The organism is Micromonospora sp. WMMD882 (assembly GCF_027497255.1).
GTDB lineage: Bacteria > Actinomycetota > Actinomycetes > Mycobacteriales > Micromonosporaceae > Micromonospora.
Window position 1 is genome coordinate 4,833,872 of sequence record NZ_CP114903.1, and the last position, 54,442, is coordinate 4,888,313.

Genomic DNA, 54,442 nt, shown 5'->3' on the forward strand with positions numbered 1-54,442 from the left:
GGCGCTACTACAAGCTGAGCCCAGATGGCGCTGAACACGCCCGACACGCGTTGGCCACCGCCCGCACGCCGATCAGCCGGCTGGCCGGCCTGCGTCTTGGCCCGGCGGCTGGCGGGATTACCGGATGAGTGACATGGCGACCACTGCGCGGCGAGCGGCTGAACTCCTCCAGGAGCTACGTAAACCCGTCCAGGTCCTACGCGACGGTGCTCAGGACAGGGAGTGTGACTGCGCCTGGGCTGCCCGGTCGGCTTTGCGGGACATCGAGAAGCTGGAGCAGCGGCTCTTACGTGGTCAGCCACTTGACGGGTCTCCGTGGGGCTTGGCCGAGACACTCGATGACGCCCTCGCCTGCGCGGGATCTCACTCCACCGCAGAGAGTGAGAACGTCATAGTGTCTGCATGGTTGAAGGTCAGCGAGCTATGTGAGTTAACCCCAGAGGCCCGAGCTGCGGCCTTGCGTACTGCCCAGCTGACTCTATCGGGCACGCCTTCGGCGACGCGGATCCGACGCTCGCCTTCCGCAGAGCGATTGGTTAACGCTGCTGTTCGCGTCCTGCCCGCCGAACACCGCAGCCGTTATCGGGAGGAGTACCGCTGCGAGCTGTACGACATTGCCGCAGCTGGCGGAACGCGCTGGAGCCTGATGTCGTACGCCCTCCGGCTCGTTGACCGGGCCTGGGTTCTGCGGGCTGAACTACGTGACCCGGCACTTGGGCGGTTGGGATCTTGAAGGGTGGGATTTTGCAACATGCAGCCGAAGGCTGAAGCCTCCGCGATGCCAATCAAGCATGACGAGGGCATGCCACTTACCACACGTCTTCTCTGGCTGCTGATGGCTCTCGTCAGCTCTGGCGTCATCGGGATTCTGGCTGGTCTAGTCACCGCCGCAGTGACAGAAAATGTCGAGAAGGGCCTCGGTGCCGGAGGAGTCGCCACGATCGGGACGGCCACAGTCAGCATTGCGGCGATGGTCTTTCTGCACGGCGCAGGTCCCAAGGGCTAAATCGCTGAGGTGCGGAAGGGCAAGGCCGGGCACAACGGCCCACCCGGTAACGATGTTCTGGCTGAAGCGGGGCTCATCCCTCGGCCTCGTTGGCAACGAACAGGTCCAGTGGGGCCAACGCGGTTGGTCCGAGTGTGGGATGCGGTACCAGGTTGCCGATGAGCGCCCGCGCGCGGTGGTGTCGGAAGACAGCGTCAACGGCGTCGGGTGGGAGATCGAGTTGGGTCACCACGACCGAGGCGTGCAGCTCTGCGAGTCTGCTGCGTACCTGCTCGCCGGTGAGTTCGGTTTCCGGGGCCCGCGCGAGGATGATGCGGTTCTCTCCGTCGGGGTCGACCTCGATGACCGCGATTCCGGTCGACGCCGACGGCACGAGGTGGAAGCAGGACGCGTCAACGGCCGCGTCGGTCAGGGGCCGGTATAGGAAGGCGCCCCAGTGGTCGTCGCCGGCGTTGCCGATCAGACTGGCGTGCGCGCCCGCCCGGCTGGCGGCCAGGGCCTGGTTGAGGCTCTTACCGCCGGCAGGTGTCGTCGCCGGCGACGACGCGAACGTCGTGCGGCCGACAACCGACGGCCCTGGCATCCGTACAGTGATGTCGATGTTGGCGCGGCCCACGACGGCGACATGCGGCGAACCCGGACCCTGCGCCGGTCCAAGCGAGTGGCTCATCTGGCCGTGGACAGGGGGTCGAGCAGATGCCGCACGTCCCGCTGGCAGCAGCAAGATTCGAGTTGCCGGGCATAGGCGGCAACGTCTCGGCGGGCCCAAGCAAAGCCCGCCGCCACCGCCGAAGTGTTGATGACGGTGGCGACGGGGTCGGGATTGTCGGCTCCGCCTGAAAACTGACCACGTGTGTGTGGTTCCCCCCACGTCAACCGAGGGGCTGATCACCATTCGCTACTGACCCCTCACGGCACGCTGACAGTAGACGATCGCAGTAGCGGGAGGCCATCCCCACCCGAGGGTGCCACCGCACACGCCGCCAAGCCGGAGACACCGAAACCCACCAGGCTCAACGACGAACTCGGAGCAGATTCGCGTACCAGAATGTGGGCACCAGCAACGGTAGACCCCACATGGTCAAAACCCACCCGGACATGGCAACCGCGCACCGGACAGGGCCGGACGTGAGGGATGCTCGTCGCACGAGCACCCACCGAGCACCCAACCGACCACAAGGGACGGAAAAGCAAAGGGGCCTGACCGCCGTTTCGGCAGGTCAGACCCCCTGTGATCTTGTGCGCCCGAAGGGACTCGAACCCCTAACCTTCTGATCCGTAGTCAGATGCTCTATCCGTTGAGCTACGGGCGCTTGTGCTCGGCCAGTTTACACACCCGGCCTAGCGCGGAGACTCCGGGATTCGAACCCGGGAGGGGCTTTAAGACCCCAACCGCATTAGCAGTGCGGCGCCATAGACCAGACTAGGCGAAGTCTCCCCGGTGGCCCAGCAGACCACCGCTGCCCGAGGATACAGGTCACCCCGGGTCGGGAGCAAAACGACTTCCGGCTCCGCCGGCTCCGGCCCGCCTTCCATGGTCAACGACCAGCGTTTTCCGCTGTGCCGCGCCTCGATCCGGACTACGCTCCATCGATATGCAGGAGCAGCCGCCGAGCGATCCGCCTCGCCGCGAGCCGCGTGCCGCGACACGCCGAGGCCGTTCCCCGAAGCCGACCTTCACCCCGCCGGCCAACCCGGCAGGCGAACCCGACGCCACCGTCGACCAGCCGGAAACCGCAGGTGAAGCCCGTCGACGCCGGACGGCGCCCGCTCCTGACGTGCTGTTCCGGCCACCGGACACCGCCGGACCTGCCGAACCGGCCGGGCCACCCCCGGCGCCCGCCCGCCGCGCGCCCCGGCAGAAGATCGCCGCGAGCGGGCGTTCGTCCTCCGGCCGGGACGCGCAGGCGTCGACCGGGTCGGAGGCCGACCCCGCCCCCGGGAGTGATCAGGAACACCGCGCCGGCGCCGGATCCGATCAGTCAGGGGGCCAGGAGACTACCCCTGTGGCCCAGGTGGGAGCCCCCGCGCCCCGGAAACGCGCCACCGCGAAGACCACAACCGCCAGGACCACACCCGCGAAGACCACACCCGCGAAGACCACGGCCGCCGGGGCTTCCCCGGTCAAGAAGACCACCGCGCCGAAGAAGACCACCGCGCCGAGGGCGCGTGGCAGGGCGGTAGGTGACGTGGAACGGCGGGCGGCTGGCCGTACCGTCGACCGGGCTCGGATCGTGGCGGATCCGGCCTTCGCTCCGGAGCTGCTGGCGTTGGCGGCGGTGCAGCGGATCGGGCCGCAGGCCCGCGCCTGGGCGGACGCGCTTCGTGACGCGTACCCCGGGGCTACGCCGGACGGTCTGGCCCGGCTCGCCACCCGGCGGTTCGTCCGGTCGGCCGGGGTGGGCGGGGCGACCGCGGCGTTCGCCGGTCTCTTCGCGCCGTTGGCCGAGCTGGCGGCGGTGCTCTGGGCCCAGGCCGGCCTGGTGCTGCACCTCGCCGCGGCCCACGACCGCGACCCCACCGACCCGGAGCGGGCCGTCGAGCTGCTGGTGCTGACCCGGGCGCATCCGGACGCCGACAGCGCCCGCGCGGCGCTCGCCGCCGCCCAGGCGGCCGACCAGGCACGCCCGGCCCGAGACGCGATCGGCCAGGCGCAGATCGGCCAGGCGGCGACCGACCAGGCGCGAATTGGCCAGGCGGCGGCTGACGGGGCGCAGACCGACCAGGCGGCCCACGAGATCGTCGCGGGCCGTGCGGACCGGACGACGGTGCGGGCGGGCCGGGGCGCGCACGCGGTGGACGGCGACGACGAGCCGCCGTGGGGCCGGATCGCCGAGGCGGCCTGGCGGTTGGCCGCGCCGTTGGCGGCGCAGGCCGGCGGCTGGGTGGCGCTGCGGGTGGCGTCCCGGTTGCTGCCCGGCGCGGCGGCGCTCGCCGCGGCGGCGGGCGCGTCGGCCGCCACCGAGCGGCTGGCCGCCCGGACCATCGCCGCCTACCGACGGTCGCCCGGCTGACCCACCGCCGATCCGGCAACGCGGCAACGACACCCGGCCGACCCGGCAACGGGGCCCGGCCGACCCGGCATCCCGGCAACGGGGGCCGGCATCCCGGCGACGAGGGCCGGCATCCCGGCAACGGGGCCCGGCAACGCGGCAACGGGGCCGGCTTACCGACCGCCGACGCCGGTGACGAGGGCCCGCGCGGTCAGAGCCAGTCGAACCATTCCCGGGGCAGCAGGGAGTAGCCGACGAAGGCCACGATGTCGAGCAGCGTGTGCGCGACGACCAGCGGCATCACCCGTCGGGTGCGCAGGTAGAACAGGCTGAACACCACGCCCATGACCACGTTGCCGACGAACGCGCCGAAGCCCTGGTAGAGGTGGTAGGAGCCGCGCAGCAGGGCGCTGGTGGCGACCACCGCGGCGACCCGCCAGCCGAGTTGCCGCAGCCGGGTCGTCAGGTAGCCGACCACGATCACCTCTTCCAGCACCGCGTTCTGCACGGCGGCGAGGACCAGCACCGGCACCGTCCACCAGAGTTCCGGCAGCGCCGCCGGCACGAGGGTGGCGTTCAGGCCGAGTTGCGCGGCGGCCCAGAACAGCGCCAGGCCGGGCAGCCCGATCAGCGCGGCCAGGCCGGCGCCCCGGGCCAGGTCCTGGCCGGGCCGTCGGGCGTCCAGGCCGATGGTCCGGCCGGCGTCGCCCGGATCCCGACCGAGCAGGTGTACGGCGAGCAGCACGGGCAGCAGCGCGAAGACGATCCCGAGAAGCTGGTACGTCAGGTCCAGCCACGGTCGGGGCGACACGGAGGTGTTCAGCGCGGCGGTCGACCGGGCGAGTCCGCCCTCGGCGGTCAGCTTCGCGATGATCGACACGGTGGCGTAGACCGCGGACTGCCCGAGCGACAGCCCGAGCACCAGCAGTGTCTCCGCGCCGAGGACCCGGTGGGACGCCGGGCGGGTGAGCTCAACGGTCACCGCACCACTGTGCCCGATCCTCCGTCTGCCCGGCACCGCCGGCGACGCCGACCCTGGCAGCGTGCGGGATCGCCGTCTCCGATCGCACAGTCTGTGCGACCAGCGTGGACGCTCCGTGTCCATGCTGGGTCCTGCCCGATGATCCGCCGTCCTGCCGAAGGAGCGCCGATGGAGAACTTCGCGCGGCTGTTGAAGGAGAGCTGGGCCCTCGTCGAAGGGGATCGGCGGCGGCTCAGCGACTACTTCTACGCCCGGGCGTTCCTCCTCGACCCGGACCTGCGCAGGCTCTTCCCCGTCCAGATGGCGGGGCAGGGCGACCGGCTCCTCGACGCGATCGTCACCGCCATCCACACCGTCGGCGACCCGGAGAGCTTCGACGAGTACCTGCGCGCGCTCGGCCGGGACCACCGGAAGTACCACGTCACGCCGGAGAGCTACACCACCATGGGCGTCGCCCTGCTGGACGCGTTGCGGAGCACCGCCGGGGACGGCTGGAACCTCGAGTTCGACCAGGCGTGGCGGGACGCGTACACGGCGATGGCGCAGAAGATGCAGGACGGCGCGGCGGCGGACGGGAACCCGCCGTTCTGGCACGCCGAGGTGCTGACCCACGAGCGGTACGGGTCGGACACGGCGGTCCTGACGGCGCAGGTCCTCCAGCACCCCCTGCCCTACCGGGCCGGTCAGTACGTCAGCGTCGAGGTGCCCCGTTACCTGCCCCGGGTGTGGCGGACGTACTCGGTGGCGAACGCCCCGAACGACGACAACATCCTGGAGTTCCACGTTCGCACGCCCGGCGCGGGTTGGCTGTCGGGCGCCCTGGTGCGCCGGGTCCGGCCGGGGGACCTGCTCCGGGTCGCCGCGCCGATGGGGGCGATGACCCTGGACCGCTCCTCCGAGCGGGACATCCTCTGCGTGGCCGGCGGGGTGGGGCTGGCCCCGGTCAAGGCCCTGGTCGAGGAGTTGACCTCGTACAACCGGACCCGCTGGGCGCACGTCTTCTACGGGGCCCGCCGGGCCGTCGACCTGTGGGCGCTGGACGAGCTGCGGGAGCTGGTGGCGGCGTACCCGTGGCTGTCGGTGACCCCGGCGTGCAGCGACGAGCCGGATTTCGACGGCGAACGGGGTGAGATCTCCGAGGTGGTCACCCGGTACGGCCCCTGGACCTCGCACGACTGTTTCGTCTCGGGTTCGGCGGCGATGGTCCGGGCGACGCTGCGGGCGCTCGCCGCCGACCAGGTGCCGCCGCAGCACGTCCGGTACGACACCTTCGGCGACCTGTAGCCGGTTCAGACCTTCCTCCCCCCGAAGCCGGGTCGCGTGCCCCCGCCCCCTGGGGCACGCGACCCGGCCCCCCTCCACCGGCCACCGGCCATGGTCGGGGTCAGTAGCGCCAGGCGGGGGTGACCTCGTGGTACTCCTCGACGGGCACCAGCGGCACCCCGGACGCCATCCGGTCGACGTAGAGCCGACCCTCCAGGTGGTCGACCTCGTGCGCGACGAGCCGGGCCATGCCGAACTCGAAGGACGTGATGAGTCGGCTGCCGTCCGGGCGGGCGTGTTCCACGTCGAGCCGCAGCGGTCGGGGCACCAGCCCCCGGTGGTCGAAGAACGAGAGGCAGGCTTCGTACTGCTCGTCGGTGTCCGGGGAGGCGTCGACGACCCGGGGGTTGAGCAGCGCCACCGGCTCGGCCAGCCGGTCCGGTGGGCGGATCACCACCACGGCGCAGGTGTACCCGAGCTGCGGGGCGGCCAGGCCGACGCCCCGGCTGAACCGGTGCACCTCGTCCAGTCGGCTCAGGGCGGCGCGCAGCCGGTCCACCACGTCCCGGGCGACTTCCGCCTCGTCGGGCAGGTCGAGTTGCCGGACGGGCTGTCGCAGCAGGTCGGCGCCGCGCTGGACGATGCCCGCCGACCGCATCCGGTCGCTGGGGCGGGGCCGGGCGGCGTCGGCCCCGTTGCGGGTGGGTGGCGGGGGAGCGTGCCGGAACCGCCACTGGAGGCGGTACCTGGCGTTCAGCGGGGGGTTCTCGGTGGCCCACTCGAAGATCGCCCGGCCCCGTTCGTCGTGCCGGCTCACCGGCGTACGCAGCGGACCCTCCTCGGCCGAGAGGGACGTCTCCAGCCCCCACACCTGCGGGTCCAGGGCGGCGGGCAGGTCCAGCCGGACGTCGAGCGCCCGGGTCGGCACCCGGACGGCGCGCTGGAACCAGGGGCCCCACTTCTCGTGTCCGACGCGGTACTCGTACTCGATGGTGGCCCGGTCGCCGGGGTAGAGCGGGAACCGTCCGTCGGCGTTCTCGAACAGCAGCCAGAACTCCTTGAACGCGTCCCGGTCGTGCTTGGCCCGCCAGTGCATCGGCTCCCGTTCGCCCCGGTCGTCCCGGTACGCGCGCAGGCGCAGCTCGGAGAAGGTGAGGGGGTGGTCCCGGTGGTGGCGGTTGGAGCGGCCCGGGTCGCTCGGGTACCGGTCGACGGCGACGCGGGCCAGGTAGCGGGTGACCGGTTCGGTGCCGGCGTTGTAGAGGGAGCGCCGGATGACGCAGTGGTAGCCGTCCTCGTGGTGGGTGAGGCTGGCGGCTTCGTGTTCGACGATCAGGCCCGTCCCGGGGGGCATCCACTGGCCGGGGGTCGGCGGGTCCCGGTGGGGCGGGCTGGAGCGGGTGTGCCGCAGGTCGTCGTACTCCTTGAAGCGCTGCCAGATCGTGCCGCCGGCTTCCAGCACGGCCTCGGCGCGGCGGGCGAAGTCCTCGGTGGGGCGGTGCCGGCGGCTCTCCACGTGGCTGACGTACGACGGGTCGAACCCCATGAGGGTGGCGAGCTGCTTCTTGGACAGCCCCCGCTCGATGCGGTGCCGGCCGAGCTCGGCCGCGAACGAGTCGGCTGCCCGTTCGAGGGGCGAGGTCGTCATCTGCTTCCTCATGGCCGGGAGTATCAGTTTCACGTTTGCCGCGAAGATTTCTACCGGAGTGGCACGTTGCCGACTCTTCCCTTGACAGGTTCACGTGAGCGCTCACCGGAGGCTCGCGCGGCGATCACGGAGAGCGGTGGGCTTCCCCTGACGAACCGCCCGGGTTAGGTTAGCCTTAGCTCAGACAGTGCCGGGTGTGTGCGAGGGGAGTGAACGTGACGACGGTCGTGCCCACCCCGAGTGTCGCCGCTCCACTCGCCCCGGTGAGCGCCACGCTGCGGGCCGTGTTCGGCACCGACGACCTGCCCGGTCTCACGCCGGGGCTGCTGGTCCCCGACGGGTACGGCTGGTCGCCGGCCACCACCCTGGTCGGCGGCGCCCGGGTGCCCGAGCTGCTGCGCGCCGCCGCCCGCCAGTGGGGCGGCCCCCCGCACGCGTGCGCCGCGCTGGCCTGGAAGTCGTACAGCTACTGGCTGGCCCTGCCGGCGGCGCTCGGCTGGGCGTCGGCCCGGCGGGTGCCGCTGCTCGACCCGGCCGACGTGCTGGTCCGCTTCGACGACGACCAGCCCCAGGTCACGCTGGGGTTGCGCCCGTCCACCACGGTCGCGGTGCTGCCCAGCGACCCGTTGGCGCTGGCCGCCCCGCCCGAGGTGCGGGTGGTCGCCGACGAGGCCGAGCTGCTGGGCGTGCTCCGCGCGTCGCTGCTCGACGCCCACCTGACGCCGATGATCGGGGCCATCCAGCGTGAGGTCCGCATCGGGGCCCGTACGCTGCTCGGCTCGGTCGCGTCCGGGGTCGCCCACGGGGTGCTGCGGGCGGCCGACGTGCTGCCCGGCTCGGCGGTCGAGGCGGTCGGCGCGCTGCTCGACACGCTCGGCGTGGCGGACCTGGTCGAGCTGGTGCCCGGCCCGTCCGGTGAGCCGACGGTGCAGCGGCGCACCTGCTGCCTGGCGTTCACGCTGCCGAAGCCGAAGTACTGCCAGGGCTGCTGCGTCCGCCCCTGACCGCGCCCCCGCTTCGACGGCACCCCCAAGTGACCCGCGACGTTCGGGCCGCCGCCTCAGTCGACCAGCGGGCGGACGTCCCAGAGCCACACTCCGCCGGTACGGACCGGCTCGATGCCGGTGAGTTCGGTCATACCCCGGCGCAGCGCGTCCTCGTGCCGGTGGCCGGCGAGCGCCACCGCCCCGGCCCGCCAGTACCGCAGGTCGTCCACGGCGGCCACCCGCGTCTGGGGGGTGATCGGCGGCACCGCCCCGGTGCGCCGGATCGTGGTGAAGAACGTGCTGGTGGGGCGCGGGGTGGCGCCGAACAGCGCGATCCGCCCCTCGGGCGCGTCCGGGCGGCGGTCCGGGCCGAGAAAGTAGCCCCGGGCGATCGGCAGCTCCAGGCCGGTCACCGCCGACCAGCGCAGCGGGTCCGCGTAGTCGGTGTCCGGCATCGGCAGGGTGACCAGGCTCCGTCCGCCGGCCAGGTAGGGCCGCCAGGCCCCGGAGGTGACGAACTCGGGCACCGGGTCCATCCGGGTGGTGGGCAGCGGCGTCGGCGTCAGCGGCAGCAACGCCATCAGCAGCACGGTGCCGGTGGCGAACCGGATCTGCCGCCGGGCCGCCGGATGCCGCCGGGTCAGCCCGGCCGCGTGCCCGACGCCGTACGCGAGGAGCAGGCCGACGACCGGGGTGAGCGCCAGCGCCCAGCGGGTCGGCACCACGGAGTGCAGGATCGGCAGGTTCTCCAGCGCCGCCCAGGGGGCGGGCACGCCGGTCCCCTGACCGTCGTAGCGCAGCTCGCGGCCCAGCGACAGCACCGTGAAGATCACTCCGACGGCGGCCAGGCCGAGCACCTCCGCCCGGCCCCGCAGCCACCAGACCAGGGCCAGGGTGAGCACGACCAGCGGCCAGCCGAAGAAGGCGTTCTCCTCGGTCGGGTTGCGGGCCAGCCGTTCGGTGTCCCGGGGGTCGCCGGCCAGCGACTCGCCCGGCCAGGCGAAGAAGGACGCCAGGTCGCTGGAGTAGCCGCGGATCAGCGCGGAGAGGCCGTCGTACGCGCCGGGGCCGAGGAGCATGACGTACAGCGGGTACGCCAGCAGGACGAGCGAGAACCCGGCGGCGACGGCCAGACCGGCGAGGAACGGCCGGGTGTCGCGCCGCAGGTCGGGTCGGCGCAACAGCAGCACGGCCACCACCACGCCGAGGCCGACCGCGGTCATCAGCAGGATCTCCGGGTTGAGGAACGTCTGCCACACGATCAACGACCCGAGCAGTACGCCGTTGCGCAGCCACCGGCCCGGTCGGCGCAGCGCGAGGGTCCGCCAGACGATCAGCGGTACGACGTACTGGGCGACGATGTTGGGGTGGGCGTTGGCGTGCGAGATCATCGCCGGCGAGAACGCGCAGAACAGCGCGCCGGTCCAGGCGGCCGGTCGGGACGGGACGAGCACCCGTGAGATGACGAAATACCAGGCGGTCCCGGTGGCGGCCAACGCGCTGGTGAGGAAGAGCAGAAAGGCGGCCCGGGGGCCGAAGAGCTCAGTGATCGGCGTCATTGGCAAAGAAACGGACAATACGGATGTGTTCGCCATGAGGTTGACGCCGTCCGGCACATTCATCCGGTCCGACCCGAACGGGTAGGCGAAATCGGTCACCACCCGTGCGCCGTGCGCCATCATCCACTCGAACTGCGCCTGGTCGGTGGCGTTGACGAGACTCTCCTGGGTCGGGTCCAGCCAGAACCGGGCGGTCACCCAGCCGGCCAGCAGCACGAAACTCAGCACGGCGGCGACGTCGGGCAGCCACCGCCCGGCGAGCCGCACGCCGGCGTCCGGCAGCCCTGGACCGTCACGCTGGACTGCGCCGGAGCGCCCCGCCCGGCGGAACCCGCCCGGGTCGCCATCCGAGGCCGGAGTAGTCATGACAATTCACAGCGTAGTCAGGTCAACCCTGCCAAGGTGTGTGTTTCGCAGTTTCCGCGTAGCATGTGCCGGGTTCGCCCCGTCGAAGATCCCGCACCCCCGACCCGACCGTATTTCGGTCATCCGGACGGCCCGATTTCCGCGCCGCCGCCACAGGTGGTTGACTCTGTCGGTCCGGGTGCGGATCGAGTCATATGGTGAGGAATCGACGCATGGCAGAAATCACTGGGGACCAGCGCGTGCAGTCCGAGGTGTTGGAGGGCCTGGCCACAGCCGTCAACCACCGTCGATGGTTCGTCGAGCTCGCCATCCCGTACCTCGGTGACAACCCGATCGAGATCGGCAGCGGCCTGGGCGACTACGCCCTGGAGTGGGCGCCGCGCCTGCCCCGGTTCACCGCCACCGAAGCCGACCCGGACCGCCTGGTCGCGCTCAAGGAACGCCTGGCCGACCACCCGACCATCGAGGTCCGGGAGATGCTGCTGCCGCACGACGACCCGCGCGGCGACTACAGCGCGGCGGTGTCGTACAACGTCCTCGAACACATCGAGGAGGACGTGGAGGCGCTGCGCAGCATGCGTGACCTCGTCCGCCCCGGCGGGGCGGTGATCATCATCGTGCCGGCGTTCCAGTTCGCGATGAGCCCCGCCGACATCGCCACCGGCCACGTCCGCCGGTACACCCGGCGCACCCTCGGGGCCGCCATGAGCAGCGCCGGCCTCCGGGTGGAGCGAATCCAGTACGCCAACGCGCTCGGCCTGATCGGCTACTTCATGGCCACCAAGGTCTTCCGGCTGATGCCGAAGGAAGGCCCGATGGTCAAGGTCTACGACACCACCGTCCTGCCGCTGACCAAGGCCGCCGAGCAGCTCGTCAGGCCGCCGTTCGGCCAGTCGGTCTTCGCCGTCGCCCGCGTCCCGCACTGACGGCGTCCGCACGCACGGCCCGGCGTCCCCGCGCTGACGGCCCGGCGGGCCGCGACCGTCCGTACGGTCACGGCCCGCCCGCCGGTCACTCCTTCACCTGGTACGTCGGGCGGATCACCGCCCGAGCCACCGTGTGGAAGGCCAGGTTGAACCCGACGTACGCCGGAGAGGCGTCCGGCGACACGTCCAGCTTCTCCACGTCCAGGGCGTGCACCGCGAAGACGTACCGGTGCGGGCGGTCGCCGGCCGGCGGCGCCGCCCCGCCGTACCCCTGCTGGCCGTAGTCGTTGCGGACGCTGAACGCCCCGCCCAGCTCGCCCTCGGCGACGCCCCGGGGCAGCTCGGTCGTCGTGGCCGGCAGGTTCACCAGCACCCAGTGCCAGAACCCGCTGCCGGTCGGCGCGTCCGGGTCGAAGCAGGTGACCACGAAGCCCTTCGTCTCGGCGGGGAAGTCCGCCCAGGCGAGCTGCGGCGAGACGTTCTCACCGCCCACGCTGCCGTGCGCGTACGCGGCGTCCATCGGCTCGCCGTTGGCCACGTCCGCGCTGGTCAGGGTGAACGCCCCGACGGTCGGCAGCAGCTCGTACGGGTCCGGGGCGATCGGTCGGTCCAGGCTCATCGGTGATCCCTCTCACTGAAGTGGTCGTCCTGAGGGTGCTCGTCGCCCATCTTCCTACCCCGCCCCACCCTCCCCCGTGACCGGTTGCCGTGGCGAAAACCGGCAGAGACTCAGTTGCGGCCGGCGGGCTGACGGCCCGTACGACCTGGCGGCTGCCGGGTCGTACGGGCCGTGGGTGGGTCAGGCGACCGTGGCGGGGAACCGCTCCCACACCCGGTGCAGGGCCATCAGCCGGTGCACGGCGTCCAGGGTCTCCGGGCCGGAGTCGGCCGTGACGACGCCGGGCGAGCCGGCCACGCCGGTCTGGCGCAGCACGTCGACGCCGGCGCCCCACGCGCCGATCGCCTTGGCGTGCCGCCAGCACTCTTCCACCAGCAGCAGCACCCGCGGGTCGACGGTCACCGGGTCCGCCGCGCCCGCCTTGGCGTCCCGCGCCGGCAGCGCGTCCGGCGCCGGGGCCGGCGCGCCGGCCAGCAGGATCGCGTCGAACTCGACGGACCGGGCGGTGGCGAACGTCCGCTGTACGGGCAGGTGCCCGACGGTGCCGCCGTGCGCGGCGATCAGCAGCGGCACCATGCCGGCGCTGAACACCGCCCGCTGCACCTCACCGACCCCGTCGAGGTCGGAGTTGGCGTCGACGACGATGCCGACCATCCGACCGTCGCCCGGCCACTCCCGCCCGACCTGCGACAGCGCCGGGCTGGGGGTCACCTCGGCCAGCGGCACGGTGGGCTCCGGGGCGGGCAGGCCCAGCCCGGTGGCGACCTCCGCGCAGAGCAGCGGGTCGATGTTGGCGAGGCACTGGAGCTGCCGCTCCCTGATCGCCTGGTGGTAGCACTTGGCCAGCTCGAACGTGTACGCGCGGATGATGTGTTCCTTCTCCACCGGCGACATGCTCAGCCAGAACAGCCGGGTCTGGCTGTAGTGGTCCTCGAACGACGCCGGGTTGGCCCGGATCTTCGGGGCCTCGGTCACCGTCACCGGCACGTCCACGAACGCGTGCTCGGCGTCCCCGGCCGGGAACGGGTTGCCGCCGTCGAGCGAGTTCGGCCGGTACGGCGCGACCCCGGCGTGCACGGCGTGCTGGTGGAAGCCGTCGCGCAGCATGTCGTTCACCGGGGCGTGCGGCCGGTTGATCGGGATCTGCGTGAAGTTCGGCCCGCCCAGCCGGGTGAGCTGCGTGTCCACGTACGAGAAGAGGCGGCCCTGCATCAGCGGGTCGTTGGTGACGTCGATGCCCGGCGGCAGGTGGCCGACGTGGAAGGCGACCTGCTCGACCTCGGCGAAGAAGTTCGTCGGCGTCCGGTTGAGCACCAGCCGCCCGATCGGCTGCACCGGGGCGAGCTCCTCCGGGACGATCTTCGTCGGGTCGAGCAGGTCGATCCCGGCGAACGTCTCCTCCGGCGTGTCCGGGAAGACCTGGATGCCCAGCTCCCACTCCGGGTACGCGCCGGCCTCGATCGCGTCGTACAGGTCCCGCCGGTGGAAGTCCGGGTCGAGGCCGCCGAGCATCTGCGCCTCCTCCCAGGTCAGGGAGTGCACGCCCAGCTTGGGCTTCCAGTGGAACTTGACCAGCGCGGTCTCCCCGGCGGCGTTGACCAGCCGGAAGGTGTGCACGCCGAAGCCTTCCATCGTCCGGTACGAACGCGGGATGCCCCGGTCGGACATGTTCCAGATGGTGTGGTGCTGCGCCTCGGTGTGCAGCGAGACGAAGTCCCAGAACGTGTCGTGCGCGCTCTGCGCCTGCGGGATCTCCCGGTCCGGGTGTGGCTTGCCGGCGTGGATCACGTCGGGGAACTTGATCGCGTCCTGGATGAAGAACACTGGGATGTTGTTGGCGACCAGGTCGAACGTGCCCTCGTCGGTGTAGAACTTCGTGGCGAACCCACGGGTGTCCCGGACGGTGTCGGCCGACCCGCGCGAGCCGAGCACGGTGGAGAAGCGGACGAAGACCGGGGTCTCCTTCCCCTTCGCCAGGAACCCGGCCCGGGTCACGCCCTCGGCGGTGCCGTAGCCGGTGAACACCCCGTGCGCCCCGGCGCCCCGGGCGTGCACCACCCGCTCCGGGATCCGCTCGTGGTCGAAGTGGGTGATCTTCTCGCGGAAGTGATGGTCCTGGAGCAGGATCGGGCCACGTGGCCCGGCCTTGAGCGAGTGGTCGGTGTCCCGCAGCCGCGCGCCGTTCGCGGTGGTCAGGTACGCGCCCTGCTGACCGTTCGCGGTGGTCGGCGCGCCGGTCTTCGCCCCGGTCGGCGTACGGGTCTCCGGCGCCCCCTGCTCCTTCTTCGGCGGCAGCGGGTCGTGCGGCGTCGTCGGCTCCTCCAGTGACGGTGGCGCGCTGCCGGGAGCGCCGGGAGCGTCCGGGGCCAGGGCGTCGGCCACCTTCCCGGCCGCGTTCTCCACGACGTTCTTCACGGCTTGGACGGGCTTGCTGGATTCCATCTGTGCGGATCCCCTCCACGGAGCTGGCGATGAACGGGCTTCTCGGCCGTACCCTCGGGCGGCCGGGCAAAACGGATCAGTCGCCCGCAGCTGGGCGATCACTCCGACCCGGGCCACCCGCTCGTCGCGCCCGGCCGCTGCTCGACGCCCCGCCGCCGGCCGCGCATCGGGCGGCGGTCGGGCGCGTCGGCGGCGGAAAGAACAGTGGTATGTGGGCCCTTTGGAGCTGCCCCAGATATGGGGCAGCGAGCCCGGGGTTGAGCCGCCTACTGAGCCAGGGGGCCCTTGAGTCGGGCCCTTGAGCTGGGGGCCCTGAGTCGGGCCCTTGAGCTGGGGGCCCTGAGTCGGGCCCTTGAGCTGGGGGCCCTGAGCCGGGTCAGCAGGGTGGAGTGGGCGGGGCCGGTGCGGGGCGAGGGCTGGGGGTGTCGGGGTGGGCGGGAATCGGCGCGGGCGGGTCAGGCGCCTTCTCGGTGGGGAGGTGCTGGGAACGGGGCCTGGTGGGGCGGGGCCTCGTGGCTGGAGTCGGGCGGATCGGTGCCGGGCGGAGTGGAATCGGCGTTAGCGTTTCGGCGTGACCGGTCCACGTCCAGGACCAGGTGGCGGGATGTGGCCGAGCGGATCCAGCCCAGGAAGCGGCGGTACAACTCGGCCACGTCCGGCCCGGGCGCCGGGTTGAGCGCGGCCTTGTCGTCGTACGCCCGGTCCATCAGGACGGCCAGGTAGACCGCGAGGGAGACGCGGTCCTGCCCGAAGCGGGCGACCAGGGCGAGGCGGGCGGGCGCGCACGGCCACTCCGCCCCGCACGCCCGGCACAACCAGAGCGGACGCATCGCCTCGTGCCGCCGAGGCACCGCACTACGGAGAACCATGACCCCATGGTGACGGTAACCGTAGTCTACCGTCAACGGTCGAGACTCTAGTTTTACGACGTTGTTTCTCGCGTAGCACGTGCCGTTGCCTACCGTCAACAACATGGACCTGGTGGGCGTGGCGGAGATCCGGATGATGCTCGGCGGCATCTCGCGGCAACGTGCCAACGTGATCACCAATACGAAGGGGTTTCCGGATCCGGTTGCTCGGCTCGTGATGGGCAAGGTGTGGCGGCGGCGGGACGTGGAGCGGTGGATCGCCGAGCACCGGCCGACCAGGGCCGACCAGGACTGACGTGACCAGCTCCGCCGAGAGCCGGACGGGCGGAGCCGACTCCGCAGCCCAGCTACCGACAGCGGAGCCGTCGCCTGTGGAGCAGCAGGCGCCGACGGCGGCAGATCTGTTGGCGGCGGAGTTGGTGGCGGCGGATCGGTCACCTACGGCGGCGGAGTTGGTGGCGGCGGCGCGGGCGGGGGACGGGGACGCCTTCGGGCGGCTGGTCGGGCCGCTGCGGGACGAGTTGCGCGCGCACTGCTACCGGCTGCTCGGGTCGGCGCACGACGCGGAGGACGCCGTCCAGGACACCCTCGACCGGGCCTGGCGGAGCCTGGCACGCTTCGAGGACCACGGTTCGATCCGGCCGTGGCTCTACAGGATCGCCACGAACCGCTCACTCACCATGATCGAACGGCGGGGGCGGCGTGAGCTGCCCACCGACCTGAGTCCGGCAGCCGCGCCACCGATCGAGGTGACGTGGCTCGGACCGTACCCGGACGGGTTGATGGGGTGGACCGCGCAGCTCGACCCGGCGGTGCGGGTCGTGGCGCGGGAGAGCGTGGAGCTGGCGTTCGTCGCCGCGCTGCAACACCTTACGGCCCGGCAGCGGGCCGTTCTGCTGCTCCGCGACGTTCTCGGCTACTCGGCCAGCGAGACCGCCGGCCTGCTGGACGCCGGCGTCGCGGCGGTCGACAGCGCCCTGCGGCGGGCCCGCCGGCTGCTCGCCGACCGCCTCCCGGAGACCAGCCAGCACCGTACGCTCGACACGCTGGGCGGCGCCGAGCGGCGGAAGCTGGCCCGGCGGTACGCGACCGCGTGGGAGTCCGGCGACGTCGACGCCCTGGTGGCGATGCTGACCGAGGACGCCCGTTACTCGATGCCGCCGCTGAGAGCGTGGTACGCCGGTCAGGCCGCGATCCGGGGGTTCCTGGTCGACGCGGTGTCGGGGCGACGCTGGCGTTTCCTGCCGGCGCGGGCGAACGGGCAGCTCGCGTTCGGCACGTACCTGTGGGACGACGAGCGGCGCGCGTACGTACCGGCGGGTCTGGACCTGCTGGTGCTGCGCGGCCGGCGGATCGCCGAGGTGGTCTCGTTCCTGGACGCTGATTTTCCGCTCTTCGGTCTGCCCGCCGTGCTGACCGACCATGCCGCGCGCGACGATTTTCACGTCCCGCCGGGGTTGTACGTCTGACGGACGCGCCGACCCCGGAGGGACGACCCATCATGACCAGCAACGAGGAACAGATCCGCGCCCTGATCGAGCGTTGGGCCGAGGCGGTGCGCCGGGGCGACCTGCCCGCGGTGCTCGCCGACCACGCCGACGACATCGTCATGTACGACGTGCCGCCGCCGTACGCGGGTGTGCGGGGCCTCGACGCGTACCGGGAGACCTGGCCGCCGTTCTTCGAGTGGCAGCGACAGGGCGCGTCGTTCGAGATCGAGTCGCTGGACGTGACCGCCGGTGACGACGTCGCGTTCGCGTACGCGCTGCTGCGCTGCGGCACCGCGACGGACTTCGCCGACGATCCGGACCACCGGCTGCGGCTGACGCTCGGCCTGCGCCGGGACGGTGGCCGGTGGGTCGTCACCCACGAACACCACTCGTTCCCGTACGTCGCCGGCCCCGCCCCGACCGCCGATTCCGAGCGGGAGCTGCGGGAGCTGCACCGGCGGTGGTTCGACAGCACCGCCGCGAAGGACCTCGACGGACTGATGGCCCCGATCGCCGACGACATCGTCTCGTACGAGCACGAGCAGCCCCTCCAGTACGTCGGGGTCGACGCCGTGCGGGAGGTCTGCCAGGCGGGCCTCGACGCCTCCGGTGCCGGCACCGTCACCTGGCAGGTGCCCGACCTGACGATCCTGGTCGGTGACGATCTCGCCGTGGCGTGGGGCCTCAACCACATCCGGGTGAGCCCCGCCGACGGCGGGACGTTCGAGGCGTGGTCCCGGGGGACGCGGGTCTTCCAGCGCCGCGACGGCCAGTGGCTGATGACCCACCAGCACCTTTCCCACCCGTACGACCCGGCGACCGGCACGGCCGTCACCGACCTGCGACCCGACCCGGCCGAGCGTCCGCGACCGGAACGCTGACGGCAGCGCTGCCGTTACCATCGTCGGCGTGGCGACGAGGCTGGTGCAGGTCAACATGAAGGCCCGGGACGACTCCGGGCTGGGCGTCTTCTGGGCGGAAGTGCTCGGCTGGGAAATCTCCAGCGAGGAACCGGGCGTGACCAACCTCGAACCGGAGGGCTACGTCTACCCCGACCCCGTCGCCGTCTGCGTCGACATCGTGGTGTCCACGGAACCCAAGACGGTGAAGAACCGGGTGCACCTTGACCTCGCCACTACCTCGACGGCCCACCAGGCGGCGACCGTCAGCCGCCTGAGGGATCTCGGCGCGACCCCCGCTGACGTGGGCCAGGGCGACGTCCCGTGGACGGTCCTGGCCGATCCGGAGGGCAACGAGTTCTGCGTGCTGGAGCCCCGGCCCCGCTACCGGGACACCGGGCCGATCGCCGCGGTGGTGGTCGACTGCGTGGACACCCGGGTCATGGCTGACTTCTGGGGCAGCGCAACGGACTGGACCGTGCACGAGGTGACCGACCACAGCGCGGTGCTGCGTTCCGCCAAGGGCGTCGGCCCGTACCTGGAGTTCGTCCGTTCGCCCGACGCGAAGACCGGATGGAACCGCGTCCACCTCGACGTCCGCCCGTACCCGGGTGACGACCTGGAAGCCGAGGCGGCCCGGCTGCGGGCGCTCGGCGCGACCGCCGTCGACCTGGACAGCGACGTCCCCTGGCGGGTCTTCGCCGACCCGGAAGGCAACGAGTTCTGCCTCCTCACCCCGGGCTGATCCACGCCCTCGGGCCCGGTGCACCGGAGAGAGCCGGCGCGCCGCGGCTGACGCCTCAGAATTCGCTCACCCGCGGTGGCTCAGGCGAGCCGATGCCGTACGCCTCGGAACCGACCAGATGCATGAATTCGGCCTCCGGGCCGGAGTAGTTGATCTCCGGCGGCACCGGCATCCGTCCGCTGACCAGCGTGTGACCGGCTGCGACCAGAGCGCCCAGGCCGAGCGCCGTGTACAGCCCGCCGCTGACGAGCCGAAGGGTAATGGTCCCGTCGCCCCAGCCCCGTACGGTGATCACCCCGGCCAGGGTCAGCACGCCGGCCACGGTGATTCCGGCGAAGAACAACGCCGCCAGCGCTGTCTGCACTCGGTCGCCCCGGCTCATCGGGCGGGTCGTCTTCCGCTCCATGCCACCGAGGTTAGGTGCCGCGACCGTACGGCGGTGCGGGGTCGTGCCGGGTTGGGCAGATGGCGCAGGAGAATAGGAGAAGCGGAGGGTGTGGGATTCGAACCCACGAAGACATCGCTGCCTTACCGGTTTTCAAGACCAAGCATCTCTTAACCCTGACCTGCGGCTATGCACATCCTCGTCCACCAGACGACACGGTGCGGCACGCGAAACTCAAGCCACATCGCTTGGCCGCGCCGGTCGCCGCCCTGAGGTAGACGCACAGGAGAGGCTGCAAACTGGTTGTGGACCCCATCTTGGACCTATCCAATTGTAAGATCTTGGACAGTTTGAGCGCGGCGACTGCTGTTACGTGCGGCAGAGCCGGTCACTACGCCTAGATTTGTCCTACCTTGCCCTTGGGGCGCGACCGCCTTACGGACCGAGAGGCCCGACTAGTAGGGCATGCAAAAAAGTCAAGAGTCCCTTCTGTGTTTGCCATATGACAAAGTGTGACGATGCGACGCGTTCATCTAGAGGCAGCAGAGGACCACGTCGAGCGCCTAGCCCGCCTCGGGGATCCGATTGGAGCCCTCAAGGAGTTGATTTGGAACGCGCTTGACGCCGATGCCACCAAGGTTATCGTCGAGTTGGAAAAGTCCGACCTTGGCGGTATTGAGAAGATCGTCGTTTCTGATGATGGTGACGGCATTTCACCAGAATCGTCCGCCGCGGCCTTCGATCGGATCGGCGGTTCATGGAAAAAGGGGACTAGGCGCACTAGGCGCCTACACAGAATGCTGCACGGAAGCGCCGGACAGGGCCGGTTACGGGGCTACGCCCTCGGCGAGCATATCCGATGGACGTCTGTGGCTGATGGAATCGACGGTCGAGCGCGAACCGTCATTGCCGCGAGCGCATCCGCGCGCAACGACTTTGAGATCTCAGACCCAGTCCTCACGTCTGAGGAAACTGGCACTGTCTTCGAGGCTTGGGGAAAGCAATCACCTAAGCTAGACAAACTTGTTGGCGAAGCAGCTCGTAACCGAATCACCGCCGAACTGGCCCCATATCTTGCCGTCTACAAAGACGTTGAAGTTATCTACGACGGCGAAAGAATAGACCCGCAAACATCTATTCTGCGAGAAGATTCGTTCGACCTCAGCTTCAAGGGCGTCGATGGTGAGGATTTAGCGGCAAAGTTGAGGGTAATCGAATGGTCGATCAAGCCGCCTCGGGAATTGCACCTGTGTGACGCTGACGGCATCACTGTAGACGTCATGAGCGTTGGAATTCAGGCACCAGGGTTCGACTTCACGGCATACGTGTTGTGGGATCAGATGCGGGAACACCAAGGAGAGTTCCTCATCGCGCATGCACAGGACTCCAATCTTGGGGCGCTTATCGAGGCTGCCAAGAGCCGCATGCGTGAGCACTTCAAGCATCGGTTGGCAGACCGGCGGCGCGAGGTTGTCGACGAATGGAAGGCTGATGGCGTCTACCCCTACAAGGGCGAGCCTGACAGCGACACAGAACAGGTGGAACGCGAAACATTCGACCTTATCGCCACCACGGTTCATCGCCAAATTCCTAAGGCAGGAAATGCCCAACGGACGACCTTGGCGCTACTTAAGGAGGCGGTGCGTCACCAGCCTGACAACGTACACCGACTGCTCGACGAGCTATTCAGGTTGACTGCGGATGACAAGGCAGAGCTTGACCGCCTACTGAACCGAACTAGCCTCTCCAGCCTGATAAAGGCTTCTAGCGATATAGCCGACCGATTGGATTTCCTAGCAGCGCTCAAGCATATGGTCTTTGAGCCGGAAATCCGGCGAGTTCTAAAGGAACGCACCCAGCTTCATAAGATCCTTGAAAACGAGGCCTGGATCTTTGGCGAACATTACCGTCTGCTGGTGAGTGACCGGTCGCTCGATGTGGTCCTTGACCGACACCTAAAGGAATTGGGCAGAGAGGAAAGGTCGCCCGAACCTGTCCGACGGGATGACGGATCTGTTGGTATCGTAGATCTCATGTTGTCGCGGGCACGTTTGGAGCACGATCGGAGGCAACACTTAGTTGTGGAGCTTAAAGCTCCAAGCGTCAAGGTTGGCCCAAAGGAAATTAGCCAAATTAAGTCCTATGCTCAAGCTGTCGCGAACGCAGGGTCCCGGCAAAGTCGTTAGATGATGCCGAGGAGGGCCAGTGCCCGGCTGCTGTCGCGGGCGTGATGCCGGTTGGCAGCGGCGATGTTGGTGAGCCCGGCGAGGCGTAGGGCGCCGATGGCGGCGTTGCGCAGGGCGGCCATGACTTGCGGTCCGGTGCCGGTACGGATTTGGCTGCGGTCTTCGTCGTAGGTGACGTCGCGGACCCAGTGGATCTTGTTCTCGATGGACCAGTGGCCGCGGATCCACGCGGCCAGTTGATCCGGTTTCGCCTGGTGGACTTGCAGGTCGGTGATGGCGTAGACGGTCTCGGTGGTGAAGCGTTTCGGCTCATCGAGGCGTCGTCGGCGGCGGCGGATCTGGATGGCCTGGGCGGCGTGCGGGAAGTCGATGCCGGTGGAGATGGTGAGGATCTTCAGGGTGCGTATCTCGCGGCGGCCGTGCCCGCGGTCGTCGTGGCGGGTGGCGTCGGGGACGGCCCGCCAGGGCAGACCGGCGAGTTGGGCGTGCAGGTGGGGCTGGTTGGCTTTGACGGTCAGGATCCAGTGCGCGCTGCGTTCGGCGAGGTAGGCGACGTGTTCGCGCTGGCAGTGCAGCGCGTCCGCGGTGATCACCGTGTTGCGCAGGTCGCTGATCTGGTCGAGTAGAGGTCCGAACCGGGTGATCTCGTTGGTCTTGCCGTCTACGTTGGTGCTTGCCAGGACCACACCGGTGGCCTGATCACAGGCGGCCATCACGTGATCGGCGGCGGTGACGGCGGTGCGGGATCCGCGCAGGGTCTTGCCGTCGACCGCGATCGCCTGCCGGCTGCCCGAGGCGCTGGTCGTGGCCCGGCCGACGAGCCAGCCGCTGATCGCCGTGGTCAGCAGATCCGGGTCCAGGGCCTGCAGCAACCGGCGGATCATCGCCTCCGACGGGCGCCGGTCAGCGGCGATACCCAGTGCCTCGGCCGTCTCGTCCGGGACATCGGCCACCCACTCCGCGATCGCGGAGTACGAGCGGTAGCCGGCCACCACGGCACACACCACCGCGGTCACCACCACGCACAGCCGATGCCGCACACCGCGGCGAGCTCGTGGATCAGGCACCCCGGCCAGTGCTGCGGGTAGCCCGCCAGCGGTTTCGGGCACGGTCAGAGCCGGTGCATCGGACAAAGACGAGATCAGCGATGATGGCAGGGCGGGCATGACTCACTTCGGATCGATCACCGTGGCGTAGGAACCTTGATGATCTTCTGAGCTGGTCATGCCCGTCTTGCTGCCACAAACGCTGGCGCTTCTACTTCAGAAGCCTCAAGTCGGACAGCGTCACGACTTTGCCGGGGCCCTGGTCGCGAACGACCCGCAGTTCCATGATGTCCGAACCGAGTGGGATTTCTGGCTCGTCACCACCGAAATGACTCTCATGGCACGCGCAGAGGCGAAGCAGTCCGATAGGCGACCAGGCCTAATTTGGGATATCAACGAGGGTGCGATTGCTATACGAGTCTGGCTGCGATCGTGGTCTGAGATTATCAAGGAGTGCGAGGACAGGTTGCACTATTTCAAGGACCAGTTCGAGCATGACCCATCTGTGACGCAAGCGCTGGAGTATCTTAATTTTACTCATCGGCAATATCTGCCAATTGAGCTGACCACCGGACCGGATGAAACGCCTGATTCGGTCCTCGCATCCGTATCGGCTGCTCCTCGGGACAACTAGAGCCCGTTAAATTCTCCCCTTGTTCGCCGAACCACTTCCTCGCAGATCAGGCCGGGGCCAGGATTCCAAGATCAGTGTCTTCACTTGGACGTGACTCTCCGAAGTCGACGGTCTGCTGCATCCTGGCCCGCGCCGCGCAGAGCTCCTTAATCCCAAGACAGAGATACTCGAAAATTGGTTCGCCGGGGTGCATTTGTGGTAGCCAGGCGCACAGTTAATCGCTAGCATTGCTAGATGCCGGAACTTTCTCCTGTCGAACGACTCGCTCTGTACCAAGTCTGGGGCAGGCGTTGCGTTTGGTGCAAGAAGCCCGTCAGCTTCGGCGCGTTCGAGGTGGAACACCTCGTGCCAAAGAGCTTGCAAGGCCCGGACCTAGAAAGGACGCTTGCGCAGTATGGGTTGGATCCGGCCTTTGACGTGTATGGGCTGTCCAACCTCGCGCCAAGCTGTCGCCCATGCAATGGATTCAAGGGAAACCGGCCTGTTCGTGGAGCGCCGATTGTGGTGGCAACGTTAGATCATGCCGCCAAGCAGGCCCCCAAAGTTAAGCGCCGCGCGTCTCGATTATGTCGAAGCAGTCAGCTAAGTGAGGCTTTTGCAGTTATCGAGGCTCTCGGGCCAGGAGCTAGCGAGAAGGAACGGAAAGCCTTGTCTGATTTTTCGGAAAGGCTTGAAGAAATACTGAGAGCAGCAAAGACCACTCGACCACTAATCGAAATTGGCTGCGGGGTAATCGATGCACCGCTATTGAAGCGCTCGAAAAAGCGCTTCAAGCACACCGGCTACAGCGACACCGAGCAAATGCTGTACCTAATGAGAGACTGGGCACAAGACAATACTCGTCTTTTGCGAGAAATAGTTTCCGACACGCTCGACACTAGCGATGTCAGGACTAGACGGGCCTGGCCGGAGCGCGTCGACTTCCTGGCATACGCTAAGGAAATGGGCGACTTTCTTGCGGAAGTAACCTTCGATGTAGATTACTTATACGTCACTGACGACCACTCGGCCATGGCTCAGGTATACCACCGCGTTGAATTGTGGGTTACGCTCGACCCCCGACAGAAGGCCGTTGTCAATGTAGTTCCCGACCATCTCGGCACCTTGGGAGGGTGCCCCGGCTATCCGGAACCGAATTCCCAGTATTGAATGGCCATGCGCCGACTATTTCTCAATCAACCTTACAACCATTAGCGCGATCCATCAGGATGCCGGCGATCTCGCTCATACTCCCAATTACAGCATTTGCTCCGGCAGCCCGGAGTGCCTTAATCTTAGATGGACGATTCGCGTAGCCAATTACCTGGACCCCGGCCGTCCGCGCTCCGTCGATGTCCGATACTGAATCGCCAATAAGCACGCATCGGCTCGCCGCATTATTGAGGGCACGCACGGCTTGCAGGATCGGTTCTGGGTTGGGCTTCATCCGGTCCGGATCGGCGTACGCCCGGCCAATCACCGGCGAGACGTAGGCGGCGAGCCTGTGCGATGTCAGGTATGCCTTCACCGCGCCAGCAGAGTTGTTGCTTACCACCGCCACGGGCACACCGGCCTGCCGTGCCGCCACGATGACTTCCCGGCCGTACGGCGTGGGTTCGGCAGTCTCGACGGCGTGGCGCTCCGCTTCGCAGAGTGCGTCCTCTACCGCCTGCGTGACGGCTTGGTCGCCGGCCGCTCCGGTGCGGCGTAGCACCTCTAGCGGGTCCGGTTCGATGGCGAGGTCGGACGGCACATCGACGCCCTGCTTCCGGAGTACGTCGACCAGCTCGGCGGCAACCCGCGGTGCGGGGTAACCGGCGAAGACGCTGCATACTGGGCCGTCGAAGTCGAGAAGGATCGCGTCGATTCCGGCCATTAGCCGGTGAAGGTCGGCGTTCATCCGTCGTACCGGTAGGCGATGGTCGACCAGACCGAGTCGAACCACTGGCGGGACGCTTCCACGAACTGGGTGCCGTGGGAGGCGTCGTCGTCGGTCACCGCGTAGTGGAACAGCGGCACGTCCTTGCCCATCAGGTCGTAGATCGCCATGGGCTCACCCTTGATGGAGACGTTGCGCTCGATGACCGGGTAGAAGCCGTAGAAGACTTCTTCGGCGTTGAGGATGTAGAGCTTGAACAGCGGGGATGCCCGGTGCATCCGTACCTCGACGGTGGCTGACCGGATCAGGCCGAGGTCACCCAGCTCGGTGACCTGGTCGATGATGCCGTCCGCCGCCCGGCGGGTGATCCGCTCGGCGGTTCGCGTACGGCCGGGTCGTCGGCCTGGGTTTCGGCCCGTGCGGGCAGCGCCATCGGCGCAGTCATGTCGGAGATGAGGACGCGCACCGCGATGGTCTCCGGCGCCAGCCGTCCGACGCGCACCTTGTCGAGCGCTTCGGCCAACGCGTCCCGCAGTGACTCCCCGGGGAGGCCGGCGTGGTCGATGGTGACGTAGGCCGTTCGATCGCTCCGAAACCGAGCTCAGCTAGCTGGTGAAAAGCATGATCACCCGCTGACTCCTTGCCGGCGCGGCACGGACGTGTCAGGCTAGCTGGGAGTGTTTTTGTCGGACAAAATACGGCTGTGGCTAGGTACAGGTACTCGTGGACGCAGGCTGCCACCAAACATGGCATAGCACACTCTCGGTCACAGTACGTGATCGAACACTGCGGCCAGCACTACACCCTTACAGCGGAGCCTCCGGACCGTCCGGAGCGACTGCTGTTCCTGGGCGACGACCGGAACGGCGTAGCTCTTGAGGTCATCGCCGTCGAGTTGTTGGACGGCACACTACGAGTGATCCACTCCATGGAGATGCGACCGCAGTACAACCGGCTCTACAGGGAGGCGAAGCCATGGCGGAGATGAAGCCAGGACCGACGCGGGGCAGCGCGGCCCTCACCACTTCCGGCAAGGCCAAGGGGCAGGGGAGCCGGGCGGCCAAGCGTGCCCCCGCGCCTGACAAGGAGCCGTCGGCGCCCTCGGGTGGACGCCGGGCGGCACGGGCGACCGGACAGCGAACCAAGAGCGGGATCACTCTCACTGCCGAGATGGAGGCCGAGTTGGCGGCCGAGGCGGAGGCCGGCTACGACGTCGACAAGCTGGTCCCCCGTCGGGTGGGCAGGCCGTCCCTGTCCAGGGCAGGGGGAACCTCGCACCGGCTCAGTGTGCGCGTGGACGACCAGACGTACCAGATGATCCAGAAGGTGGCGGAGCTGACGAACCGCCGGCCGAGCGACCTCGTCCGGGAGGTGCTTCAGGCCGCGTACCCGGCCAGGTAGATCCCGGGTCACGTGATCCCAGGGGACGGGCAGCAGCGCGTTCGGGAGGCGGAGGGTGTGGGATTCGAACCCACGAAGACATCGCTGCCTTACCGGTTTTCAAGACCAGCGCCATCGGCCACTAGGCGAACCCTCCCGACGCGCCCCCGGAGGGAACACGACGTGCCTAGTCTGCCATGACCCGGCCGGTACGCGCCCTGCCGTCCCGCCGCCCCGTGCGATCATCGCGACATGTGGGACGCCCCCTCGATCGTGCTGATCACCGGAATCATGGCCGCCGGCAAGTCCACAGTGGCCGAGTTGCTGGCCCGGCGGCTGCCCCGTTCGGCGCACCTGCGCGGGGACGTGTTCCGCCGGATGGTGGTCGGTGGTCGGGCGGAGATGACCGCCGATCCGTCGCCGGAGGCGTGGCGGCAGCTCCGGCTGCGTCACCAGCTCACCGCGTCGACCGCCGACGCGTACGCCGGTGCCGGGTTCACGGTGGTCTGCCAGGACGTGATTCTCGGCGCGGAGCTGCCGGCGATGGTAGACCGGATCCGGCGTCGGCCGCTCGCGGTGGTGGTGCTGGCCCCGCGCCCGGAGGTGGTCGCGGCCCGCGAGGCGGGTCGCGCCAAGCAGGGGTACGGGGAGTGGTCGGTCGCCGAGCTGGATGCCGGTTTCCGGGCCGACACGCCCCGGATCGGGCTCTGGCTGGACACGTCCGACCAGACGCCGGAGCAGACCGTGACGGAGATCCTGACCCGGGCGTGGTCGGCGGGCCGGATCGGGTAAGACGGTGTCATGCGAGCGATCACTGTGCCGGAGCCGGGTGGACCTGACGCGCTGACCTGGGCGGAGGTGCCCGATCCGGTGCCCGGTCCGGGTGAGGTGATCGTCGACGTGCGGGCCAGCGCCGTCAACCGGGCCGACCTGCTGCAACGGCAGGGGCACTATCCGCCGCCGCCGGGCGCTTCGCCGTACCCGGGTCTGGAGTGCGCGGGGGTGGTGGGCGCGACCGCCGCCGACGTGACCGGCTGGCGACCGGGCCAGGAGGTGTGTGCCCTGCTGTCCGGCGGCGGGTACGCCGAGCGGGTCGCCGTGCCGGCCGGGCAGTTGCTGCCGGTGCCGGCCGGGGTGGATCCGGTGGACGCCGCCGCGCTGCCCGAGGTGGCCTGCACGGTCTGGTCGAACCTGGTGCAGGTGGGTCGGCTGGCGGCGGGTGAGACGCTGCTGGTGCACGGCGGGGGCAGCGGGATCGGCACGTTCGCCATCCAGTTCGGGGCGGCGCTGGGGGCGACGGTGGTTACCACCGCGCGGGCCGCCAAGCACGACCGGCTGCGTCAGTTGGGCGCGGCGCACACCGTCGACTACCGGGAGCAGGATTTCGTCGAGGAGGTCCGCCGGGTCACCGACGGGCGGGGCGCGGACGTCGTCCTGGACATCATGGGCGCGGCCTACCTGGGCCGGAACGTGTCCGCGCTGGCCACCGGCGGTCGGCTGGTGGTGATCGGCATGCAGGGCGGACGCAAGGCCGAGCTGGATCTGGGGGCGTTGCTGGCGAAGCGTGCCTCGGTCGCGGCGACGGCGCTGCGGTCCCGTCCGCCGGCCGAGAAGGCGGCCATCGTCCGGGGCGTACGGGAGCAGGTGTGGCCGCTGGTGTCGGCGGGCGTGATCCGGCCGGTGGTGGACCGCCGGGTGCCGATGGCGGACGCCGCGCGGGCGCACCGGCTGGTGGAGTCCAGCGACCACCTGGGCAAGGTGCTGCTGGTCACCGGCTGACACGGACCATCCGGCCGCGTTCTCCGGCGGGGAGAAGCTCTATCCGGGCCGCTGGTCACCGGCCGGGAGCGGCTGACCGGGCCGTTGTCCGCTCACCGGCCGGGGAGCGGTTGGCCGTTGTCCGCCTCGGTCGTCGCCGGGTACGAGCAGACGTGCGCCGGGGCCCTGTCCGGCGAGCGCGTCGGCGGGGTTGTTCAGGGCGCAACGTTGCAGCGAGAGGCAGCCGCAGCCGATGCAGCCGTCCAGGTTGTCGCGCAGTTTGGTGATCGTGCGGATCTTCTCGTCCAGTCGGCCCCGCCACGCGGCGGAGAGCCGCGCCCAGTCCTGGGCGCTGGGCGTACGTGAGTCGGGTAGCGAGTCGAGGGCGGCCCGGATCTCGTCCAGCGAGACGCCGACCTGCTGGGCGATCCGGATGAACGCGACCCGGCGCAGCTCGGCGCGGGGGTAGCGGCGTTGGTTGCCGCCGGTGCGGTCGGCGTGGATGAGGCCCAGCCGCTCGTAGTAGCGCAGGGCCGAGGGGGCCACGCCGCTGCGGGCGGAGAGCTGGCCGATGGTCAGTGACTCGTGCATCACGTCGCCCTTGAGTTGAAGTGCGCTTCAGGTCGCAGGCTAGCGGTATGACCCTCACCACCGCCACCGCCGGCCCCACGCCCGCCGGCCCCGCCACCGCCGACCCGGCCGACCCTGCCGACCGGCTACCGGGCGGCGTTGTCCTGCCGGCGCCGGTCGCGCCGTTGCTGCGCCGGATCGCCGCCGCCCGCGCGGACGACCTCACCGCGAACGTCTTCTCCACCGTCGACGTCCTCTGGGTGCTGTACGACCGGATCCTCCGGATCTCCCCGGCCACGCTGGACGACCCGGAACGGGACCGGTTCCTGCTCTCCAAGGGACACGCCGTCGCCGGCTACTACGCCGTCCTGGCCGCGCAGGGCTATTTTCCGCCGGAATGGCTGGACGACCCGCACAGCCCCACCAGCCGCCTCGGCGGCCACCCCGACCGGACGCTCGTGCCGGGCGTCGAGATCGGCTCCGGCTCGCTCGGGCACGGCCTCGGGCTGGGCGTCGGGGCCGCCCTCGGGCTGCGCGCCCAGGGCCTGCTCACCCCCCGGACGTACGTGCTGGTCGGTGACGCCGAGCTGGACGAGGGCAGCAACCACGAGGCGATCGCCTACGCGGGCGCGACCGGGCTGGCCGGGCTCACCGCGATCGTGGTGGACAACTCCTCCGCCACCCACGGCTGGCCCGGTGGCATCGCCGCCCGGTTCACCGTGAACGGCTGGACCGCCGTCACCGTCGACGGACGCGACCACGACGCCCTGCACACCGCCCTGACCGGGCACGACCACCACCGGCCGCACCTCGTCGTCGCGGTCGTGGACCAGGAGGCGTGACGGCATGAACAAGTTGGCAGAGACGACTGAGCGAACCAGGAGGGACGACGCCGTGACGGTGACTGTCGGGACGGCGGAGGTCGTCATGCGGGACGTCTTCGTCGACACCATGCACGAGCTGCTGGCCGAGGACCCGCGTACCGCGCTGGTGCTGGCCGACATCTCGGCGGACAGCTTCCGGGCCGCCGCGCGGCGGCACCCCGACCGGGTGCTCAACGTCGGCATCCGGGAGCAGTTGCTCGTCGGGGTGGCCGGTGGGCTCGCGCTGACCGGGCTCCGGCCGGTCGTGCACACGTACGCGCCGTTCCTGGTCGAGCGGGCGTACGAGCAGATCAAGCTGGACCTCGACCACCAGGACGTGACCGCGGTGCTGGTCAGCATCGGCGCCTCCTACGATCGGCCGGAGGCCGGGCGGACCCACCTCTCCCCGGCGGACGTGGCGCTGATCGACACCCTGCACGGCTGGACGGCGCACGTGCCGGGGCACCCGGACGAGGTGCCGCCCCTGCTGCGCGCGGCGGTGGCCGGCGACGGCGCGGCGTACCTGCGGCTGTCGACGATGGCGAACCGCCGCCCGTACGGCGGGGACGGCAGTCTGCGGGTGGTCCGGGACGCCGGGCCGGGCGCGCCGCTGGCGGTGGCGGTCGGCCCGCTGCTGGACGAGACCCTGGCCGGGCTGGCCGGGCTGCCGGTGACCGTGGCGTACACGCACCGGCCGCGCCCGTTCGACGCGGCCGGGCTGCGGGCGCTCGCGTCGACGGAGGTGATCCTGGTCGAGCCGTATCTGGCGGGCACGTCCAGCCGGGTGGTCGGCGAGATCCTCACCGACCGGCCGCACCGCCTGCTGGCGCTCGGGGTGGGCCGCGCCGACCTGCGACGGTACGGGACGGCCGAGGACCACAGCCGTTGGCACGGCCTCGACGCGGCCGGCATCCGCCGCTCGGTCACCGCCTTCCTGACCAGGTGACGCCGGTCAGGGCCGGCGGCGGTAGGGGCCGGTCGGTGACGGCGGTCAGGGGTGGCGGCGGGCGCGTTCCCGGCCGAGGATCCACAGCGCCTCGACGCCGTCCCGCCAGGTGATCTTCTTGCCCTCCTCGCGGCCCCGGGCGCGGTAGCTGATCGGCACCTCGTACGGGCGGATGCGGCGGCGCAGCAGCTTGCCGGTGACCTCGGCTTCCATGCCGAAGCCCCGGGACCGCACGTCCAACGAGCGGTACAGCTCGACCGGCATCAGCTTGAAGCAGGTCTCCAGATCACCGATGTACGAGTTGAACAGCACGTTCGCCACCGTGGTGACGCCCTTGTTGCCCATCACGTACCAGAAGCTGTACGCGCTGTGGCTGCCGAAGGTGCGGTTGCCGTACACCACCGTCGCCCGGCCTTCGAGCACCGGGGTGAGCAGTCGGGGGATGTCCTGCGGGTCGTATTCGAGGTCCGCGTCGAGGATGACCATGTAGTCGCCCTCGGCGTGGGCCACCGCCGTACGGATCGCCGCGCCCTTGCCGGCGTTGCGCGGATGCGTGATCACGCGGAGCCGGTGGTCGTCGACCCGGCCGAGGACCTCGGCGGTGCCGTCCCGGCTGCCGTCGTCGACCACCAGCAACTCGACGTCGCAGGGGTACTCCACCGCCAACGCCTGCTTGACGGCGTCCGCGATGCGTTCCTCCTCGTTGTAGACCGGCATGAGGATCGAGAGCTTCACGGAAATCTCCACGGTGGCGACGGCACGTCGGGCTTAGCCTAACGCGGCAGGCCAGCGCGCCCGCGACGGCAACCGCCGACACCCCGGCCGGCACGCGGCGGCGACCGCCGACACCCCGGCCGCGGTGCCGCGGCGGCGACCGCCGACACCCCGGCCGATCACCTCACCTGGGGCGCTGGACGAGCAGCAGGCGGGCGACGACGGTGTCGCCGTCCTTCGCGCCGGCGACGCCGACCTTGGCGCCGACCTTCACCCCGTCGGGCTGGACCGTCGCGCGGCGCTCCACCACCCGCAGGTCGTCGCCGAAGGACCAGGTCTGGGTGAAGCCGTCGGTCGACTTCACGGTGACCGAGTCGCCGTCGATCGCGGTGACCTCGCCCCGCTGCACGACCACGGTGCGCGTACCGCCGTCCTTGGCGCGTACCACCGCCTCACCGTGCAGGGCGCCCCGGCGCAGCAGCACCCGGGCCGGGCTCTTCCGACGCCGTTCCCCGGCCCGCTTCGGCGGTTTCGCCTCCGACGACGTGGCGCCTCCGCCGGGGGTGGGGGACGCGGCGGGTGCGGGCGCGGCGACCGGCTCGACGTCGAGGTCGGCGGGGTCGAATCCGAGCGCGGCGAGGGCCTGGCCCTCCGCGCCCATCCCGGCGACCACCTCGATGCCCTGACCGCCCGCGCCGCCACCGTCGGCAGGATCACCGCCAGCGGGATCACCGACAGTCCGGCCGCCGTCGGCCGGGCCGTCGACAGTCGAGCCGCCGCCGGCCGTGGTGACGTCGGCCGGGCCGCAGCCGCCGACGCCCAACGCCACCGTCACCAGCAGCGTGGCGGTGACCGGAAGTTTCCAGCGTGTCATCGATAGTCCTCTCCTCGGGCGGGTCCGTCCACCATGAGCGTTCCCCAGGTCGGAGCGGGCCGGGTCAGGCCGGTGTTCGGATCCGGTAAGGAATCCCCGGCAGTTCGACGGTGAACGCCGCGCCGCCCTCCGGGGCGTGCCCGGCGGTGATCGTGCCGCCGAGCCGCCGCACCAGCCCGGCGGCGAGCGCCAGCCCCAGGCCGCTGCCCACCTTGCGGATGCCCCGGTACCGCTGGTGCAGCGCCCCGCGTTCGAACGCCACCGCCAGGTCGTCGTCGGTGAAGCCGGGCCCGCCGTCACGGACCTCGACCACCCCGCCGCCGGTCATCCCGCTGCCGTCGGTCATCCCTCCGCCGTCTACCGGCCCTCCGCCGTCGGTCGGCCCCGGTCCGGTCGGCCGGACCGCGAGCACCACCGGCGCCCCCGGCGGTACGACCCGCAGCGCGTTCTCCAGCAGCCCGTCCACCACCTGCCGGATCCGCCCCGGATCGGTGTACGCGGGCACCGGCCGGTCGGGCGTCTCCACCCGCAGCTCCAGCCCCACCGCCGCGCACCGGCCGCCCCAGGTGCCCGCCGCCGCGCCGACCAGCTCCACCAGGTCCACCGGCACCGGGTCCAGCGGGAAGTCGGCGGCCTCCAGCCGGGCCAACGCGAGCAGGTCGCTGACCAGCCGGTCGAGGTGTTCGGCCTCGGCGAGCACGATCCGTCCGGTCCGTTCCGCCTCGGCCGGGCCGAGCACCCCGTCGGCGAGCGCCTCGGCGTAACCCCGGACGGCGGTCAGCGGGGTACGCAGCTCGTGCGAGACGGAGAGCAGGAACTCGCGCTGCCGTCCCTCGCTGGTGGCGAGCGCGGCGGCCAGCCCGTTCAGCGCGTACGCCAGCTCGGCCACCTCCTCCGGGGGCTCGACCGGCACCCGTACCGCCCGGTCGCCGGCGCTGAGCCGGGCGGCGGCGGTGGCGGCCTGCCGGATCGGGCGGGCCAGCCGGCGGGCCAGCAGCGAGCCGGCGACCACCCCGGCGGCCAGCCCGGCGAGCAGCGGCAGCCACAGCCCGGGGATGACCTGCCGCCACAGCCCGGTGGCCCGGGGGCGGGTGAGCACCACCCCGTTGCCGCCGGCCAGCGCCCGCCCCTCGACCAGGGCGGGCCGCCCGTCCACGATCCGCCGGCCGGACACGTTGCGGCCGGCGGCGATCCGCTCCACCACCTGCCGGGGCAGGCCGGGCCGGTCGACCCGACCGGCGCCGATCAGGTACGCGTCGATGCCCTGGTTCGCCAGCAGCCGCAGCAGCCGTTCCTCGTCGGCGGGCCGCCCCCGGCTCAGCCGGAACCGCAGCACCTCGGCGGTCAGCCGGGCCTGGGCGGCGAGGGCGTCCTGCGCCTGCCGTTCCGCCGTACGCACCGCCAGGGGCACCGCGAGAACGGCGGTGACCAGCACCGACACCAGGGCCACCGCGCAGGTGACCAGGACCGCGCGGGCGGTCAGGGTACGCCCGGGTCGGCGCGGCGGACGGTCAGTCATCGGCGGCGTACCCCACGCCCCGGTGGGTACGGATCACGCTGGTGTCGCCGAGTTTCGCGCGGACCTGGGCCACGTGCACGTCGACCGTCCGGGTGCCGGTGTGCGCCGCGTACCCCCACACGCCGGCCAGCAGCTCCTCCCGGGTGTAGACCCGCCCCGGCCGGGCCATCAGGTGGGCGAGCAGGTCGAACTCGGTCGAGGTGAGCTGGACGGGCTGCCCGGCGACGGTGACCGTGCGGCGGGCCGGGTCGAGCACCACCGCCCCGACCCGGCGGGGACGCTCCGCCCCGTCCGGCGTGCCGGTGGCCCGGCGGAGCACGGTACGGACCCGGGTGACCAGCTCCCGTGGACTGAACGGCTTGGTCACGTAGTCGTCGGCCCCCAACTCCAGGCCGAGGATCCGGTCGACCTCGTCGTCGCGGGCGGTGAGGAAGATGACGGGCGTCCAGTCGCCGGCCGCGCGGAGCTGCCGGCAGATCTCGGTGCCGGCCAGTCCGGGCAGGGCGATGTCCAGTACGCAGGCCACCGGCCGCAGCCGGCGGGCGGCGGCCAACCCGGCCGGCCCGTCGCGTTCCACGTGGACGCCGAAGCCGTCCCGGGTCAGGTAGAGCCGGAGCAGGTCGGCGATGGCCGCTTCGTCCTCCACCACGAGGACGAGCCCCCGGTGCGCTACGTCGACGCTCACCGGCCCATGATCCCCGACCGGGCGGGTCCGCGACGCACGGCGCGTGTTCGGGTTCGGTAAGGACGCCGGACGACGACGGTACGACCCGCCGCCCGACCGGCGCCCGTCAGGCCGACGGCGGGGACGTGGACGTCCGGTGGCGGAAGGCGTGGTCGAGCAGCCGGTCGAGCTGCCACACCTGCTTCGGGTGGTCCGTGCGGATCAGGAACCGTTCCCGCACCCCGTCCACTACGGTCGCGGACAGCTCCATCCGCTGACGGCGCGGGTCGGAGTGCCAGGTGACGTGGTCGAGGTGCCGCAGCTCGGTGTTCAGGTGCAGGTGGAGCCGGTGCAGCAGCAGGCTCTGCCGGGTGACGACCAGCCGGTGGCAGGTCATCAGGAGGAGGTACTCGCCCGACGCCGGCCGCTCCGGGCGGGTGCAGCGGGTGACCAGGATCGTCGGGTCGTCGGGGTGGACACAGCGCCGGAAGACCGGCAGGTGTCGGCTGACCGTCTGCACGGCCAGCCCGGTCTCGGCGGCGGCGGGTAGGAAGGTCCGGGAGAACACGTCCATGCCGTGCCCAACGACACACCGGCCGGTGCGGAACTTCCACCGCCGGCCCGCCGCACCCGCTGTCCGACGCGCCGGGGGTGACTACAGCAGCTCGACGATCGTCGTGTTGGCCATGCCGCCGCCCTCGCACATGGTCTGGAGGCCGTAGCGGATGTTGTTGTCCCGCATGTGCTGGAGCATGGTCGTCATGATCCGTGCCCCGGACGCGCCGAGCGGGTGACCGAGCGCGATCGCGCCGCCCCGGGGGTTGAGCCGCTCCGGGTCGGCTTCGGTCTCGGCGAGCCAGGCCAGCGGCACCGGGGCGAACGCCTCGTTCACCTCGTACACGCCGATCTCCTCGATGCCCAGCCCGGCGCGGCGCAGCGCCTTCGCGGTGGCCGGGATGGGCGCGGTGAGCATGGTGACCGGGTCGTCGGCGGCGACCACGGCGGTGTGCACGCGGGCCAGCGGGCGCAGGCCGTGCCGGCTGGCCCACTCGGCGGTGGTGACGGCGAGCGCCGCGGCCCCGTCGGAGATCTGGGACGCGGACCCGGCGGTGACCACGCCGTCGGCGCGGAACGGGGTCTTCAGCTCGGCGAGCCGGTCGAGGGAGGTGTCCCGCCGGACGCCCTCGTCGGCGGTGAGTTTGCCGCCGTCGGCCAGCGCCACCGGGGCCAGCTCCGGGTCGAACGCCCCGGCGTCCTGCGCGGCGGCGGCCTTGGCGTGGCTGGCCAGCGCGAACTCGTCGAGCTGGGTGCGGGAGAAGCGCCACCGTCGGGCGATCAGCTCGGCCCCGACGCCCTGGTTGAACGGCAGCGGGTCGTCGTCGGCGAAGCCCTCGACGCCCCGGTAGCGGTCGCGTACCTGGTCGCTGAAGGGCAGGCCACCGGCGACGCTGGAACCCATCGGCACCCGGGTCATCGACTCGACGCCCCCGGCGACCACCAGGTCGGCCTGACCGGACAGGACGGTCGCGGCGGCGAAGTGCAGGGCCTGCTGGCTGGAGCCGCACTGCCGGTCGAGCGTGGTGCCGGGCACCGACTCGGGCCAGCCGGCGGCGAGGACGGCGTTGCGGGCGACGTTCCACGACTGCTCGCCGACCTGGGAGACGCAGCCCCAGATCACGTCGTCGACCTGCTCCGGGTCGATGCCCGTCCGCTCGGCGAGGGCGCGCAGCACGTGCGCCGACAGGTCGACCGGATGGACGCCGGAGAGGCTGCCCTTGCGCCGCCCGACCGGGGTCCGCACCGCGCCGACGATAACCGCGTCACTCATCATCTACTCCCCGGTAACCACAGGTGCTCCGATCCTACGTGCTTCCCCCGCCCGCCGGGAGGCCACCGTTCCCGGTCCGGTCCCGGGCCCCCGGGTCCGCTGGGGGGCGCCCGGCCGGCATTCTTGACGGATGCGCGCAGAGCAGCCGTCGTCCACCCCGCCCGAGGCCCGGCAGTGGCGGGTGCCGGTGAAGCTGCCGGTGGTGAAACTGGCCGTGGCCGTGGGGGTGGTCGCGCTGGGGCTGCTCTTCGCCGAGGGCGACCCGGTCCAGGTGGTGCTGGCCGGGGTGACCGCGCTCGGTCTGGCCGGCTGGGCGGCGCGTGACCTGCTGGCCCCGGTGCGCCTCGCCGTCGACGCCACCGGGCTGACCGTGGTGACCGGCTTCGCCGGCCGACGCACGATCCCCTGGTCCGCCGTCGAGGCGATCTCCGTCGACGACCGTTCCCGCCTCGGCCGGCGCGGTCGGTTCCTGGAGATCGACGCCGGCGACACGATCCACCTGCTCAGCCGCCACGACCTCGACGCCGACCCCGCCGAGGTGGTCGCCGCCCTGCCACCCACGCCGCCCCCGCACCGGATTGATCGACAGCGGGAGCGGTCAGAGGAGGGCGGCGGTGCGCAGGAGGGCCATGCCGAGCAGGACGACGAGGATGACGGCCGCGCCGGCGAACTGGAAGATCGAGCGACGCGTCCGGGGCGCGTACGCCAGGACCAGGGCCAGCAGCGCCCCGGTGACCATGCCGCCGAGGTGACCGGCGATGGAGATGCCCGGCACGGCGAACGTGAACACCAGGTTGATCACCAGGATCGGCAGCACGGCCGAGGTGTCCCGGCCGAGCCGCCGCATGATCACGAACAGCGCGGCGAACAGGCCGAAGATCGCGGTGGACGCGCCGGCCGTGGCGACGTTCGACGCGCTGAAGAAGTACGCCGCGACGTTGCCGCCGAACCCGGCGATCAGGTAGAGCGCCAGGAAGCGCAGCGGGCCGAGGGCGGCCTCCAGTGACCGGCCGAGCACCCACAGCGCCCACATGTTGAGCAGCAGGTGCAGCACGCCGTAGTGCAGGAACATGGCGGTGACCAGGCGGTACCACTCGCCGTCGGCGACCCCGTGCAGCGCGCCGTCGGGGAAGACCGCGTAGCCGATCACCGCGCCCCACTGGGTCAGCGGGGTGCTGCCGCCCATCAGCCCGCCGAAGCCGGCGCCGCCGGCCGCCGAGTCGCCGCCCCGGTCCGACGCGATGGAGAGCAGCATCATCAGCAGGTTCAGCCCGAGCAGCGTCTTGGTCACGTAGCCGTGGCGACCGGCGACGCCGCCGCCGAACGCGGTGCGCGCCGGCCGTACCGAGCGGCGACCCTCGTTCACGCACTCCGGGCACTGGTGTCCGACGGACGCGTCCCGCATGCACTCCGGGCAGATCGGACGGTCACACCTGGTGCACCGGACGTACGTCTCCCGACCGGGGTGCCGGTAGCAGACCGGGGTGGTGGGCGGGGACTCGCTCACGGCCTCGACCTCCCGTCCGCGCGCCTGGAGCGCTCAGTCATGCGAGCAAAGGTACCTCGCGCGCGGAACCCTGACCGGGAACGACCACGCCGCCCGCCCGGCCCGCCGCCCCGGCCGGGGCAGCGGGGGAAGACCGGGCAGCCGGACGCGGCGCCGGCCGGGCGGCGGGGACGCCGCCCGGCCGGCGCCGACGGCGTCGGACCGGGAACGGTCCGGTCAGGCCGGGGTGCGCTCGATCTGCACCCGCTCGATGACCACGTCGGAGAGCGGACGGTCGCTCGGGCCGGTCGGGGTGTTGGCGATCGCGTCGACGACCTTCGCCGAGTCCTCGTCCGCGACCTGACCGAAGATGGTGTGCCGGTTGTTCAGGTGCGGGGTCGGGCCCACGGTGATGAAGAACTGCGAGCCGTTGGTGCCCGGCCCGGCGTTCGCCATCGCCAGCAGGTACGGCCGGTCGAAGCGCAGCTCCGGGTGGAACTCGTCGCCGAACTTGTAGCCCGGCCCGCCGCGACCGGTGCCGGTCGGGTCGCCCATCTGGACCATGAAACCGCTGATCACGCGGTGCGAGATGGTGCCGTCGTAGTACGGCCCGCTGCCCGGCTGGCCGGTGTTCGGGTCGGTGTACTCACGGGTGCCCTCGGCCAGCTCCACGAAGTTGCGGACGGTCTTCGGAGCGTGGTTGGGGAAGAGCTCCAGCCGGATCGGGCCATGGTTGGTGTGCAGGGTGGCGTAGACAGCCTCGGCCACGGGTACTCCTCACTCGTCGGTCAGTTCCATGCGGATCCTCCCATGTGCCCGATCTGGCAGTGCGGAGGCATCCGAAGGTGGAGGATGACGAAGGAACTACTCCCAGGAGGTGGGACCGTGTTTGGAATCGGGCGGCGCAAGACCCAGGGGCAACTGGCCAAGGCCGAGCTCAACCGGAGCGTCGGCCACCTGGTGCAGGCGGCCTCGTACGCGTCCCGGGGGGTCGGCCAGACCGTCGGCCCGCGGGTGCAGTCGGCCCGGACCGCGGTGACGCCGACGGCGGTGCTGGTCCGGGACCGGGCCACCCGCGGTTGGGGCTCGACGGTGGCCACGCTCACCCCGCTGGCCGTGGCCGCCCGGGGCGGCGCGGCGCAGGCCGGCACGGTGGCGAAGAAGGCGAAGGCGAAGAACATGCGAATCGGCAAGGCGAAGAAGAAGACCCGCCGTGGCGGGATGATGACCGGTCTGCTGGCTGCCGGCGCGGTGGCCGGGGTGGCCGGCGCGCTGGCCCTGCGGCGTCGCCGTGACCAGCAGGAGTGGTCGGAGTACGCGCCCGCCCGCACCGAGCCGCGTACCGACCCGGGCACCCTGGAGCCGATGCGCGACGAGGTGGAGACGATCGAGGTCCGGACCCCGGCCGCCCCGAAGTCGACCGGTGACCAGGGCCCGGTGATCGCCGGCGGTCCGACCGGCGCCGGCAGCTCGGCCGTGGCCAAGGGCGACAGCGCCTCCACCACGAAGCCGGCCGCCGCGCCGACCGTCACCCCGAACGACCAGGTGCCGTCGGTGGCCGAGGGCGCCCGGGACGTCACCGGCCGGCCGGCCGACGACATCAGCAGGGCGATGGGGAGCACCGGCAGCCGCCGCTGACCGGGGCAGGACGAACAGCGGGGTCGCGCCGGGCGCCGGCCCCACCGGCCCGGGAGAGAGCGCCGGCGAGCCGGGGGTACGCCCCCGCGCCGCCGGCGCTCCGCGCTGCCGTCAGAGCCAGCCGTTGCGGCGGAACCACCGGTACAGGGTGAGCGAGATGACCAGCATCAGGGTGAGCACGACCGGATACCCGTACGTCATCTTCAGCTCGGGCATGTTCTCGAAGTTCATGCCGTAGATGCCGGCGATCGCGGTCCACACCGCGGCGATGGCGGCCCACGCGGCGATCTTGCGCATGTCGTTGTTCTGGTCGACGGTCACCTGGGCCAGGCGCGCCTGGAGGATCGAGTTCAGCAGGTCGTCGTACGAGTTGACCTGCTCGACGGTGCGGCTGAGGTGGTCCTGCACGTCCCGGAAGTAGCGCCTGACCTCCTTGGGCACGTCCCGGTTCACCTGGGCGGTGAGGGTCATCAGCGGACGCTGCAACGGCACCACCGCCCGCTTGAACTCGACCAGCTCCCGTTTCATCTGGTAGATCCGCTGGATCCGGCCGGGGTGCTGGCTCTGCCGGTCGAAGACCTCCGTCTCCAGCACGTCCAGGTCGTCCTCGATCTGGTCGGCGACCTCCAGGTAGAGGTCCACCACCCGGTCGGTGACCGCGTACGCGACCGCCCACGGGCCGTGCGACAGCAGGTCGCGGGTGTTCTCCAGGTCGGTGCGGACGGCCGCGAGCCGGCAGGCGTCCCCGTGCCGGACGCTGATCAGGAAGTTCGGGCCGATGAAGAGCATCACCTGCCCGGTCTCGACGACCTCGGTCTTCTCGGTCAGCTCGGTGTGCTCGCAGTAGCGGGCGGTGCGCAGCACCAGGAAGCTGACCTCGCCGAACTGTTCGAGTTTGGGCCGCTGCTCGGCCTTGACGGCGTCCTCCACGGCGAGCTCGTGCAGCCCGTAGGTGGCGGCGATGGCGGTCATCTCGCGTAGGCCCGGCTCGTGCAGGCCCAGCCAGACGAAGGCGTGCGGCTTGCGGCGGGCGGCGGCGAGCGCGTCGGCGTAGTTCCATTCGCCGGGCTGCCGGACGCCTTCGACGTAGAGGGCGCAGTCGACGACGGCGCTGCGGTCGGGGCCGGTCTGGGTGGGTGGGCGGGGGCTGTCCTCGGAGTTCAGGATCCGGCTCATCGCGCGTACCGGCGCGACCCAGGCCCGGGGGCGCAGCACCCGGCCGGTGCCCAGCGGTGTGTTCCGGCTCCGGTCGATCCGCTCGGACATGTCGGCGCGCCTCCTCCCACCCACGGCTGGTGCCGCTTGCACGTTACGCCGCTGGCGCGGCGCGGGGACCGGCCGAGTGGACGCGGCCGACCGGTGGGGGCGGCGGCGGGTGGGCCGGGCGCGTCGAAGGGGGTGAGGTGCGACCCGGCCCACCCGCCGCCTGTGGGGGCGGGGGATGGTGCTGCTGGGCGTCGTCGTGGCGTCGGCTCGACCCTGTCTACCTGGGCCTTCGACGTGAACGGCGCTCGCAGCATTGTGGGCCGCGAGGCCGGCCCGGGGGGAGCCCCGGACCAGCCTCAACCGGTAACTGTCGGATATCTGACAGAAGGCTAGGCGCGTACCGCGTTCATCGCCTCGGCCAGCCGACGGACGCCCTCGTCGATCCGGTCGGCGGTGACCGCCGAGAAGGCCAGCCGCAGCGCGTGCCGCCCGCCGTCCACCACGAAGTCACTGCCCTTGACCACGGCCACGCCACGCTCGGCCGCCGCCGGGGCGAGCGCGTCCACGTCCACGTCGTCCGGCAGCTCCACCCAGAGGAAGTAGCCGCCGTCCGGCTCGACGAAGCGCGCCTCGGGGATGTGCCGGCGCAGCGACTCGGCCAGCACCCGGGCCCGCTCGCCGAGCGCGGTGCGGACCGTCTCGATCGAGCGGTCGATGTCACCCGAGACGCAGAACTCGTGCACGATCGCCTGGGCCACCATGCCCGGCGAGATGTACAGACTGGTGGCCTTCTTCGCGATGTCGGCGATCAGGTCCGCCGGGCCCACCAGGTAGCCGACCCGCACGCCGGGGCAGACCGTCTTGGTGAAGCTGGAGGCGTGCACGACGACGCCCCGGGTGTCCATCGACAGCATCGACGGCAGCCGCTCGCCCCGGAAGCGGATGTCCGCGTACGGGTCGTCCTCGAAGATCGTGAAGCCGTACTCGGCGGCGAGGTCGAGCAGCTCACGCCGCTTCTCCAGGGAGAGGGTCACCCCGGCCGGGTTCTGGTAGTTCGGGATGACGTGCGCGAGCCGGGGGCGCACCCCGGACTCCAGCAGCTTGCGCAGCTCGGCGGTGTCCAGACCGTCCGGCTGGATGGTGACCGCGTGCAGCTCGCCGCTCTGCCGCTGGAGGTTCAGCAGGGTCCGGTCGTAGGTGGGCCGCTCCACCACCACCGCGTCACCCGGCCGGACCAGGTGGTCGAAGAGGAACGCGTCCGCCTGCAACGAGCCGTTGGTGACGAGCACCTGCTCCGGGGCCACGCCGTGCTTCTCGGCGATCCAGCGGCGCAGGGGAGGGTAACCGACGGAGGTGCCGTACGCCGTCACTCCGGCGGGGTCGGCGTCGAAGGCGCGGACGGCGGCGGCCTTGAGCCCCTCGACATCGACGATGTCCAGTGAGGGAGCGCCACGGGCGAAGGAGATTAGCTGCTCGGCGGTCATGGCTACTGAGCGTACGGGCGGCCGGCGACGGATCGCCGACGGCACGACGATGTCCGCATCCTGAGCCACCGGGACGGGTGACCCGGCTCCGGGGCCCGCTGCCCGGCCGGCGGGGCCGGGCCGCCTCCGCCGAACGTCAGGCGGCGAGCGGGGTGGCCACCGTCGTCGGCTCGGGACGCCAGCCCAGGTCGGCCAGGAGGAGCCCCTGGTCGAAGTAGGAGCGCCAGGAGGCGATCAGCCCGTGCCGGGCCCGGACCACGTCCACCACGTCCCAGCTCACCCGCCGCCCGGTGGGGGCGACCGTGCCGAGCGGGGTGTGCAGCGCGCCGGTGTGGGTGGCGGTCATCCGTTGCTCCACCACCACCCCACCGGCGGTGTCGACCAGCCCGGTCGGCTCGGTACGCAGGTCGGGGAAGGCCCCCGCCCAGGCCCGCAGCAGCGCCGGCAGCTCGATCGGCCGTACCGTCAGGCCGGGCATCGAGTAGAAGGCGTCGTCCGCGTACAGCTCGGGCAGCCGGGCGAGATCCCGTTGCCGGAGCATCACGTACTGCTGCTCGACGAGTTCCCTGGCGCTGCGCATGGCGACCTCCCGTCGGGCGTCGGCCCGCGCCACCCGTCGGCGCGGTGCCGGCGATACCACGAACTATCCCTACCCGTCGATCCGCCGCTCACACCCGTTGCCCGGCCGAACCGTCCGGGCGTCGCCGGATCAGTGTTCCCTCGCTAGGGTCAAGGCGTGTCCACCGAGCCTCTACGCTGCGCAGGCGCGCTGATCGTCGACGACGACGGCCGCATCTTCTTCCAGCGCCGGTCACCGGAACGACGGCTTTTCCCCAACACCTGGGACATTGCGGGCGGCCACCTGGAGCCGGGCGAGGACTTCGAGGACGCGTTGCGCCGCGAGGTCACCGAGGAGACCGGTTGGACGGTCTCGCACGTGCTCGCCGTCGTCGGCGAGTACCACTACACCGGCGACGACGGGCTGACCCGGGTCGAGGTCGACTACCTGGTGCGGGTGGACGGTGATCTGGCCCACCCCCGGCTGGAGCCGGGCAAGCACACCGAGTTCCGCTGGTTGGCGGAGCCGGACGTCGCCGTGCTCGACGAGCACCGGGACGTCAACGACGGGCTGATCCGGCGGATCGCCGAGGACGCCTTCGCCGCCCTACGTTCGATCGGTTCGTGAGCGACGGGGTCGAGCTTCCGCCGCACCGGTTCGCGGGGCTGCTCGCCCCGGCGGTGGAGCGGGTCTTCGTCGCCGGCATGCTCGCCGGCCGCGACGGCGGCGGGGCCGAGCTGGGCCAGCGGTACGGCGGCCAGGCCGCCACCGGGTTCCTGGTGGAGTTCCGGACCAGGCTGGCCGCGCCGGGCGGAACGGTCACCGCCGCCGGTTTCGCGGCGGTGACCCGCTACCGGGATCCGGCGGTCTGCCAGCGGGCGCTGGACAAGCAGGTCGCCCACGGCATGATCCACCGGCGGGCCGACGGGGCGTTCTCCGTCACCGAACGCGGGGCCGCGTTCCTCGCCGAGATCTACCAGGTGCACGCGGAGGTCACCGAGGAGCTGTGGGCCGGTCACGACGACCGGGTCCGCCGCCTGGTGGAGACGCTGGGGCGGCTGCTCGCGTACGCGCTGGTGGCGCTGGAGGAGGACGACGCGGCCGGGGCGGGCGAGGCGTTCCGGGTGATGGCCCCGCCGTACGAGCCGGACGGCGTCCCGCCGGGGGTGCTGCTGCTGAACCGGCTGGGCGCGCTGCGCTACCACCGGGCGGACGCGCACGCGGCGGCGTGGACGGCGGCCGGGCACACCGCGGCCAGCGTGAGCGCCCTGCCGGACGGGCCGGAGCGGCTGGCCATCGAGCAGGAGACCGACCGTCGGGCGGCTGCCCCGTTCGGGGCGCTCACCGCTGACGAGCGCCTGACCATGCTCGCCGACCTCGCCGCCCTGCCCGGTTGACGCCGGCCGGTCGGGGTCGCGCGGCTATCCTCCACCGGGGAACCCCCACGTCGTACGAGGGAAGGATCGTCAATGATCGGGATGGTGCTCGCCGCCGGAGCGGGACGCCGGCTGCGGCCGTACACCGACACCCTGCCGAAGGCGTTGGTGCCGGTGGACGGGGAGACGACCATCCTCGACATCGCCCTGCGCAACCTCGCCGAGGTGGGGCTGACCGACGTGGTGATCGTGGTCGGCTACGCCGCCGACGCGGTGGTGACCCGGCAGGCGGAGCTGGAGCGGAGGTACGGCGTACGGCTCACCCTGGTGCACAACGACAGGGCCGAGGAGTGGAACAACGCGTACTCGCTGTGGCTGGCCCGGGAGCACTTCGCCAGGGGCGTGCTGCTGGTGAACGGCGACACCGTGCACCCGGTCAGCGTGGAGAAGACGCTGCTGGCCGAGCGCGGGCCGGGCATCCTGCTCGCGGTGGACACCATCAAGACGCTCGCCGACGAGGAGATGAAGACCACCTTCGACGCCGCCGGCCAGCTCACCCGGATCACCAAGCTGATGGACCCGGGCGAGGCGTACGGGGAGTACATCGGCGCGACGCTGATCGAGCCGCAGGTGGCGGACGCGCTCGCCGACGCCCTGGAGGCGACCTGGCGGCGGGACCCGAACCTCTACTACGAGGACGGCTACCAGGAGTTCGCCGACCGTGGCGGCGAGGTGCGGGCGGCCCCGATCGGTGACGTGGCCTGGGTGGAGGTCGACAACCACGACGACCTGGCCCGGGCGCGGGAGATCGCGTGCCGCTACTAGCCCGTACCGTCAACACGCCGCTGGTGATCGAGGTCCGGCGCGGCGCGGTGGCCGACCTGGGTCCGCTGCTGGCGGACCGGCGGATCTCCGCCGGGGGTGACGTGGCGGTGGTGGTCGGCCCCGGCCAGGGCGAGAAGATCGCCGAGCTGTGCCGGCCCAGCCTGGGCTCGGCGGACGTGTTCACGGTTGCCGGCGGCACCATCGACGCGGCGAACGAGCTGGGTGACCGGCTGCGGTCCGGCCACTACGACGCGGTGGTCGGCATCGGCGGCGGGAAGACCATCGACACCGCGAAGTACGCCGCCACCCGGTACGGCCTGCCGATGGTGACGGTGGCGACGAGTCTCGCCAACGACGGCATCGCCTCGCCGACGGCGTCCCTGGACCACGAGGGCGGCAAGGGCTCGTACGGGGTGCACATGCCGATCGCGGTGATCGTGGATCTGGACTTCGTGGAGAACGGCCCGGACCGGCAGACCCAGGCGGGCATCGGCGACGCGGTGAGCAACATCAACGCCTGCGCCGACTGGGAGCTGGCTCACGAGGTACGCGACGAGCCGATCGACGGGTTGGCGGTGACGCTGGCCCGGACGGGGGCGGAGGCGCTGGTCAACCACCCCGGCAAGATCACCGACGACGGTTTCCTGACCACGCTGGCGGAGGCGCTGATCCTGGGCGGCATCGCCAGCTCGGTGGCCGGCTCGACCCGCCCGGCCAGCGGCGGCGACCACGAGATCTCGCACGCCATCGACCGGCTCTTCCCGGGTACGGCGTCGCACGGCGAGCAGGTGGGGCTGGGCGCGCTGTTCTGCACGTACCTGCGGGGTGAGCCGGAGCGGTTCGGCCAGCTCGCCGCCTGCCTGCGCCGGCACGGCCTGGCCGTCGACCCGGCCGGCATCGGCCTGACCGACGAGCAGTTCGTCGAGGCGGTGCGGTACGCGCCGCGTACCCGACCGGACCGTTACACCATCCTGGAGCACCTGGCGATGTCGGTTACCGAGACCCGGGAGCGGCTGGCAGACTACGCCGGTGCACTCCGCGACCACCTTGGCTGAGCCGTCCCGTCCCACCGTCGCCGACTTCCACCGGGTGAACCGGGGCGGCGGGTTGTTCAGCGAGTCGATCAGTCAGTGGTTGGGCGCGGTGTTCGCGCTGGCCGCCCAGCGGCTCGGCCTGAAGCCCACCGCGTTGACCGTCACGAACCTGGTGTTGGGGCTGGCCGCCTCGGTGACCGTGGTGGCGTCCGCCGACCGGGTGGCCGCCGGGGCCGTGCCGGCCTGGCTGGTCGGGCTGGTCGCGCTGGTCGGCTGGCAGGTCGCGTACGCGTTGGACTGCGCGGACGGTCAGCTCGCCCGGGTGACCGGGCAGGGCAGCGCGGCCGGCGCCCGGGTGGACGTGCTGTGTGACGTGGCCGCCCAGATCGCCCTGGTCACCGCCCTGGGCGCGGTGGCGGTGGCGCAGCGCCCGTCGACGCCGGTGTGGTTGGTGGCCGCGTTCGCCGGCACCTGGATGGTCAACCTGGTCACCTCGGTCATGCAGGCCGGTCCGAACGCCGCCAGCATGGTCACGTCCACGTCCCTGCCGGTACGCCTGGTGAAGCTGGTCCGCGACTACGGCGCGGTGATCTTCGTGGCGGGTCTGGTGTTGGCGTTCGTGCCGGCGCTGACGTTCTGGGTGATCGTCGCGTTCACCGTCGTCAACGGTGGTTTCCTGCTCGCCAGCATCGCCTTCTCGGCCCGCGCCTCGTTGCGCTGAGCCTGCCCGGGGCGACGGGAGGCGCGGGTCAGTTCTGGCCGGGACTCGCTACCGGCAGTCCTGCCTCCTTGGCGCATTCGAGCAGGCGCCGGTCGTAGGTGACGAACGCGACGAGTGTCGTCCCGGACTCGTTGGTCAGCACCTGCGCGGTGGCCAGGTGGATGGCGTCGAGGCTGCGCAGCGTCGGTTCGGAGAACGTGGCCGCGGTCGCACGGATCGTGCTGTCGATCTCCAGCCGGAAGAGTCGTCCGACGGCCGCCGGCACTCCGATCAGGGCTTGCGGCGCTGATCTACGCAAGGCCCTGGGCACTTCCACCTCGACGAGGGCCGAGGAGACCAGCGGCACGTCGTCGTGGCTGTTGAGCCAGTCGACAAGGTCAGCGCTGCACGCCTCCTGGCGGACCAGCTTGACGACGGCGGCGGAGTCAAGATAGATCACCAGCGCTCCTCGTCTCGCATGGCAGCGATCGTGGCGGCAACGTCCACGTCCTCGCCACCGAGCTTCGGCGGAAGCGGAAGGGGCCCGCCGCCGGTCGGGGCGAGAGCCCGCCCGGCGGCTACCAGCCTGGCCAGCGTCGACCTGTCGTCTCCTACCGGGACGAGTCGGGCGATCGGGTGCCCACGATCGGTGATCTCGACGGTTTCACCGCCGCTCACCCGAGCCAACACCTGGCTCGTGTTCTGGTTCAACTCCCGGACACCGATGCGCTCCATGACCAAGAGTGTAGAACCAGATGTTCTACTTTTGCAGCTCCCCCGCCCTGGCGGAGAGTGAGGCGCCTGCCGGCCGTGACGCAGAGGATGCCAGGCTGTGAGTGACCGAACCGCCTGGTCGGCCGTGCGGGAGCACGAGGCGGAGAGATCCGCGCACGGAGACGAGACGCAAGGTCACGGCAGTTGCGGGTTGCATACCTTCCAGGCGGTCTCCGACGGACTCCTGGCCGGTAACCGACCGGCACGCTCCGGCAACACGCACCCCTGGATGCTTGTACAATTTCTTGTACGCACGTTCGGGAGGCACTCATGCGCACCGTCACCTACTCGGAAGTCAGGCAGAACCTGGCCAAGATGCTCGACCACGTCGTGGACGACGCCGAAGAAGTCGTGGTCACCCGTTCCGGCCGGGAAGCCGCCGTCATCATCTCGCTGCGCGAGTACGAGTCGCTGAAGGAGACCGCGTATCTGATGGCCAGCCCCGCCAATGCACGCCGGCTGAACGAGGCCGTCGAAGAGTTGCGCAACGGAGGTGGGGAGATGCATGACCTGATCGATCCCGATTCCCATGCCGGTTCAGGCGGGGCAGCGGCAGCGTGAAGATCCAGTTCGCCAGCCGCGGCTGGGAGGACTACCTGGCCTGGCAACGGGATCGTCAGATGCTCAAGCGAGTGAACGCCCTGATCGAGGACATCCGGCGCAACGGACACGAGGGCATCGGCAAACCAGAGCAGCTCCGGGGCAACTGGTCAGGTTTCTGGTCGAGGCGCATCGATCAGGAGCACCGCCTGGCGTACCGGATCGTCGACGACACCGTGCAGATCGCGCAGTGCCGCTACCACCACGAGTGACCTCGTCGACCTTCCGGTCAGCTCGGCGGTGTTCGCCGGCGGACACGACGAACGGGCCGGACCCCCGTGGTGGGGTCCGGCCCGTTCGTGTCTGTCGTGGGGTGTCAGCTGGAGTAGCCGCGGGTGGCGGTCCAGTCGGCCAGGGCCTCGGTGGTCATCCAGTACGACGCCTGGGCCGGGTTCGCCGAGTCGGCGATCTTCACGGTGTCGCCGCCGTCCCGGTAGCCGACCACGCTCAGGTAGTGGCCGCCCTCGAAGGAGTGGCTGACGCCGTCGGTGTCGGTGGCGGTGCCGGCGACGTTGGCGACCACGGCGCGGCCGTCGTCGATGGCCTTGACGATGTCCGCGCGGAACGTGTCGGTCTGCTTGTCGTCGGCCTCGGGGGTGGAGATCTCGACGGTACGGTACTTGCCGCCGGTCTCCTTGTTCAGGAAGCGGGTGATGTCGTTGGCCGAGTCGGTGCCCGCCTCGGTGGTGCCCATCTCCTTGGCCACCTGATCCTGGTCGGGGGTCTTGTCCATCGCGGTCAGCGCGTTCCGCGCGGCGGCGGGACCGCAGTAGTAGAAGTTGGGCTGCGCCTCGTAGCGGATGTTCAGCTGCCGCTCGGTGTTGCCGGGGCGCTCGGCGGGAGCGGCGAACGCGGTGGCCGGGGCGGCGACCGCGCCGCCGACGACGGCGGCGCCGGCGATGGTGAGGGCGGTCTTACGGATCAGAGCAGTCATGGTGGTGTCTCCTCTGGTCGGGGGTGTGCGGCGTCCCGGGGGCGGGTGGTGCCACGCGGGAGAAAAGTCCGAAGGGCCTCGGGACGGTGGGGGTGTGGTGCGGGTCCCGGGCCGTGAGGGTGGTGCAACGACGGCCAGCCGGGGCGCATTCCCCGGGGTTCCCGGGGGGCCGCCGGTCGGGCGTCGGGCCTGGTGGTGCGCTGGCCGAACCATGTACAACGCCGGGCCCCGGGCAGCCATTCCACCGGGCAGCCGGCCCCGCCGACGGGACATCCGGTCGCATACCGGACATCACGACAGTTGGGGCCCGCATAACTTCCGGGCGTCGTCCTGGCGTTCGATGTCCAGGCGCACCTCGCGGGACGGACGCCCGGCGTAGGTGACGTCGGCGATCACCGTTACGCAGAATCGGCGTGCATGGGGCGTTCGAACGTCGCGATGGTCCGACTCGTACAACAGGTCGTACGCGGCATCGAGGTCGGTGATGGGGGCGGCTCTATGCCGCGTCCGCTCGGCCCTCGATGGCACGCACGGTGACGTAGCTGGTCACGGCATCGCGCATGAGGTCGGATCGACGGGTGTCGGTCTGGCTGGCGAGGCGGTCGAGCTGCTCCACGAGCGGCACGGGCAGGCGGATGCTGACCAGCATCATTGGCGTACCGGGGGCGGTGGCGGACGCTGGCGCTTCGGTCATGGACCTGATGACAGGCGCCAGGCTGTCGGTGTGCTGGAACCACGCGACGACCTCGTCCTTGGTCATCCGGTCGAAGTCCGGCTCGGTCACAGGACTCGCCTCCTCCACTCGTCGAAGTCTGCGCCACCCCGGGCGCGGGCCCCGTCAGCCACGCCGCCGACGGTACGACCACCGGCAGCCGGGGCCGCCGGCCTCTGCGGCAGCCGGGTCAGGACTTCCGCTCGGTGACGTACGTTCCGCGCTGCGGCACGGTCATGGCCAGCCCACGCTCGCGTAGCAGACGCACCGCCGCCCGAGCGGTGCCCCGGGCGACTCCGAACTCCTGCTGAAGGTGCTTCTCGCTCGGAAGCGGGTGGAGTGGCTGGAGTTCCCCGCGCCCGATCTTCGTCGCCAGGACGTCAGCGAGCTGGACGTACAGCGGGACCGGGCTCAGGGGATTGAGCATGCCTCGCACCTACCTCCGGAGCCGGCTCGCGGCGTGGCGTTCGTTCGCGAGCTGGCCGAGCCGTAGCTACGAACGCCGTCGTGGGCCAGTTGACCAGCATGGGCCGAGGACCCAGGCCGGCGCGCCGACGGGTCGGCGTCGGTGAGGGTGGGGGAGTCAGCGCCTTTGGAGCTGCCCCAAATCTGGGGCAAGCAGGTGAACGCTCAGGACTTCCGCTCGGTGACGTACGTCCCGCGCGCCGGCATCGTCGCGACCAGTCCACGCTCCCTGAGGAGTCGGATCGCCGCGCGGACGGTGCCGCGCGAGACGCCGTACTCCTGCTCGATGTGTGCCTCGCTCGGGATGGGCTTGCGCGGCGCGAACTCCCCGGAGGTGATCCGAGCCTCCAGCAGGTCTGCGAGCTGGATGTAGAGCGCTACCGGAGACATCTCATCGACCATGTGCCGGACCTTAGGGACGCTTACGCCAGCCCATCCGAGGGGTATCTACAGTATAAAACGGACTAGATGTAGTGAAATAATCGTAATAACATCACATACAGCATGTACAAGTTTAATATCTTGCACTTCAAGTACGAGGCAGGTTACCTTCTGTAGGGGTTCGTAAACCTTCTGTCAGGAGGAGTCATGGGGTTCTGGTCTCCGGTCAAGCGGTTCTGGCCGTTCAAGCGGCGGCGTCGCTCGACACACCTCGATCAGCTCGGGCCGGCGACGATCTATCCGGAGCAGCGCGGGGCGTACCACCTGGCGGTGGGGGTGGCCCGGGTGCCGTTATTTCCGGAGCGGCCGTTGTTGACCTTGGCGGGGGAGTTCCGGGCGGGGTTGTGGTCATGGCGGTGAGGCGTACGCCGTACCTGGTCCAACTCGCCTGGTACGTGCTCGAATACCACCGGCATCACCGGTGCCCGGAGTGCGCCGACGGTGATTCGTGTCCGGCGGTGCGGGTGGCGCGGAGTCGGATCACGGCGTGGCGGCGGTTCCTGCCGTGACTGGTCCTCGCGTGACTGGTCCTGCTGTGCCGGGCCGGCAGTTGCGGGCCGGAGACCTGCTCCAGGTCACCCGGGCCGCGAGCGTGCAGTTCGTGGAGCCGATGATGTTCCGGCTGATCCGGGTGCTCGTGGACCGGCCGACGTTCGACTGGTGGCTGTGGCTCGACGGCTACCAGCTCAACGAGAAGGGCGACGCGATCGCCCGACGGGAGATCTTCGTCCAGCCTGCCGGCCTGCGGAAACTCTCCGCCCCCGCGCCTACCCCTACCCCTGCCCCCGCTCCCACGCCTCGACGCAGTGGCCGCCAACCCCTCCGCCGCTCCGGTCCCTGAGCAGCTCTGCCGAGCGCGGTCCACGGCTGCTACAACGACCCGTTCGGCCAGTCGCTTTCGGACGATCCACACCAGATTGATCAGTCACTCAGCGCTGTAGCCTGTGGACCGAGCTTGACGGCGACGCCATGGGACGAGGGCACGTGATAACCGGTGAACTGAAGAGCAAGATCGATCGCATCTGGGATGCCTTCTGGTCGGGCGGCATCTCGAACCCGCTGGAGGTGATCGAGCAGATCACCTACCTGCTCTTCATCAAGCGACTGGACGAGATCGAGACGCGGGAGCGGAGGAAGGCCGAGCGCTTCCCGAAGGCCTCCGTGACCCTCCGGTTCGGCCCTGACCAGGAAGAACTCCGGTGGTCCCAGTTCAAGGACCGGGACCCGGAGACGATGCACAAGATCGTCGCCCACCAGGTTTTCCCGTACCTCCAACAGCTCGGCAGCGACGGGTCGACCTACTCCCAGCACATGCGGGATGCCCGCTTCACCATCGCCAGCCCGGCCCTGCTCGGTCGGGTGGTCGACATGATCGACGAGATCCCGATGGCGGACCGGGACACCAAGGGTGACCTCTACGAGTACATGCTCAGCAAGATCGCTACCGCTGGTCACAACGGGCAGTTCCGTACATCCCGGCACATCATCCAGCTCATGGTCGAGATGACGGCTCCCACGCCGTCCGACGAGATCTGCGATCCGGCCTGCGGCACGGCCGGCTTCCTCGTGGAGGCCGGTGAGCACGTCCGGCGGGTCCACCCGGACGCGCTGCACGACGCGGCGCAGCGGCAGCACTTCCACGAGAGCATGTTCCACGGCTTCGACTTCGACAGCACGATGCTGCGCATCGGCAGCATGAACATGCTGCTGCACGGCGTGGAGAGCCCCGACATCCGCTACCGCGACTCGCTGGCCGAGAGCGTCAGCAGCGAGTCGGAGAAGTACTCGCTGATTCTGGCCAACCCGCCCTTCGCCGGCAGCCTCGACTACGAGAGCACGTCCAAGGACCTCCAGCGGATCGTCAAGACCAAGAAGACCGAGCTGCTGTTCCTCGCCCTCTTCCTCCGGCTCCTCAAGCCCGGCGGACGGGCCGCCGTCATCGTGCCGGATGGTGTGCTGTTCGGGTCGAGCAAGGCGCACAAGGAGCTGCGCCGCATGCTGGTCGAGGACCAGAAGTTGGACGGGGTGGTGAAGCTGCCGAGCGGCGCCTTCAAGCCCTACTCCGGTGTCTCGACGGCGATCCTGCTCTTCACCAAGACCAACAGCGGCGGCACCGACAACGTCTGGTTCTACGAGGTGACCGCCGACGGCTGGAGCCTGGACGACAAGCGCACCCCGCTGCTACCCGCCGAAAAACTCGGACCGGTGACGGATGTGCCGCTGACCGAGGACGAGCACGCGAAGAACAATCTACCGGACGCCCTGGCACGCTGGTCCCGCCGCGACGGCGACGAGTTGAACCGGGCGCGGACCGAACAGAGCTTCTGCGTCCCCAAGGCCGAGATTGCCGAACAGGGCTACGACCTCAGCCTCAACCGCTACAAGGAAGTCGTCCATGAGGACGTTACACACCGTTCGCCGCTCGACATCCTCGCCGACCTGGAGCGATTGGAGGCCGAGCTCCAGCAGGGGATCTCCGACCTGAAGGGGGCGCTCGGATGACGACACTTGCGGTCTCGAAACTCGCCGATGTCGCTTCAATCAATCCAAAGCTGGTCGAACGTCCGGAGCCCGAAGATGTCGTCTCGTTCGTTCCCATGTCGGCGGTCGATGCCGAGACAGGAGCCACCGGAAGCGGTGAGGACCGCCTATTCGGTGAAGTGAGCAAGGGTTACACCTTATTCGCAAACCAAGACATTCTAGTTGCCAAGATCACGCCTTGCTTCGAGAACGGGAAGATTGCTCAGGCTTGCCTCTCTCGGCCGACTGGAGTGGGATCAACCGAGTTCCATGTGGTCAGGCCGAAGGGCTCCGCGCTCGATGCGCGATACCTACTGCATTTTTTGCGCAGGCCAGCGATCCGAGCGTCTGGCGAGCGGCGCATGACCGGGAGTGCTGGGCAACGGCGGGTGCCAGAAGCCTTTTTAGCCAACCTTGCTATCCCGACTCCTTCACTAAGCGAACAGCAGAGGATTGCCCAGGCCCTGGATCGAGCAGACGAGCTGCGCACCAAGCGCCGCGAAGCCCTGGCGCACCTCAACGACCTCACTCAGTCGATCTTCCTCGACACGTTCGGTGATCCGACTCACAATCCGCGCGCTTGGCCAATAACCCGGATCGGCTTGGTAGCGGAAGTGCAGGGTGGACTTCAACTCAGCGGTTCCCGCTCGAAGCACCCAGTCGAAGTGCCGTACCTGCGAGTCGCAAATGTTCACCGCAGTCGCCTCAACCTAACTGAAATCAAAACGCTTCGAGCTTCACATTCGGAAATCAGCCGAACCTCCCTAAGGGATGGAGACTTGCTTATCGTTGAAGGTCACGGAAATCCAGAAGAGATTGGCCGAGCCGCTCTATGGAATAATTCCATCAGTCCGTGCGTCCATCAGAACCACCTGATTCGAGTGAGGTTTGATCCGGAAGTCATTCTCCCTTCTTTTGCATCTTACTTTGTCAACTCGATAGGCGGGCGGCAACACTTACTGCGAGCAGGTAGAACCACTTCCGGACTAAACACCATCAGCGTTTCCGATGTCCGTTCGACGCCGATCGCCACACCACCGCTCAATCTTCAGAACGCCTTTACTGACCGGATCGAAGAGGTTGACGTCTTGCGGACGGCACATCTGGCGAGCCTGGCCGAGATGGATGCGCTGTTCGCTTCGTTGCAGGATCGGGCTTTTCGGGGGTTGCTGTGATGTGAGATGCTGACCGGCTGTCCACTGTGGGGGGTAGACGTCGATGAGCAACTTCGGGTTCCTGCGGGCCGAGTGGCCCGACCTGCTTGACGAGGCCCGGCGGGCCGAGCGGCTTGCCGTCGCCGACCCCCGGGGCTCGTGCTTCTATGCCCGGCGCACGCTGGAGCTGGCGCTGGGCTGGCTCTTCGACGCTGACGCGACGCTTCGGCGGCCGTACCGGAACGACCTCTCCGGAAAGATCCACGAGCCGACGTTGCGGAACCTGGTCGGGCCCGGCATCCAGGCCAAGATGAACGCCATCCGCAAGCAGGGCAACCTCGCCGTGCACGAGCGCACCGAGGTGAGGGATCGGGACGCGGTGGCCGTCCTGCGGGAGCTGTTCCACGTCACGTACTGGATCGCCCGCCGCTACACCCGCGACCCGGCGCACGTGCCGCCGGGCGCGCTCGCCTTCGACCCGGAGCTGATCGAGCGGCGGGACGCCTCCGAGGTGCG

Annotated in this window: 60 protein-coding genes, 4 tRNA genes and 3 pseudogenes (2 of these 67 cut by a window edge); 34 read left to right on the forward strand and 33 right to left on the reverse strand. The window is 70.3% G+C overall.

The features are described from left to right. Positions 1-128, forward strand: the end of a protein-coding gene (locus O7606_RS20595; RefSeq protein ID WP_281595659.1) for a helix-turn-helix transcriptional regulator. Its footprint begins 208 nt before the window's first position; 128 of the gene's 336 nt are visible here — the last part of the coding sequence; its start codon lies beyond the left edge, outside the window; the stop codon is at positions 126-128. 623 nt (positions 129-751) lie between these two features. Beyond that, positions 752-1,006 (forward strand): hypothetical protein, encoded by a 255-nt coding sequence (locus O7606_RS20600; RefSeq protein WP_281595660.1) that lies wholly within the window; start codon positions 752-754, stop codon positions 1,004-1,006. A gap of 73 nt (positions 1,007-1,079) precedes the next feature. Here O7606_RS20600 and O7606_RS20605 read toward each other — a convergent pair whose 3' ends face one another. The 3 genes from O7606_RS20605 to O7606_RS20615 form a co-directional block, all read right to left on the reverse strand. Next, positions 1,080-1,676, reverse strand: a complete 597-nt coding sequence (locus tag O7606_RS20605; protein ID WP_281595662.1) for a PfkB family carbohydrate kinase — start codon at positions 1,674-1,676, stop codon at positions 1,080-1,082. 570 nt (positions 1,677-2,246) lie between these two features. Then, a tRNA-Arg gene (locus O7606_RS20610) sits at positions 2,247-2,319 on the reverse strand. Between the two features lie 34 nt (positions 2,320-2,353). Continuing rightward, positions 2,354-2,444: transfer RNA gene (locus O7606_RS20615), tRNA-Ser, on the reverse strand. A 568-nt stretch (positions 2,445-3,012) separates the two neighbouring features. Between O7606_RS20615 and O7606_RS20620 the strand changes: the two genes are divergently transcribed. Further along, entirely contained in the window at positions 3,013-4,020 is a 1,008-nt protein-coding gene (locus tag O7606_RS20620; RefSeq protein ID WP_281595663.1) for a hypothetical protein, read from the forward strand. Positions 4,021-4,210: 190 nt separating this feature from the next. On the opposite strand, the gene O7606_RS20625 is transcribed toward O7606_RS20620, so the two are convergent. After that, positions 4,211-4,981 (reverse strand): CPBP family intramembrane glutamic endopeptidase, encoded by a 771-nt coding sequence (locus O7606_RS20625; RefSeq protein ID WP_281595664.1) that lies wholly within the window; start codon positions 4,979-4,981, stop codon positions 4,211-4,213. A gap of 168 nt (positions 4,982-5,149) precedes the next feature. Here O7606_RS20625 and O7606_RS20630 point away from each other — a divergent pair, with 168 nt between their 5' ends. Continuing rightward, complete coding sequence (locus tag O7606_RS20630) at positions 5,150-6,265, forward strand: globin domain-containing protein (protein ID WP_281595665.1); 1,116 nt, start codon at positions 5,150-5,152, stop codon at positions 6,263-6,265. Between the two features lie 100 nt (positions 6,266-6,365). Here the strand turns inward: O7606_RS20630 and O7606_RS20635 are convergent, their stop codons facing one another. Then, a complete protein-coding gene (locus O7606_RS20635) occupies positions 6,366-7,892 on the reverse strand; it encodes a peptide deformylase (RefSeq protein ID WP_281599781.1) in 1,527 nt (508 codons plus the stop codon). Between the two features lie 227 nt (positions 7,893-8,119). Here O7606_RS20635 and O7606_RS20640 point away from each other — a divergent pair, with 227 nt between their 5' ends. After that, a complete protein-coding gene (locus O7606_RS20640) occupies positions 8,120-8,896 on the forward strand; it encodes an IucA/IucC family C-terminal-domain containing protein (RefSeq protein WP_281599782.1) in 777 nt (258 codons plus the stop codon). A 56-nt stretch (positions 8,897-8,952) separates the two neighbouring features. Here O7606_RS20640 and O7606_RS20645 read toward each other — a convergent pair whose 3' ends face one another. Continuing rightward, positions 8,953-10,803 carry a hypothetical protein gene (locus O7606_RS20645; RefSeq protein WP_281595666.1) on the reverse strand — a complete coding sequence of 617 codons (1,851 nt, stop codon included), beginning with the start codon at positions 10,801-10,803 and terminating at the stop codon, positions 8,953-8,955. Between the two features lie 212 nt (positions 10,804-11,015). Between O7606_RS20645 and O7606_RS20650 the strand changes: the two genes are divergently transcribed. After that, positions 11,016-11,729, forward strand: coding sequence for a class I SAM-dependent methyltransferase (locus O7606_RS20650; RefSeq protein ID WP_281595667.1), 714 nt, complete (start codon positions 11,016-11,018; stop codon positions 11,727-11,729). An 85-nt stretch (positions 11,730-11,814) separates the two neighbouring features. Here the strand turns inward: O7606_RS20650 and O7606_RS20655 are convergent, their stop codons facing one another. From O7606_RS20655 to O7606_RS27665, 3 genes are all read right to left on the reverse strand, one after another. Next, positions 11,815-12,348, reverse strand: a complete 534-nt coding sequence (locus O7606_RS20655; protein ID WP_281595669.1) for a YbhB/YbcL family Raf kinase inhibitor-like protein — start codon at positions 12,346-12,348, stop codon at positions 11,815-11,817. A gap of 180 nt (positions 12,349-12,528) precedes the next feature. Then, positions 12,529-14,790: a catalase gene (locus O7606_RS20660; protein WP_281595670.1), complete on the reverse strand. Its 2,262-nt coding sequence runs from the start codon at positions 14,788-14,790 to the stop codon at positions 12,529-12,531. Between the two features lie 455 nt (positions 14,791-15,245). Beyond that, a complete protein-coding gene (locus O7606_RS27665; RefSeq protein WP_348651117.1) occupies positions 15,246-15,659 on the reverse strand; it encodes a hypothetical protein in 414 nt (137 codons plus the stop codon). Between the two features lie 103 nt (positions 15,660-15,762). On the opposite strand from O7606_RS27665, the gene O7606_RS20670 reads away from it, so the two are divergent. From O7606_RS20670 to O7606_RS20685, 4 genes are all read left to right on the forward strand, one after another. Then, on the forward strand, positions 15,763-15,954 hold the full coding sequence (locus O7606_RS20670; RefSeq protein WP_281595671.1) for a hypothetical protein: 192 nt from the start codon (positions 15,763-15,765) through the stop codon (positions 15,952-15,954). A gap of 124 nt (positions 15,955-16,078) precedes the next feature. Beyond that, the gene (locus O7606_RS20675) at positions 16,079-17,128 is read left to right on the forward strand and encodes an RNA polymerase subunit sigma-70 (protein ID WP_281599784.1); all 1,050 of its coding nucleotides are present in this window, start codon (positions 16,079-16,081) and stop codon (positions 17,126-17,128) included. A gap of 32 nt (positions 17,129-17,160) precedes the next feature. Next, positions 17,161-18,030, forward strand: coding sequence for an SgcJ/EcaC family oxidoreductase (locus O7606_RS20680; RefSeq protein ID WP_281595672.1), 870 nt, complete (start codon positions 17,161-17,163; stop codon positions 18,028-18,030). Between the two features lie 28 nt (positions 18,031-18,058). Continuing rightward, positions 18,059-18,793, forward strand: coding sequence for a VOC family protein (locus tag O7606_RS20685; RefSeq protein ID WP_281595673.1), 735 nt, complete (start codon positions 18,059-18,061; stop codon positions 18,791-18,793). 55 nt (positions 18,794-18,848) lie between these two features. Here O7606_RS20685 and O7606_RS20690 read toward each other — a convergent pair whose 3' ends face one another. Next, the gene (locus O7606_RS20690; protein WP_281595674.1) at positions 18,849-19,199 is read right to left on the reverse strand and encodes a hypothetical protein; all 351 of its coding nucleotides are present in this window, start codon (positions 19,197-19,199) and stop codon (positions 18,849-18,851) included. Between the two features lie 82 nt (positions 19,200-19,281). Beyond that, positions 19,282-19,356 (reverse strand) — tRNA-OTHER (locus tag O7606_RS20695). A gap of 340 nt (positions 19,357-19,696) precedes the next feature. Between O7606_RS20695 and O7606_RS20700 the strand changes: the two genes are divergently transcribed. Continuing rightward, positions 19,697-21,364: an ATP-binding protein gene (locus O7606_RS20700; protein WP_281595675.1), complete on the forward strand. Its 1,668-nt coding sequence runs from the start codon at positions 19,697-19,699 to the stop codon at positions 21,362-21,364. Here O7606_RS20700 and O7606_RS20705 read toward each other — a convergent pair. Continuing rightward, positions 21,361-22,530 (reverse strand): ISAs1 family transposase, encoded by a 1,170-nt coding sequence (locus O7606_RS20705; RefSeq protein WP_281594764.1) that lies wholly within the window; start codon positions 22,528-22,530, stop codon positions 21,361-21,363. The genes O7606_RS20700 and O7606_RS20705 overlap by 4 nt on opposite strands. 58 nt (positions 22,531-22,588) lie before the next feature. Between O7606_RS20705 and O7606_RS20710 the strand changes: the two genes are divergently transcribed. Further along, a complete protein-coding gene (locus O7606_RS20710) occupies positions 22,589-23,044 on the forward strand; it encodes a hypothetical protein (RefSeq protein ID WP_281595676.1) in 456 nt (151 codons plus the stop codon). A gap of 234 nt (positions 23,045-23,278) precedes the next feature. Continuing rightward, on the forward strand, positions 23,279-24,193 hold the full coding sequence (locus tag O7606_RS20715; protein ID WP_281595677.1) for a hypothetical protein: 915 nt from the start codon (positions 23,279-23,281) through the stop codon (positions 24,191-24,193). Between the two features lie 22 nt (positions 24,194-24,215). On the opposite strand, the gene O7606_RS20720 is transcribed toward O7606_RS20715, so the two are convergent. Further along, positions 24,216-24,923 (reverse strand): HAD family phosphatase, encoded by a 708-nt coding sequence (locus O7606_RS20720; RefSeq protein WP_281595678.1) that lies wholly within the window; start codon positions 24,921-24,923, stop codon positions 24,216-24,218. Then, a pseudogene (locus O7606_RS20725) lies at positions 24,920-25,476 on the reverse strand (GntR family transcriptional regulator); the annotation flags it as partial. The pseudogene O7606_RS20725 and the gene O7606_RS20720, both read right to left, overlap by 4 nt. Before the next feature lie 129 nt (positions 25,477-25,605). On the opposite strand from O7606_RS20725, the gene O7606_RS20730 reads away from it, so the two are divergent. Next, on the forward strand, positions 25,606-25,890 hold the full coding sequence (locus tag O7606_RS20730) for a hypothetical protein (protein WP_281595679.1): 285 nt from the start codon (positions 25,606-25,608) through the stop codon (positions 25,888-25,890). A 182-nt stretch (positions 25,891-26,072) separates the two neighbouring features. Then, positions 26,073-26,303, forward strand: coding sequence for a hypothetical protein (locus O7606_RS20735; protein WP_281595680.1), 231 nt, complete (start codon positions 26,073-26,075; stop codon positions 26,301-26,303). A gap of 49 nt (positions 26,304-26,352) precedes the next feature. Here O7606_RS20735 and O7606_RS20740 read toward each other — a convergent pair. After that, positions 26,353-26,439 (reverse strand) — tRNA-Ser (locus O7606_RS20740). A 95-nt stretch (positions 26,440-26,534) separates the two neighbouring features. Here O7606_RS20740 and O7606_RS20745 point away from each other — a divergent pair. Together O7606_RS20745 and O7606_RS20750 are read left to right on the forward strand one after the other, a co-directional pair. Next, positions 26,535-27,074 (forward strand): AAA family ATPase, encoded by a 540-nt coding sequence (locus tag O7606_RS20745; RefSeq protein ID WP_281595681.1) that lies wholly within the window; start codon positions 26,535-26,537, stop codon positions 27,072-27,074. A gap of 9 nt (positions 27,075-27,083) precedes the next feature. Beyond that, positions 27,084-28,061 (forward strand): NAD(P)H-quinone oxidoreductase, encoded by a 978-nt coding sequence (locus tag O7606_RS20750; RefSeq protein WP_281595682.1) that lies wholly within the window; start codon positions 27,084-27,086, stop codon positions 28,059-28,061. A 39-nt stretch (positions 28,062-28,100) separates the two neighbouring features. Here O7606_RS20750 and soxR read toward each other — a convergent pair whose 3' ends face one another. Continuing rightward, complete coding sequence (soxR, locus tag O7606_RS20755) at positions 28,101-28,631, reverse strand: redox-sensitive transcriptional activator SoxR (protein WP_281595683.1); 531 nt, start codon at positions 28,629-28,631, stop codon at positions 28,101-28,103. A 20-nt stretch (positions 28,632-28,651) separates the two neighbouring features. On the opposite strand from soxR, the gene O7606_RS20760 reads away from it, so the two are divergent. Both O7606_RS20760 and O7606_RS20765 read left to right on the forward strand, forming a co-directional pair. Continuing rightward, a complete protein-coding gene (locus O7606_RS20760; protein WP_281595684.1) occupies positions 28,652-29,452 on the forward strand; it encodes a transketolase in 801 nt (266 codons plus the stop codon). Between the two features lie 85 nt (positions 29,453-29,537). Continuing rightward, positions 29,538-30,419 (forward strand): transketolase, encoded by an 882-nt coding sequence (locus O7606_RS20765; protein ID WP_281599786.1) that lies wholly within the window; start codon positions 29,538-29,540, stop codon positions 30,417-30,419. 45 nt (positions 30,420-30,464) lie between these two features. On the opposite strand, the gene O7606_RS20770 is transcribed toward O7606_RS20765, so the two are convergent. The 6 genes and pseudogenes from O7606_RS20770 to O7606_RS20795 form a co-directional block, all read right to left on the reverse strand. Next, on the reverse strand, positions 30,465-31,154 hold the full coding sequence (locus O7606_RS20770; RefSeq protein WP_281599787.1) for a glycosyltransferase family 2 protein: 690 nt from the start codon (positions 31,152-31,154) through the stop codon (positions 30,465-30,467). Between the two features lie 163 nt (positions 31,155-31,317). Beyond that, positions 31,318-32,007, reverse strand: a complete 690-nt coding sequence (locus O7606_RS20775) for a hypothetical protein (RefSeq protein WP_281595685.1) — start codon at positions 32,005-32,007, stop codon at positions 31,318-31,320. Between the two features lie 64 nt (positions 32,008-32,071). Then, the gene (locus O7606_RS20780; RefSeq protein WP_281595686.1) at positions 32,072-33,526 is read right to left on the reverse strand and encodes a histidine kinase dimerization/phospho-acceptor domain-containing protein; all 1,455 of its coding nucleotides are present in this window, start codon (positions 33,524-33,526) and stop codon (positions 32,072-32,074) included. Beyond that, positions 33,519-34,211: a response regulator transcription factor gene (locus O7606_RS20785; RefSeq protein ID WP_281595688.1), complete on the reverse strand. Its 693-nt coding sequence runs from the start codon at positions 34,209-34,211 to the stop codon at positions 33,519-33,521. Before O7606_RS20785 ends, O7606_RS20780 begins: the two co-directional genes overlap by 8 nt. Before the next feature lie 133 nt (positions 34,212-34,344). Continuing rightward, positions 34,345-34,764 (reverse strand): annotated as a pseudogene (locus O7606_RS20790) (hypothetical protein); the annotation flags it as partial. Between the two features lie 81 nt (positions 34,765-34,845). Next, positions 34,846-36,018 (reverse strand): acetyl-CoA C-acyltransferase, encoded by a 1,173-nt coding sequence (locus O7606_RS20795; protein WP_281595689.1) that lies wholly within the window; start codon positions 36,016-36,018, stop codon positions 34,846-34,848. Positions 36,019-36,148: 130 nt separating this feature from the next. On the opposite strand from O7606_RS20795, the pseudogene O7606_RS20800 reads away from it, so the two are divergent. Beyond that, a pseudogene (locus tag O7606_RS20800) lies at positions 36,149-36,571 on the forward strand (PH domain-containing protein); the annotation flags it as partial. Between the two features lie 45 nt (positions 36,572-36,616). Here O7606_RS20800 and O7606_RS20805 read toward each other — a convergent pair. Then, complete coding sequence (locus O7606_RS20805; protein ID WP_281595690.1) at positions 36,617-37,525, reverse strand: rhomboid family intramembrane serine protease; 909 nt, start codon at positions 37,523-37,525, stop codon at positions 36,617-36,619. Between the two features lie 216 nt (positions 37,526-37,741). After that, positions 37,742-38,272, reverse strand: coding sequence for a peptidylprolyl isomerase (locus O7606_RS20810; RefSeq protein ID WP_281595692.1), 531 nt, complete (start codon positions 38,270-38,272; stop codon positions 37,742-37,744). A gap of 84 nt (positions 38,273-38,356) precedes the next feature. On the opposite strand from O7606_RS20810, the gene O7606_RS20815 reads away from it, so the two are divergent. Further along, positions 38,357-39,142, forward strand: a complete 786-nt coding sequence (locus O7606_RS20815) for a hypothetical protein (protein ID WP_281595693.1) — start codon at positions 38,357-38,359, stop codon at positions 39,140-39,142. A gap of 111 nt (positions 39,143-39,253) precedes the next feature. Here the strand turns inward: O7606_RS20815 and corA are convergent, their stop codons facing one another. The 3 genes from corA to O7606_RS20830 form a co-directional block, all read right to left on the reverse strand. Next, positions 39,254-40,408: a magnesium/cobalt transporter CorA gene (gene corA, locus O7606_RS20820; protein WP_281595694.1), complete on the reverse strand. Its 1,155-nt coding sequence runs from the start codon at positions 40,406-40,408 to the stop codon at positions 39,254-39,256. Positions 40,409-40,737: 329 nt separating this feature from the next. After that, on the reverse strand, positions 40,738-41,832 hold the full coding sequence (locus O7606_RS20825) for a PLP-dependent aminotransferase family protein (protein WP_281595695.1): 1,095 nt from the start codon (positions 41,830-41,832) through the stop codon (positions 40,738-40,740). 136 nt (positions 41,833-41,968) lie between these two features. Then, the gene (locus O7606_RS20830; RefSeq protein WP_281595696.1) at positions 41,969-42,472 is read right to left on the reverse strand and encodes an ester cyclase; all 504 of its coding nucleotides are present in this window, start codon (positions 42,470-42,472) and stop codon (positions 41,969-41,971) included. A 96-nt stretch (positions 42,473-42,568) separates the two neighbouring features. Between O7606_RS20830 and O7606_RS20835 the strand changes: the two genes are divergently transcribed. From O7606_RS20835 to O7606_RS20855, 5 genes are all read left to right on the forward strand, one after another. Next, positions 42,569-43,018 carry an NUDIX domain-containing protein gene (locus tag O7606_RS20835; RefSeq protein ID WP_281595697.1) on the forward strand — a complete coding sequence of 150 codons (450 nt, stop codon included), beginning with the start codon at positions 42,569-42,571 and terminating at the stop codon, positions 43,016-43,018. Then, positions 43,015-43,788, forward strand: coding sequence for a hypothetical protein (locus tag O7606_RS20840; RefSeq protein ID WP_281595698.1), 774 nt, complete (start codon positions 43,015-43,017; stop codon positions 43,786-43,788). The genes O7606_RS20835 and O7606_RS20840 overlap by 4 nt, the downstream gene beginning before the upstream one ends. Positions 43,789-43,860: 72 nt before the next feature. Then, the gene (locus tag O7606_RS20845) at positions 43,861-44,592 is read left to right on the forward strand and encodes a phosphocholine cytidylyltransferase family protein (protein WP_281595699.1); all 732 of its coding nucleotides are present in this window, start codon (positions 43,861-43,863) and stop codon (positions 44,590-44,592) included. Beyond that, complete coding sequence (locus O7606_RS20850; RefSeq protein WP_281595700.1) at positions 44,580-45,647, forward strand: iron-containing alcohol dehydrogenase family protein; 1,068 nt, start codon at positions 44,580-44,582, stop codon at positions 45,645-45,647. Before O7606_RS20845 ends, O7606_RS20850 begins: the two co-directional genes overlap by 13 nt. Continuing rightward, on the forward strand, positions 45,622-46,347 hold the full coding sequence (locus tag O7606_RS20855) for a CDP-alcohol phosphatidyltransferase family protein (RefSeq protein ID WP_281595701.1): 726 nt from the start codon (positions 45,622-45,624) through the stop codon (positions 46,345-46,347). The genes O7606_RS20850 and O7606_RS20855 overlap by 26 nt, the downstream gene beginning before the upstream one ends. Before the next feature lie 28 nt (positions 46,348-46,375). Here the strand turns inward: O7606_RS20855 and O7606_RS20860 are convergent, their stop codons facing one another. After that, positions 46,376-46,786 carry a type II toxin-antitoxin system VapC family toxin gene (locus O7606_RS20860; RefSeq protein ID WP_281595702.1) on the reverse strand — a complete coding sequence of 137 codons (411 nt, stop codon included), beginning with the start codon at positions 46,784-46,786 and terminating at the stop codon, positions 46,376-46,378. Continuing rightward, positions 46,783-47,061: a type II toxin-antitoxin system prevent-host-death family antitoxin gene (locus O7606_RS20865; RefSeq protein ID WP_281595703.1), complete on the reverse strand. Its 279-nt coding sequence runs from the start codon at positions 47,059-47,061 to the stop codon at positions 46,783-46,785. Before O7606_RS20865 ends, O7606_RS20860 begins: the two co-directional genes overlap by 4 nt. A 309-nt stretch (positions 47,062-47,370) precedes the next feature. Here O7606_RS20865 and O7606_RS20870 point away from each other — a divergent pair, with 309 nt between their 5' ends. Both O7606_RS20870 and O7606_RS20875 read left to right on the forward strand, forming a co-directional pair. Then, a complete protein-coding gene (locus O7606_RS20870) occupies positions 47,371-47,661 on the forward strand; it encodes a type II toxin-antitoxin system prevent-host-death family antitoxin (RefSeq protein ID WP_281595704.1) in 291 nt (96 codons plus the stop codon). Continuing rightward, positions 47,658-47,912, forward strand: coding sequence for a Txe/YoeB family addiction module toxin (locus O7606_RS20875; RefSeq protein ID WP_281595705.1), 255 nt, complete (start codon positions 47,658-47,660; stop codon positions 47,910-47,912). Before O7606_RS20870 ends, O7606_RS20875 begins: the two co-directional genes overlap by 4 nt. 104 nt (positions 47,913-48,016) lie before the next feature. Here O7606_RS20875 and O7606_RS20880 read toward each other — a convergent pair whose 3' ends face one another. The 4 genes from O7606_RS20880 to O7606_RS20895 form a co-directional block, all read right to left on the reverse strand. Further along, positions 48,017-48,634, reverse strand: a complete 618-nt coding sequence (locus O7606_RS20880; RefSeq protein WP_281595706.1) for a C39 family peptidase — start codon at positions 48,632-48,634, stop codon at positions 48,017-48,019. Positions 48,635-49,130: 496 nt separating this feature from the next. Then, the gene (locus O7606_RS20885; RefSeq protein ID WP_281595707.1) at positions 49,131-49,418 is read right to left on the reverse strand and encodes a ribbon-helix-helix protein, CopG family; all 288 of its coding nucleotides are present in this window, start codon (positions 49,416-49,418) and stop codon (positions 49,131-49,133) included. Positions 49,419-49,536: 118 nt separating this feature from the next. After that, positions 49,537-49,773 carry a GntR family transcriptional regulator gene (locus tag O7606_RS20890; protein ID WP_281595708.1) on the reverse strand — a complete coding sequence of 79 codons (237 nt, stop codon included), beginning with the start codon at positions 49,771-49,773 and terminating at the stop codon, positions 49,537-49,539. Between the two features lie 203 nt (positions 49,774-49,976). Next, positions 49,977-50,201, reverse strand: coding sequence for a GntR family transcriptional regulator (locus tag O7606_RS20895; protein ID WP_281595709.1), 225 nt, complete (start codon positions 50,199-50,201; stop codon positions 49,977-49,979). A gap of 198 nt (positions 50,202-50,399) precedes the next feature. Between O7606_RS20895 and O7606_RS20900 the strand changes: the two genes are divergently transcribed. The 6 genes from O7606_RS20900 to O7606_RS20925 form a co-directional block, all read left to right on the forward strand. Further along, the gene (locus tag O7606_RS20900) at positions 50,400-50,612 is read left to right on the forward strand and encodes a hypothetical protein (protein ID WP_281595710.1); all 213 of its coding nucleotides are present in this window, start codon (positions 50,400-50,402) and stop codon (positions 50,610-50,612) included. Further along, the gene (locus O7606_RS20905; protein WP_281595711.1) at positions 50,603-50,761 is read left to right on the forward strand and encodes a hypothetical protein; all 159 of its coding nucleotides are present in this window, start codon (positions 50,603-50,605) and stop codon (positions 50,759-50,761) included. Before O7606_RS20900 ends, O7606_RS20905 begins: the two co-directional genes overlap by 10 nt. 11 nt (positions 50,762-50,772) lie before the next feature. Next, complete coding sequence (locus O7606_RS20910) at positions 50,773-51,093, forward strand: hypothetical protein (protein ID WP_281595712.1); 321 nt, start codon at positions 50,773-50,775, stop codon at positions 51,091-51,093. 143 nt (positions 51,094-51,236) lie between these two features. Further along, on the forward strand, positions 51,237-52,754 hold the full coding sequence (locus O7606_RS20915; protein WP_281595713.1) for a class I SAM-dependent DNA methyltransferase: 1,518 nt from the start codon (positions 51,237-51,239) through the stop codon (positions 52,752-52,754). Beyond that, positions 52,751-53,947, forward strand: a complete 1,197-nt coding sequence (locus O7606_RS20920) for a restriction endonuclease subunit S (RefSeq protein ID WP_281595714.1) — start codon at positions 52,751-52,753, stop codon at positions 53,945-53,947. The genes O7606_RS20915 and O7606_RS20920 overlap by 4 nt, the downstream gene beginning before the upstream one ends. Before the next feature lie 43 nt (positions 53,948-53,990). Next, positions 53,991-54,442: the 5' portion of a DEAD/DEAH box helicase family protein gene (locus O7606_RS20925; RefSeq protein WP_281595715.1), read on the forward strand. The gene runs 2,962 nt beyond the window's last position; 452 of the gene's 3,414 nt are visible here — the first part of the coding sequence; it begins with the start codon at positions 53,991-53,993; its stop codon lies off the right edge, out of view.

Excerpts from the sequence above, each read along its gene's own strand:
- O7606_RS20600 (WP_281595660.1), top strand. The coding sequence starts at position 752 with ATGCAGCCGAAGGCTGAAGCCTCCGCGATGCCAATCAAGCATGACGAG.
- O7606_RS20605 (WP_281595662.1), bottom strand. The coding sequence starts at position 1,676 with ATGAGCCACTCGCTTGGACCGGCGCAGGGTCCGGGTTCGCCGCATGTC.
- O7606_RS20630 (WP_281595665.1), top strand. The coding sequence starts at position 5,150 with ATGGAGAACTTCGCGCGGCTGTTGAAGGAGAGCTGGGCCCTCGTCGAA.
- O7606_RS20635 (WP_281599781.1), bottom strand. The coding sequence starts at position 7,892 with ATGACGACCTCGCCCCTCGAACGGGCAGCCGACTCGTTCGCGGCCGAG.
- O7606_RS20645 (WP_281595666.1), bottom strand. The coding sequence starts at position 10,803 with ATGACTACTCCGGCCTCGGATGGCGACCCGGGCGGGTTCCGCCGGGCG.
- O7606_RS20650 (WP_281595667.1), top strand. The coding sequence starts at position 11,016 with ATGGCAGAAATCACTGGGGACCAGCGCGTGCAGTCCGAGGTGTTGGAG.
- O7606_RS20655 (WP_281595669.1), bottom strand. The coding sequence starts at position 12,348 with ATGAGCCTGGACCGACCGATCGCCCCGGACCCGTACGAGCTGCTGCCG.
- O7606_RS20660 (WP_281595670.1), bottom strand. The coding sequence starts at position 14,790 with ATGGAATCCAGCAAGCCCGTCCAAGCCGTGAAGAACGTCGTGGAGAAC.
- O7606_RS27665 (WP_348651117.1), bottom strand. The coding sequence starts at position 15,659 with ATGGTTCTCCGTAGTGCGGTGCCTCGGCGGCACGAGGCGATGCGTCCG.
- O7606_RS20670 (WP_281595671.1), top strand. The coding sequence starts at position 15,763 with ATGGACCTGGTGGGCGTGGCGGAGATCCGGATGATGCTCGGCGGCATC.
- O7606_RS20680 (WP_281595672.1), top strand. The coding sequence starts at position 17,161 with ATGACCAGCAACGAGGAACAGATCCGCGCCCTGATCGAGCGTTGGGCC.
- O7606_RS20690 (WP_281595674.1), bottom strand. The coding sequence starts at position 19,199 with ATGGAGCGGAAGACGACCCGCCCGATGAGCCGGGGCGACCGAGTGCAG.
- O7606_RS20700 (WP_281595675.1), top strand. The coding sequence starts at position 19,697 with ATGCGACGCGTTCATCTAGAGGCAGCAGAGGACCACGTCGAGCGCCTA.
- O7606_RS20705 (WP_281594764.1), bottom strand. The coding sequence starts at position 22,530 with ATGCCCGCCCTGCCATCATCGCTGATCTCGTCTTTGTCCGATGCACCG.
- O7606_RS20710 (WP_281595676.1), top strand. The coding sequence starts at position 22,589 with ATGCCCGTCTTGCTGCCACAAACGCTGGCGCTTCTACTTCAGAAGCCT.
- O7606_RS20715 (WP_281595677.1), top strand. The coding sequence starts at position 23,279 with ATGCCGGAACTTTCTCCTGTCGAACGACTCGCTCTGTACCAAGTCTGG.
- O7606_RS20720 (WP_281595678.1), bottom strand. The coding sequence starts at position 24,923 with ATGAACGCCGACCTTCACCGGCTAATGGCCGGAATCGACGCGATCCTT.
- O7606_RS20735 (WP_281595680.1), top strand. The coding sequence starts at position 26,073 with ATGGAGGCCGAGTTGGCGGCCGAGGCGGAGGCCGGCTACGACGTCGAC.
- O7606_RS20745 (WP_281595681.1), top strand. The coding sequence starts at position 26,535 with ATGTGGGACGCCCCCTCGATCGTGCTGATCACCGGAATCATGGCCGCC.
- O7606_RS20750 (WP_281595682.1), top strand. The coding sequence starts at position 27,084 with ATGCGAGCGATCACTGTGCCGGAGCCGGGTGGACCTGACGCGCTGACC.
- soxR (WP_281595683.1), bottom strand. The coding sequence starts at position 28,631 with ATGCACGAGTCACTGACCATCGGCCAGCTCTCCGCCCGCAGCGGCGTG.
- O7606_RS20765 (WP_281599786.1), top strand. The coding sequence starts at position 29,538 with ATGCGGGACGTCTTCGTCGACACCATGCACGAGCTGCTGGCCGAGGAC.
- O7606_RS20775 (WP_281595685.1), bottom strand. The coding sequence starts at position 32,007 with ATGACACGCTGGAAACTTCCGGTCACCGCCACGCTGCTGGTGACGGTG.
- O7606_RS20780 (WP_281595686.1), bottom strand. The coding sequence starts at position 33,526 with ATGACTGACCGTCCGCCGCGCCGACCCGGGCGTACCCTGACCGCCCGC.
- O7606_RS20795 (WP_281595689.1), bottom strand. The coding sequence starts at position 36,018 with ATGAGTGACGCGGTTATCGTCGGCGCGGTGCGGACCCCGGTCGGGCGG.
- O7606_RS20815 (WP_281595693.1), top strand. The coding sequence starts at position 38,357 with ATGACGAAGGAACTACTCCCAGGAGGTGGGACCGTGTTTGGAATCGGG.
- corA (WP_281595694.1), bottom strand. The coding sequence starts at position 40,408 with ATGTCCGAGCGGATCGACCGGAGCCGGAACACACCGCTGGGCACCGGC.
- O7606_RS20825 (WP_281595695.1), bottom strand. The coding sequence starts at position 41,832 with ATGACCGCCGAGCAGCTAATCTCCTTCGCCCGTGGCGCTCCCTCACTG.
- O7606_RS20845 (WP_281595699.1), top strand. The coding sequence starts at position 43,861 with ATGATCGGGATGGTGCTCGCCGCCGGAGCGGGACGCCGGCTGCGGCCG.
- O7606_RS20865 (WP_281595703.1), bottom strand. The coding sequence starts at position 47,061 with ATGGAGCGCATCGGTGTCCGGGAGTTGAACCAGAACACGAGCCAGGTG.
- O7606_RS20870 (WP_281595704.1), top strand. The coding sequence starts at position 47,371 with ATGCGCACCGTCACCTACTCGGAAGTCAGGCAGAACCTGGCCAAGATG.
- O7606_RS20880 (WP_281595706.1), bottom strand. The coding sequence starts at position 48,634 with ATGACTGCTCTGATCCGTAAGACCGCCCTCACCATCGCCGGCGCCGCC.
- O7606_RS20890 (WP_281595708.1), bottom strand. The coding sequence starts at position 49,773 with ATGCTCAATCCCCTGAGCCCGGTCCCGCTGTACGTCCAGCTCGCTGAC.
- O7606_RS20895 (WP_281595709.1), bottom strand. The coding sequence starts at position 50,201 with ATGTCTCCGGTAGCGCTCTACATCCAGCTCGCAGACCTGCTGGAGGCT.
- O7606_RS20900 (WP_281595710.1), top strand. The coding sequence starts at position 50,400 with ATGGGGTTCTGGTCTCCGGTCAAGCGGTTCTGGCCGTTCAAGCGGCGG.
- O7606_RS20905 (WP_281595711.1), top strand. The coding sequence starts at position 50,603 with ATGGCGGTGAGGCGTACGCCGTACCTGGTCCAACTCGCCTGGTACGTG.
- O7606_RS20920 (WP_281595714.1), top strand. The coding sequence starts at position 52,751 with ATGACGACACTTGCGGTCTCGAAACTCGCCGATGTCGCTTCAATCAAT.